Origin of the sequence: Pectobacterium sp. 1950-15 (assembly GCF_037136835.1) — a bacterium.
Taxonomy (GTDB): Bacteria; Pseudomonadota; Gammaproteobacteria; order Enterobacterales; family Enterobacteriaceae; genus Pectobacterium.
On the sequence record NZ_JBBBQR010000008.1, the window covers coordinates 173015 to 230291 of the forward strand.

A 57277-nucleotide genomic window follows, 5' to 3' on the forward strand; every position below is an offset into this window, starting at 1 on the left:
TGCTAATAAGGATGCGGTACCGATCAGCCAGGGGAGCAGGGCGATAGGGCTATTCAGGCTGATGAACAAGAGCAGAAAAGACACGCTGAGCACCGCCGTTTCCTTCAAGCCCCCGGAGTGATGCATGGCGTGTTCTTCACGTGTTTCCTTACGGATCGTGACTAACTCGGCATGCTCACTGCCTTCCTGACGGATAGAGGCATTTGTGACAGGAATTTCGCTTGGTAGCGGTGCCAGCGGCCTGGCATCAAGGCACTCGGTTAGCGAATGCCCATTCAGGGAAATAACCAGCGGGATCGAGCGCGTCTTTATCAGTTCGACGGTGTTGTTTTCAGTAATGAACTGCTCCCAACTGGGCGGCAGATGGATCTCTTGTGTGTCGATGTAGTAGCGCCACTTATTCTGAGCATCGGTGCTCAGGCCGTAACGTGTAATCGTATGGGTGATGGGGTAAACCCGATTACTTTGCAGGGAACGCGGCAGTTTCGGCTGTGCATTCGGGGTATCAAGCGGCGTGGTTTGCTGGCTGTTTTCCTGAGCCAGATAACGCTCAACGGCGATCCGTTCATCTTCAGTTAGCCGCCGGGGAAGCGATTGAGAAACGGGTAATGGCGGAGTGGATAAGAAACGACGGCGCATACGGTAGCCGACAAGGCCTCCGATCGCGATCAGACAGGCAAGCAATATCGCCAATAAGGTAAATATTGTGCTCATGTCATCTCCCTTCCAAAACGCGAGGCTCCTTGTTTTCGTCGGAGTTTAACAAAATTATACAATCGATGATAACCCGTATGGCATTGTTTTCTTAGATTAATAACGTAATTGTGAATGGAATTAATCGCATAAGGTGATGATAGTAACAAGCAAAAAATGCCTCTTGAATGAGGATATTCCTATTTTTCTTACGTTATTGACTTTTAGCGGCGATTTCTCATACAGGATGTATCCTGCATGTTGCTCACACGTAAATTCATCGTCACGATAGTTGCAGCGAAGGCGACTGTTAACGCACAATGTGAACAGAATCAAAAAAGAATATTTACGATCTCTTCTTATCCAACAGCATGCCATATTCAGGTTGCACTAAGCGCAGTCTCTCATGCGTGTTGGGCTAAGATGCCGTTCTGGTCGTAACGCTCTGGGGGCATCAATGAGTCATAACCTGCAAAAACCTAAAATCCTCAAGGTAGAAACGGTAGCGCGTTCGCGCCTGTTTAATGTGGAATCCGTCGATCTTGAATTTAGCAACGGGGTACGCCGGGTTTATGAACGGATGCGTTCAAGCGGCCGACAGGCGGTGATGGTTGTCCCGGTCATTGATGATGAACTGGTGTTGATCCGTGAATACGCCGTCGGCATTGAGGAGTACGAATTAGGTTTCCCCAAAGGGCTGATCGATCCCGGTGAAACGGTCTTTGAAGCCGCTAATCGCGAGCTGATGGAAGAAATCGGCTTTGGGGCGGAACAGTTGGAGTTACTGGCGACGTTAACCATGGCGCCTTCCTATTTTTCCAGCCAGATGAATATTGTGGTGGCGCGCGGGTTGTATCCGCAAAGCCTGGAAGGGGATGAGCCAGAGCCCATGCCGCAAGTTCGCTGGCCAGTGGATAACATGATGTCGCTGCTGCAAGAGCCTGATTTCCGTGAAGCGCGTAATGTCAGTGCGCTGTTTCTGGCTCACGATTGGCTGCGTCGTACACCCCGCTAATTTTCTGTGACATAACGGAAAGCGCACGTCTTTTCCGGTGATATCGGTCACACATCCCTTTTTAGCTCGTTGTCGTGACAGGGGCGGGCGTCTATAACGTCTGCACAGGGCGTGACTGATGAATGAAGGCGAACCTGCCGTGGATAGCAAAACCCGCTATTCACGGCAGGTTTTTTTGTTTTTCAGCCCTGATAAATGTGTAAAACAACACCGACGAAAGAGGGACAAAAGATGAACATACCTAAGGGGATCATACGTGCGCCGTTGATGTTACTGGCGTTGGTAAGCACGCTGTTATGTCCTGTGCTGGGTCAGGCGACGGAAACCGTGCCGGAGAAAACCCGAATACTTATTCTGACGGACATTGGTAATGAACCTGATGACTCGCAGTCTTTGGTTCGCTTCCTGCTCTACAGTAACGAATTCGATGTCGAAGGGATTGTGGCAACCACCTCAACCTGGCTGAGGGATAAGGTCAATCCAGAGATGATTATGCAGCGTCTTGATGCTTACGAGCAGGTGTTGCCTAACCTGCGTCAGCATGCGTCCGGCTATCCGTCTGCGGAGGCATTGCGTCAGGTTGTCAGATCTGGCCGTGCCGGATTTGGCATGGACGTCGTGGGTGATAATAAAGCGACGGAAGCGTCCAGGTTGATTATTCAGGCGGTGGACAAACAGGACGCCCGCCCTCTGTGGATTACGGTATGGGGCGGGGCGGTAGATTTAGCGCAGGCTCTCCATGACGTACGTGCCACTCGCACACCGGAGCAGGTAGCAGCATTTGTCAGTAAGATTCGCGTGTACGCGATCTCCGATCAGGATAATACCGGTGCCTGGATTCGCGCTAATTTCCCGACGCTGCGCTACATCACCAGTATCCATGCCTGGAATGATTATTTCCTCTCGACCTGGATTGGCATGTCCTCATCGTTTGCCGAAGGTAGCGACATGAGTCAGGTGAATAACGAATGGCTGAGCAAACATATCCGCAGCAAAGGCCCGCTCGGTGCGGTCTACCCTGCGATTGAATATACGATGGAAGGGGACACGCCTTCATTCCTCTATCTGATTCAAAACGGGCTTGGCGATCCAGAACATACGGAATACGGCAGTTGGGGAGGACGCTACGCGGCCATCGTACCGGGCGACACCAGCGGGCTACGCGTCAGCACCTCCGATCAGGTTATGAGTCATAACGGCAAAATGTACCGTACCGCATCGGCTACGATCTGGCGCTGGCGTGACGCCTTCCAGAATGATTTTGCTGCCCGTATGGACTGGACGCTGACGAAGGACAGTAAAAAGGCTAACCATAACCCTGACCTTGTGCTGAATGGTCAGAGCGGGCGTTCTATTGTGACTTTTAGCGTTAAGGCGGGAGAAACCGTGACGCTGTCCGCCGATGGTTCTCACGATCGCGATGGCGATAAAGTGAATTATACCTGGTGGCAATATAAGGAGCCCACGGCTACCGCGATAGGAGTGCATTTTGCGCCAGAAGTGAAGTTGGCCAACGCATCAGGGATGCAAACGCAGTTTGTTGCACCTGACGTTAAAACGCCGACGCCTTTCCATATCATCTTGCAGGCGAAAGATGAGGGAACGCCGAACCTGTTCTCCTATCGTCGGGCGATTGTCACCGTGATGCCGAAGTGATGTGGTTTGGAAAGTGAGGAATTGAACGCCGATAGCCCCGGCCTACAGGGCACTGTGCTGAGTGTGCAATAAAAATGGCCTTCCGTCAGGAAGGCCATCAATGAACATGATGCCGGATATCAGAACAGCTCTTCGCTTTGCCCGTTATCCATCAGCGTGGTGCCGACTTCGTGCACTTCATATTCTTTCGGCTGCGTACCGTCAATAAAGTATTCGGAACGACTGTTTCCGCCACCGTTAGACAGCTTGCCGCTGCTGCGATCAATGACGACGCTGACGACGCCGGGTGGTGGTGTCAGCGGCTGTTCCGGTACGCCATCCAGCGCGGATTTCATAAAGTCATCCCACGCAGGCTGTGCTGATTTCGCGCCGCCTTCATAACCGGAGATCTGATCTTTGATGACGCCAGATGCGCTGCTGGCACCCAGATCGCGGCGGTGATCGTCGAAGCCAATCCAGACCGAGGTGACCAGATTCGGGCCATAGCCGGAGAACCAGGCGTCTTTGGAACTGTTCGTTGTACCGGTTTTACCGCCGATATCACGACGCTTCAAATCACGACCCGCACGCCAGCCCGTACCCATCCAGCCTGGTTCACCAAAGACATTGCTGTTCAGTGCGTCTTTAATCAGAAACGCCAGTGGCGTGCTGATCACATGCGGGGCGTAAGGTTGTGCGGCGCTTTGCTGTGCGGCCTCTGGTGTGACAGGTTCCAGTTCTGGCTGCGGCAAACCTTGCGGCGGCGCTTCGTTTGATGTGGCGACATCCTCAACGTCAGTCGTCGCCAGCACCGGTGAACGTGGTGTTTCACCGTAGACCAGCGGTAAGTTACAGGTATCGCAGACCACTTTCGGTGTCGCCGTAAAGACCGTACCGCCTGCTTCGCTCTCTATCTTGCTTATCAGGTAGGGATCGACCAGATAGCCGCCGTTTGCCATCACGGCATAGCCACGTACGACCTGTAGCGGAGTAAAGGAAGCGGCACCCAGCGCCAGCGATTCGGTATGGACGATATTCTGTTCAGGGAAACCGAAGCGTTGTAGATAATCCGCCGCATAGTCCACGCCCATCGCACGCATGGCACGTACCATTACCACGTTTTTGGACTGACCCAGCCCCTGACGCAGACGGATCGGACCATCATAGGTTGCCGGTGAGTTTTTCGGCCGCCAGTCAGATCCGGCACCCGCATCCCAGCGGGTGATCGGTACGTCGTTCAGAATCGTTGCCAACGTTAAACCTTTGTCCATCGCTGCGGTGTACAGGAACGGTTTGATGTTGGAACCAATCTGACGCAGCGCCTGCGTCGCACGGTTGAATTTACTTTGGTTAAAGTCAAAACCACCGACCAGCGCTTCTATCGCCCCATTCTTCGGGTTGAGCGAGACGATGGCGGAGTTGACGTCCGGCACCTGTGCCAGCCACCAGTCATCATTTACTTTGCGTACCCAGATCTGCTGTCCTGCCTGTACCACATCCGTGACGCGTTTCGGCGTTGGCCCTTGCTGCGTATCGGAACGGTAGGCACGCGCCCAACGCATACCCGCCATTGGCAGGGCAATATTGCTGCCGTCAGACAGGATTGCAATCGCGTTGTCTGCTGTCGTGCTGGTAACGATAGCCGGAGAGAGCGGGCCATAGACCGGCAGTGCTTTCAGGGCGGTAATCATTTTCGCCTGATCCCAAACACCTTCCCCTACTTTCCAGAGCACTTTGCTTGGGCCGCGGTAGCCGTGGCGCATGTCATAGGCCATCACGTTATTACGTAGGGCATCCTGCGCGGCAGTTTGCAATTTTTTGGTGACCGTCGTGTAGACCTTATAACCGTCGTTATACGCGTCTTCGCCGTAGCGTTTAACCATCTCCTGCCGCGCCATCTCCGCGACATACGGTGCGGAGAACGAAATCTCCGGTGCGTGATAATTCGCGACCAGCGTTTCGCTCCGTGCTGCATCGTATTGCGCCGGCGTGATGTAGTTTTCATCCTTCATGCGCGCAAGTACCACGTTGCGGCGGGCAACGGCGCGGTCATAGGAATAAAGCGGGTTGAACGTTGACGGTGCTTTCGGCAGACCGGCGATCATCGCCATTTCGCTCAGCGTCAACTGGTCAACAGGGCGGCCAAAGTACACCTGTGCCGCCGCGCCAACACCATAGGCGCGATAGCCGAGGTAAATCTTGTTCAGATAGAGCTCAAGGATTTCATCCTTGGTCAGCAACTGCTCAATGCGGATAGCCAGAAACACTTCCTTGATCTTACGAATCAGGGTGCGCTCCGGGCTCAGGAAGAAGTTCCTGGCGAGCTGCTGCGTAATGGTACTCGCCCCTTGAGAGGCGTGACCCGACGTCAACGCGATAGACGCAGCACGGATAATCCCGACGGGATCGACACCGTGGTGATCGTAGAAGCGGCTGTCTTCGGTCGCGATAAAGGCGTGTACCAACTCAGGAGGAATCTGGTCCAGCTTGAGCGGGATACGGCGTTTTTCACCAAACTGGGCGATCAGTTCGCCATCGGCGCTGTAGACCTGCATCGGCGTTTGCAACCGAACGTCTTTCAGCGTGGCGACATCGGGCAGTTGGGGTTCGATATAGCGGTACAAACCGTATATCGAGGCAGCTCCCAGCAGAATGCAAGAGACTGCAAGGATGAATAGATACTTTACGAACTTCACCTGGGATTTTCCATTCAGTAGCGTTTGGACAGTTTATAAACAACCGGGCGCTAGTATAAAGGTAAGCCAGCACTGTGGATATGTTTATTGGATAAGGAAATCGGGTTGAACATGGCTTATCACATCTGGCGGGTTGGATTAGATATACAGAACGGCTTCATGCGCGCTCTGGCGGTTCAGCGCCGCCGCTATGGCTGGCAGCTTCGTCACTGGTGGCAATGTCCGTTACCAGACGATACGTTGCGCACGGGTAGTTTACACCATACTGAGGCGCTTTGTGAGGCCTTGCGCACATGGCGTCGTTTGCTGCCTGGACACATTTCGCTACGGGTTGGGTTTCCTGCCCAACTGATCTTGCAGCAGCATTTACCGATGCCCGACCAGCGCTTACAGGAGCCAGGGCGCAGTCTCTATATTGAAACCATGGCGGCGCGTAAGCTGCCAGTCAGCAGCGAATCGCTGGCGATAGACTATCGGGAAGACCCGCAGGAGCAGGGTGCGCTGCTGGTGACGGCAGCACGCCGGCAGGAAATTGATAAATGGCTGGCATGCCTGAATAGCGTGGGGCTGCGTCCTGATGTCCTTGACGTCTCAACGTGTGCACTCCGAACGATGGCGCAGTTGGCAGGGCTTGAATCTCATCGTCTGTTGCTGCATCGCCTGTTGGATGGCTGGCTGTGGGTGTCCCCGCTTAACCATGCTTTTCACTCGGGGTTCATACACCTTGATGAACTGAACGATGAATCCGATATCTTATCGATTGTGAGCACTCGCTATCAGCATGATGTCGATAATATCGCCTATTACTCTGGCGTTTCGCCTGATTTACCTAACCAGAAAGCCGACGTATTACAGCCGTGGTCGCCGTTAACGGTGTTTAGCCACCTGCAGCCGCCATTGCCGAGTTTTCCCTCGGCTTTTGCGATTGCGGGTGGGTTGGCATTGCGTCCTGAGGATGCCTGACTATGCTGCTGATTAATCTTTTACCCTGGCGCAAAAACCAGATGCACCGGCAGGCACGTCGCTGGCTGGGGCTGTTGTTGCTACAGATAGGGATAGCGCTCTGTCTTATCGCCGCGAGTTATCTGCTTTGGCAGCACAGGCAGCAACAGGCGCAGGATACACTCAATACGGTACTGGCCCAGCAACAGCAACTGAAGGCGCTATATCAACAAACGCATCAGGCGCGGGAAACGCTGCGCCGCTATCTGGAACAAGAGCGGGCTCAGGCGGTCATCCTGAATGACAATCGTCGCAACCTCCATTTGCTAGAGCAGATTGCTGGCATGATGCCCGCGCGTCTGTGGCTGACGGAAATCGCCGACCGCGGCTCGCATTTGTTGCTTTCAGGCGTGAGTGAAAGCTATCGCGATATCGTTACGCTACAGCATGCATTATTGCGCCATGCTTCCGTCGAACGCGTACAGCTACTGCATACCTCCCAAGAGCGCGGTGTGAACACCGGGCTGCGCTTTTCCTTTCAGGCTAACTGGCGTGATGTGGGTACTTCCTCACTGGGGGAAGACCATGATTAATCAAACGCTCCTGATTGACGCCGTACTGCGCCGGCCAGAGCTGGTTAATAAACCGCTCTGGCAACAGATCGCCTTCCAATTGGCATTTGTCTCTGCCGCCGGACTGATCGCAGGCTGGCTATTCATCGGCGGAGTCCGGCAGTCAGCGCTTGGCCTGGAAGATCACATCGTTCAGGCGCGTTTCGAGGTACGGGAAACCCAGCAAAAGCTAGACGTGATGCCGCAGCTGTCAGAGCTACACGAGCAATTAACGGAGAAAACCGCGCAAGATGAACCTTTCCAGCCTGACAGACTGTCGCAGCTTATCGTCGAGCCTCTGTCACAGGCTGGTGCATCGCTGCTGTCCTGGCAGCCGGCCCCGCGTCACGCAGGGGAACCTCATCAGGAACGTTGGCAATTGGCGTTTAGCGCAGATTATACGGGCGCGTTGCAGGTGCTGCGTGAACTGGCTGCGCTGCCTTATGTGCTGCGCATAGCACAGTTGAGTATCAAGCCTGAGGCGGTTCTAACCGCATCGCCGCCGGAAATACCGCAGCTTCAGGTGGCATTAGCGCTAATCGGGCCGGAGGTGGTGCCATGAGTCTCACCTCATTCCGTATCACATTGGTACTGCTAGTCGTGTCACATAGCGTACAGGCAGAAAAACCCGCAGTGCGTATCGATCCTTTTCAGCCGTTGGTTACCACACGTTGCCTGCCTTCAGCAGCGCTACCATCGTGGCAGCTAAAAGGCGTGATTGGCTCTGGCGAACGCTGGATTGGCTGGTTGGCGCAGCCAGAGGCTGCCTGGATCAGGCTAGCGAGCGGCGAGACGATCCCCCCGGGGAATTGGGTCGTCAGCCAACTGGATAAATCCGGTGCCAAACTTGTCCCGACGTTGCGTGATGCGGGCTGTGATGGCCTGCCGGATAGCCTGCTGCTGGCTTCTCCGTTTATCAGTCAGTCAGAAGAATAGGCGGAGCCTGCCTGACCGCGCGTATTCGTTTTTGGGCAGCAGTTCTTTGAAAACAACGCTGACAACAGCGTATCTCGATAACAAGGAAGGTTATGAAAATTAATATGTTATGCCAGGTAATGGCGTGGAGCGGGCTACTTTTTCTTGCCGTGTCGTTTCAGGCCCGTGCGCAAAATGCGGTATCGATGGCGTTTGAGGATTCGCCGATCCCGCGGGTACTACAGGCATTAGCCGATCATCAGCGGCTTAATGTCGTGATCGCGCCGGGCGTAGTGGGGAACCTGAGTTTAAGGTTGGCTGAAGTTCCGTGGCAGCAAGCGCTGGATATTGTTCTGCGTATGGGCAAGCTCAGTGCAGAACGCAACGGTAACGTGCTGATGGTTTTTCCTGCCGGGCATCTTGAGTCCTTACAGAAGGAACGAGACGAACGTATGGCTGATCAGGCGCAGAAATTGCCGCTGCACAATATCTCTGTCGCGTTGCAGTATGCCGATGCGACGGAAGTGGCGGTCAGCGTTCAGGCTCAGCGTGGAACACTGCTCTCTGCGCGCGGCAGCGTAACCGTGGATAAGCGAACGAATACCTTATTGATTCGCGATACGGAAGATGCTCTTGAACAGCTCGAACCGTGGGTGAAAGAGCTCGATCTCCCTTTAGCGCAGGTGCAACTGGCCGCGCATATTGTCACCATCAGCAGTGAGCACCTTCAGGAACTGGGCGTTAATTGGGGGCTGGGGGAAGGGAATGCGGCGAATAAAGCGCTCAGGCTGAATAATTTTAATGTTGGCCTGCCGGTGGAGACGCCGGCAATCAATGCAGGGTTCCATTTAGCGCGATTGAATGGCCGCCTGCTGGATCTGGAACTCATGGCGCTGGAACAGGAAAGTCAGGTCGAAATTATTGCCAGCCCCCGGCTGTTTACCGCACACCAGCAGACCGCCAGTATTAAACAAGGTACGGAAATCCCGTATCAAGTCTCCAGCGGCGCCAGTGGATCGACGTCTATTGAATTTAAAGAAGCGGTGCTCGGAATGGAGGTCACACCGGATATTTTGCGTGCCGGACGGATTACGCTGAACCTGAAAATCAGTCAAAACATGCCGGGACAGACGATTAAGCAGGGCGATAATGGCGAAGCCTTAGCGATCGATAAACAGGAGATCCAAACCCAGGTGACGGTCGCCGATGGCGAAACTATCGTATTAGGCGGTATTTTCCAGCAGCAGAAAAAGAATAGCGACAGACAGGTACCCATATTGGGTGAGGTTCCCGTATTTGGTCACCTGTTCAGAAACCATACTCAACAGCACACGCGACGAGAATTGGTCATTTTCATTACGCCGACGCTGATCCCCGCTTCATCGTGAGTAAACCCAGTCGCGCACGGCTGCCATACGGTTATTTTTTTCTGACAGGGCGCAATATTTTGTCGCGTTCGCGCTTATGCGTTTGACGCTGCGGCGGATTTAGCTTACAAGGGTTAGCGAATTGAGCACTGAAGTGTTGTTCCACCGAAAATGTCGATAAAACATACTACATTGACCACCTGTGGTCGGTGTGACATTTTATTCGGTTGCCAAACTACCCTGAGTCTTGAGATAATTTTTTGTCTGATTCTCGCACTATCGCTCATGAGGTTTCAGTTTAGGTCCCGCCGCTGGGTTGATTGGCGGGGCGGGTTATCATTAACGAATTGTCTTAGTAATACCAAAAAACATGGCAGAGAAACGCAATATCTTTCTGGTTGGGCCTATGGGTGCCGGCAAAAGCACTATTGGCCGTCAGTTAGCTCAGCAACTCAATATGGAGTTTTTCGACTCCGATCAAGAAATTGAGCGACGCACTGGGGCTGATGTGGGCTGGGTATTCGATGTGGAAGGCGAAGAAGGCTTCCGCGATCGTGAAGAGAAAGTCATTAATGAATTGACGGAAAAGCAAGGCATCGTACTGGCGACAGGCGGTGGCTCAGTCAAATCACGTGAGACGCGTAACCGTCTTTCCGCGCGCGGCGTTGTCGTTTATTTGGAAACGACGATAGAGAAACAGCTGGCCCGCACGCAGCGTGATAAGAAGCGTCCGTTACTTCAGGTTGAAACCCCTCCACGTGAAGTATTGGAAGCGCTGGCGAAAGAGCGGAACCCGCTTTATGAAGAAATCGCTGACGTTACCATTCGGACTGACGAGCAAAGTGCCAAGGTCGTTGCTAACCAGATTATCAATATGCTGGAAAGTAACTAAGAGCATACCTTTATCCGCATTGAGCGGATCCTGAACGGGTTGTTTAACGCGCATGGAAAGAATTACCGTAACACTTGGGGAACGTAGTTATCCCATTACGATAGCCGCCGGATTATTTGATGATTCGGCTTCTTTTATGCCGTTGAAAGCGGGGGAGCAGGCCATGCTGGTGACTAACCAGACGTTGGCCCCTCTGTATCTTGACCGCGTTCGTGGTGTGCTGGAAGACAACGGCGTACATGTCGATCAGGTTATCTTGCCTGATGGTGAGCAGTACAAGTCGCTGGCCGTATTGGATCAGGTCTTTAGCGCTCTGTTGGCGAAGCCGCATGGTCGTGATACGACGATTGTTGCCTTGGGTGGCGGTGTGATCGGCGATTTAGCCGGTTTTGCCGCGGCCAGTTATCAGCGCGGTGTCCGGTTTATTCAGGTGCCGACAACGCTGTTATCGCAGGTAGATTCCTCCGTCGGTGGTAAAACCGCCGTCAATCACCCGTTGGGTAAAAACATGATCGGGGCGTTCTACCAGCCTGTCTCGGTTGTGATCGATCTGGATTGCCTGAAGTCTTTACCGGCACGTGAATTGTCATCCGGGCTGGCGGAAGTCATCAAATACGGCATTATTCTGGATCGCGATTTCTTTCTTTGGCTCGAAGAAAACATTGAAGCAGTGCGTGAGTTACAGCATGACGCGCTGGCTTACTGCATTCGACGCTGCTGTGAAATTAAAGCGGCAGTGGTCGCGGCAGATGAACGCGAAAGTGGTATGCGTGCGCTGCTCAATTTGGGCCATACTTACGGTCATGCTATCGAAGCGGAAATGGGCTACGGCAACTGGCTTCATGGCGAAGCGGTTGCGGCAGGCATGGTGATGGCTGCACATACGGCACGTCGCCTTGGGCAGTTCTCCGTTGAGGATGTCGAGCGAGTCAAATCTCTGCTGGTTCGCGCGGGCCTGCCGGTGAACGGCCCGGCACAAATGGCGCCTGAAGCCTATCTTCCTCATATGATGCGCGACAAGAAAGTGCTGGCGGGTGAGTTACGTCTGGTGCTGCCAACGGCAATTGGCCAGTCGGAAGTCCGTGGCGGTGTGGCGCATGACATGGTGCTGGCCTCAATAGCTGATTGCCTTGCCTGATGCGATAGCGCTGAAAGGCGATCAGTTATGAAAGATAAGTATTAACGACAGACACGCCCTGATGGGTTATGGTTAATAAAATACAATGCGTTACGATTCAATGATTCGCCCTGGCGACTGCGCGGCGGATTCAAGCTTTTTAGTGGGGAGATGTTAAATGGATGAGTTCAAGCCGGAAGATGAGCTGAAGCCTGATACCAGTGACCGTCGACCTACTCGTCAGCAAAAAAGCAGCAACTTCGCGGTACCTAAAATCGCGCTTTCCAGACAGCACCTGATGATTGGTATCGGGATTGTGGTGTTGGTATTGCTGATCGTTGGTATCGGTTCTGCTTTGCAGGCACCTTCTCAGCCACAAACGTCACAGACGCAGAATCAAGCGAGCGGCGAGAGAAATATCGATCTCTCTTCCTCGTCCTCCATGACGCAGAACGCACAGCCTTCCTCACAGGGTGAAAGCCCTGCGGCAGTGTCCGGTGAGACCAGTCATGGCCAAACGTCAGGGCAGGCGTCTTCTCAGATGCCGGCATCGCCTCAGACATTAAGTGCTCCGCCAATTTCCGGTACGCCGACGGATGCGCAGGTTCAGCAGCCGGTGGCAGGCCAGCAGCGTATCGAGCTGCCGGGCAATATCACCGATGCGTTGTCGCAACAGCAAGGGCGCGTGAGCGAATTCTCTCAGGGTGCGACAGGAAACTCGACGCTGCCGACGGCGCCTGCGACAGTCGCGCCGACGGGGAAAACGCCAGCAGCCTCATCCGCTAAAAATACGCACAATACGACGCCTGCACATGCAAATGGCGCCAAGCCTGCTGCGAACAGCACACCAAAAGCGCCAGTAGCCAGCAAGCCTGCGGCTAACGCCAAAGCGGCTCCGGCTCCGGCGGCAGCCGGGCAGAACGTCGCCGTACAGAATGCGCCTGCCAGCCACTTTACTTTGCAACTGAGCAGCGCTTCACGCGCGGACACGTTGAAAGCCTACGCGAAACAGAACAACCTCACCCATTCGTGGGTGTACGAAACGAAACGAGACGGAAAATCCTGGTATGTGTTAGTGACCGGAGTCTATGCGTCTTCTGCGGAAGCGAAACAGGCAATTGCTACCTTGCCCGCAGAAGTTCAAGCGAAAAAACCATGGGTTAAGCCGATCCGTCAGGTGAAGCAGGACTTGAATAAGTAACACCAATTTTAGCCCTGATGTGCTGTCTGACACAGAGTACAATCCGCGGCTCTGAAACGTATGAGTAACTAACGACGGCATGAAGAAGAACCGCGCTTTTTTAAAATGGGCTGGTGGTAAATATCCGCTGGTAGAAGAGATTCGTCGCTATTTACCCGCAGGAGACTGTCTTATTGAGCCCTTTGTCGGCGCGGGTTCCGTATTTCTGAATACGGAGTACGATCGCTACATACTGGCCGATATTAATAGCGACCTGATTAACCTGTACAATATCGTCAAGTCGAATGCCGATGAGTTTGTTCTCGACGCCCGTAAGCTGTTTACGGAAGAGATGAACACGTCTGAGGCGTTTTATCTGCTGCGTGATGAATTTAACCTTTGCAGCGACGCCTATCGGCGCGCGCTGCTGTTTCTCTATTTGAATCGCCACTGCTATAACGGCCTGTGCCGCTATAACATGCGTGGTGAATTCAATGTTCCTTTCGGGCGCTATAAGAAGCCCTATTTTCCTGAAGAAGAGATTCGCTGGTTCGCCTTTAAGGCGCAAAATGCCATCTTTGTCTGTGAGCACTATCAGGACACGCTGGAAAAAGCAGAGAAGGGATCGGTTATTTATTGCGATCCGCCTTATGCGCCGCTGTCTGCGACCGCAAATTTTACGGCTTATCACACCAATAATTTCAGCCGTGCCGATCAGCAGAGCCTGGCGCAATTGGCGCGCCGTCTGTCGGTAGAAAGCAAGATCCCGGTACTGATTTCCAACCATGACACGTTGCTGACCCGTGAGTGGTATCAGGAAGCGGTGCTGTATGTTGTTAAAGCGCGTCGAACAATTAGCCGTAATATTTTGGGGCGTAGTAAAGTAAACGAGTTATTAGCCCTCTATCGGTGATACCGTTTTGTATACAGGGTGGGGTAAACAGAGCGCAGTGAATCGGTTCGTGGCGTGAAAGACGTCATTAACCGGGAACAGGTTACCCGCAGGCATTCAGACTTTATCGTTTGGAGAAATGAATGAAACCGTTTTTAATCGCGCCGTCCATTTTGTCGGCTGATTTTGCCCGTCTTGGTGAAGATACCGCTAATGTATTGGCTGCCGGGGCTGATGTGGTCCATTTTGACGTTATGGATAACCACTATGTGCCAAATTTGACGATTGGCCCGCTGGTATTGAAATCCCTGCGCGATTACGGCATTACCGCGCCGATTGACGTTCACCTGATGGTGAAACCTGTCGATCGTATCATCCCTGATTTCGCCAACGCGGGAGCCAGTTTCATTACCTTTCATCCCGAAGCCACCGATCACCTCGATCGCTCATTACAGCTGATCAAAGATCACGGCTGCAAAGCCGGGCTGGTGTTTAACCCTGCGACGCCGCTAAGTTATCTCGATTACGTTATGGATAAGCTGGATATCATTCTGCTGATGTCGGTTAACCCCGGATTTGGCGGCCAGTCCTTTATTCCCAGCACGTTGGATAAGCTGCGTCAGGTGCGTCGCTTGATCGACGACAGCGGTTACGACATTCGACTGGAAGTCGATGGCGGCGTAAAAGTGGAGAATATCGGCGCGATTGCTGAAGCAGGCGCGGATATGTTTGTGGCGGGATCGGCTATTTTTGGTCATCCAGATTACCGTGCCGTCATTGATCAAATGCGTAATGAAATTTCAAGGACGAAACATGACTGAATTAACCGCGATTCGCGGCTTGGCTTTTGATTTGGATGGGACGCTGATTCACAGCGCACCGGGTCTGGCGGCGGCGATCGATCAGGCGTTAGTGGCACAGTCGTTGCCCGCAGCGGGCGAAGCCCGTGTCGCCACCTGGATTGGTAACGGTGCGGACGTGATGGTGGAACGCGCGTTGCGTTGGGCTGGCGTTGAGCCAACGGCCGTGCGCCAGCAGGAAACTCGTGAGCGGTTCGATGTCTATTATGCACAGACGGTGGATAGCGGTAGCACGCTGTTTCCGCAGGTAAAAGAGACGCTGGCGCAGTTGGCGCAGCAGGGCGTGCCGATGGCAGTGGTGACCAATAAACCCACGCCGTTCGTTGCGCCGCTGTTGGCAGGCCTCGGGATTGGCGACTATTTTTCGCTGATCATCGGTGGTGATGACGTCATTGTGAAAAAGCCTCACCCTGCGCCGCTTTATCTGGTGCTCGGTAAACTGGGGCTGCGTGCCAGCGAGCTTCTGTTCGTCGGCGATTCCCGCAACGATATTCAGGCGGCACAGGCGGCGGGCTGTCGTAGCGTTGGCATGACGTATGGCTATAACTATGGTGAAGCGATCGAACTGAGCCAGCCGGATGTCGTTCTGGATCGTTTTGCCGATATTTTGCCCCTGATCGGGCATTCTTCTTCACACAATCAGGAACCCTTAGTATGAGCAAGCCCATTGTATTTAGCGGTGCGCAGCCGTCTGGTGAATTGACCATTGGTAACTACATGGGGGCGTTACGTCAGTGGGTCAACATGCAGGACGATTACGACTGCATCTATTGCATCGTGGATTTGCACGCCATCACGGTACGTCAGGATCCGCAGGCGCTGAGAAAAGCGACGCTGGATACGCTGGCGCTGTATCTGGCTTGTGGCATCGATCCAAAAAAGAGCACCATTTTTGTTCAGTCCCACGTGCCTGAGCACAGCCAACTGAGCTGGATACTGAACTGCTACGCCTATTTCGGCGAACTGAGCCGTATGACGCAGTTCAAGGATAAATCCGCGCGTTATGAAGAGAACATCAACGCGGGTCTGTTCGATTATCCGGTACTGATGGCGGCAGACATCCTGCTGTACCAAACGAATCAGGTGCCGGTGGGCGAAGATCAGAAGCAACATCTGGAACTGAGCCGTGACGTTGGTCAGCGCTTCAACAGCTTGTATGGTGATATTTTCAAAGTGCCTGAGCCGTTCATTCCGAAATCGGGTGCGCGCGTGATGTCGCTGCTGGAACCAACCAAGAAGATGTCCAAATCTGACGACAACCGCAATAACGTTATCGGGCTGCTGGAAGATCCGAAGTCGGTGGTGAAGAAGATCAAACGTGCGGTGACGGATTCCGACGAGCCGCCAGTCGTGCGCTATGACGTGGCGAATAAAGCCGGGGTATCGAACCTGTTGGATATTCTGTCTGGCGTCACGGGAAAAACCATCCCTGAGCTGGAACAGGAATTCAACGGCCAGATGTATGGTCACCTGAAAGGTGCGGTGGCGGATGCGGTATCCGGCATGCTGTCTGAACTGCAAGAACGTTATCATCGTTTCCGTAACGACGAGGCATTCCTGCAACAGGTGATGCGTGAAGGCGCTGAAAAAGCGAGTGCGCGCGCACAGGAAACGCTGAAGAAAGTCTACGACGCTGTTGGTTTTGTTTCCCGCCCGTAAGCCTTAATGACCGTCAGGAGGTGTTCTCCTGACGGTTTCCTTGCTGCTTCCTACAGATCCACTTCAATCAGCGTATTATCACTGCGGGATAGGTGGGAACACGTCGTCTGGAATCGGGTTTTCAAACGGTGTGTGCTGCAATCTTTCCTGATGGTCGGCTTTTGCCTGTGCAATCAGCTCAGGTGTCACCAGCAGATCGATAGCCAGCGATGCCATTGCCTTCGCTGCATACTCCATGCCTTTGTGGGCAGCACCGGTTTTCCCCTGTGCGACCAACTGCCATGAATGCGCTGGTGTACCGATGGCGTAAGTAGCGCTGCGGATCTGCACGGTTGGCACAACCCAACTCACCGTCCCCACATCGGTAGAACCGATGAAGGCTTCATTCGGGCTATACAGCGGATAAATCCCGTCATGCAGCGTTAAACCCGGCTGAGGTTTGACGCCGAAACGCGCGTAGGATTCGGCAATGTCTTCGGTGCTCAGCGCCGTCTGGAACATCGCTGCCATTTTACGATCTTCGTCATCAAACGGTATCGGGCCGAGCGCCAGCAGATGTTCGTGCATACGTGCTTCCAGCGGCGGGTTTGCCAGCAGATTGGCATCACCGCTAATTACCTCGCTGCTGACCTCGGTTTCCGTCATCAGCGCCGCGCCTTCGGCAATTTTCTTCACGCGTTTGACGAGCTGGTGCAACTCCGGCAACTGGCGTGCCCGTACGAGGTAACGCACGGTGGCGTTGGCCTGAACGACGTTCGGAGCCTGGCCGCCGCTGTCGGTAATCGCGTAGTGAACGCGAGCGGAGGAAGGCATGTGTTCACGCATGTAGTTCACGCCGACGTTCATCAGCTCCACGGCATCCAGCGCGCTGCGGCCCAGATGCGGGCTGGCGGCGGCATGAGCGGCGCGGCCTTTGAAGTAAAAATTCAGTTCGTTACAGGCCAGCGACACCGGGCTATTGACGCCAGTGAAGGTCGCCGGATGCCAGCAGAGAGCGATATCGACGTCGTCAAAGACACCTTCCTTGACCATAAAACCTTTGGACGATCCGCCTTCTTCCGCAGGACAGCCGTAAAAACGCACGGTCCCGTTCAGTGAGTGCTTTTGCAGATAGTCTTTCACTGCTGTCGCCGCCTGCAGTGCCGCGGTGCCGAGCAGGTTGTGTCCACAGCCGTGGCCGTTGCCCCCGTTTTCCAGCGGCTTCGGCTCTGCGACGTTCGCCTGCTGGCTCAGGCCCGGCAGCGCATCGTATTCACCCAAAATGGCGATAATCGGCAGACCTGAGCCGAATTCTCCCAATAGCGCGGTGGGCATACCGGCGATGCCTTTCGTCAGGCGAAAACCTTCCGCCTTCAGGACGGCTTCGTGCTGTGCAGCTGAACGATGCTCTTCGTAGTTCAGCTCCGGCGTATCCCAGATGCCGTCGCTCAGCGTACAGAACTGCTGCCGCTTGGCCGCAATCAGGCCGCAGATTTCTTCCACGGATTGCTGATTGATGGCAGGCAGCGTTCCTTCATTGTGTGTTGCATTCATGCGTGGTGTGCTCTTTGATTTTTCTGATGGCATTAAGCGAGGGGCACGTCATGGCTGATAAGCCATGACGTGCGATTCAGCGGGTGAGTCACACTCAGAGCGGTGTGGTGTCCATACCGAACCATTTTTCGCTCAGTTTTCTGATCGTACCGTCTTGCTTAGCCTGATCGATGGCCTTGTCGAACATAGCTTTCAGCTCAGGATCGCTCTTACGCAGGCCAACGGAAGAGCCGCTGCCCAAAATGCCGCCGATGAACTGTGGTCCCGGCGTGACGATATCGGCATTGCCCGGTTTTTCCGAAATGCTTTTCAGGTAAGGCGCGGAAGCGATAACCAGATCCACACGACCCGCTTTCAGATCCAGATCGTGTTCTTGCGTGGTTTTATATTCACGTACTTTCATCACGCCTTTCATATATTTATCCAAAAAGGCGCTGGCGATAGAGGCTGACTGCACGCCGATGGTTTTGCCTTCCAGCAGTGGTTTCAGCTTCTCAATTTCAGCTTTTGCGGTGGCTTCGTCGGCCGGGTTAATGGAGAAACGCTGGCCCGCGTCTGGGAAATCTTTAGCGAGTTTGCTGGATTTCAGCACGGCGAAAGTCTGTCCTGCCTGCGTGTACGGCTGGCTGAAATCGATCACCTCACGGCGTTTTTCCGTGGCGGACATACCAGAAATGATGGCGTCGAACTTACCGGCATTCAGGGCAGGGATGGTGCTGGTGAATGGCTGCACCATGATCTCGCATTTCACCTGCATGTTGTTACACAGCACTTTGTACAGTTCGATCTCCATGCCATCCAGCGTGCCGTCTGGCTTGGTGAAGTTATACGGGTGATAAGCGCCTTCGGTGGCGATGCGGACGGTCGTCCATTTCTTCTCTTCCGCTGAGGCGGTGAATGAGGCGGCCAGCGTGCCTGCCATGCACAGCGAGCAGGCGAGCAGAGTCAGTTTTGATTTGATCATGATGGTTTTCTCCTGGTACTTCATATAATTATGTTTTTCCCACTTTCATCACGCGGCAGAGAGATAAATCCGCACATGAAGCTAGCGGGGCTGTGTTTACCAACTGGCAATAAATTGCCGGAAACGAGCCGACTGGCTGGCGGTGAAAACCTGCTCCGGCGTTCCCTGTTCTTCAATTTCCCCCTGATGGAGGAAGACGATGCGGTTTGAGACTTCGCGGGCAAAATCCATTTCGTGGGTCACGACCAGCATGGTCATCCCTTCGTCCGCCAGCGTGCGCATCACGCGCAGCACTTCGCCAACCAGCTCCGGGTCGAGCGCGGAAGTCGGTTCATCGAACAGCATCACTTTGGGTTCCATCGCGAGCGCACGGGCGATCGCGGCGCGCTGCTGCTGTCCGCCGGACAAGTGCGCAGGATAGTAGTGGCGCTTATCGGCCAGACCGACTTTCTCTAACAGCTGCTCGGCGTGTTCCACACACTCTGCCTGTGGACGCTTTAAGACATGCACGGGCGCTTCGATGATGTTTTCCAGCACGGTCTTATGTGACCAGAGGTTAAAATTCTGGAACACCATACCCAATTGCGTACGAATTCTGTCGATCTGTTTAGGGTTCGACGGGCGGTTCTGCCCTTTTCGGTTCGGCTTCATTTCAATCGCTTCCCCGCCGACGAGAATCTCGCCCTGATCGGGAAGCTCCAGCAGATTGCTACAGCGCAGCAGCGTCGATTTGCCTGAACCGGACGATCCCAGAATAGAGATGACTTCCCCCTGATTGGCTTCAATGGAGATCCCTTTCAGGACGTCCAGAGAACCGAAACTTTTGTGAATGTTGCGCAGGCTAATGGCGGGTGTCGTCATTGCAGGTCTCCCAATTTCTTAATTTTTTTCGCTGCCGGCTGCGCACCCGGCGCACGGAGATGAGGGGTAAGCGTAAATTCTGTCCACATCAGCAAACGTGTCAGAATAAGGTTAATAAACAGATAAATGGCACCGGCGACCATAAAGACTTCGAGCGCACGGTAAGTTTCTGCGATGAGGCGTGCGGCGATTCCGGTGATTTCCATCAGCGTGATGATGGAAGCCAGCGAGGTCGATTTCACCATCGAGATCAGCTCGTTGCCGTAAGCGGGGAGCGCCTGACGGATCGCCAGCGGGAACACGATCCGCTTGAAGATCATGAAAGAGGGCATGCCGCAGGCGCGTGCGGATTCTATCTGGCCTACCGGAACGGACTGCAATCCGCCACGGATAATCTCGCAGGCATAGGCGCCGGTACACAGGCTGAGCGACAGCAGGGCGCACCAGTGAGGTTCCCGCAGGAACGGCCACAATATGCTCTCGCGAATCCATTGAAATTGCCCCAGTCCGTAGTAAATCAGGAACAGCTGCACCAGCAGCGGCGTACCGCGGAAAAACAGCACGTAGGTTCGTGAAATCGAGCGCAGCACGGCAAAGGATGACAGCTGCATCAATGCCAGCCCTAACGCCAGAAAGAAGCCCAGAAAAACGGAGCTGACCGCCAGTTGCAGGGTCAGCGGAATACCGGGAATAATCTCCAGAAACGTGTCGTACAGAAAAGGAAAATCCATCAGCGTTTCACACCCCGGGAATAATGAGACTCGGCACGGCGCATAATCCAGCCGGAACCGATCGAAATAAGCAGATACAGCAGTGCGGCAGCCATGAAGAAATCAAACGGTTTGCCAGTAGAGCCGGCACCAGTTTGCGACTGTGTCATCAGCTCGGCGACACCGGTAACGGAAACCAGCGCAGAGGTTTTCAGCACCAGTTGCCATACGTTGCCAAGTGCGGGGATGGCGTGGCGCAGCAGAAGCGGGACGATGATGCGGCGCAAGCGTAGCATCGTGGGCATACCGCAGGCTTTGGCGGCTTCAATTTCCCCTTTGGACACGGCGTAGAACGCGCCGCGATAAACTTCCGTCTGCTGTGCGCCGGAGGAAATACCGACGGCGAAGACACCCGCGAGGAAGCCTGGGAAGCCCAGGAATTCGTTGCTGCCAAACAGTTTCGCCAGCAGCGTTAACGCGGAGCTGCCGCCGAAATAAAGCAGGTAGATGATGAGCAGGTCTGGTATGCCTCGGGTGATGGTGGTATACCCATCGGCCAGATAGCGCACGGGGCGATTGCCGCAAATTTTGGACCAGGCGCCAATCGTGCCGATCACAGCTCCCAGCAGAAAACCGCAGATCGCCAGTGCGAGCGTCATTCCTGCCCCAATCAGTAATAATTTTCCCCAGCCCTGTTCACCAAAACTGATGAGTTGCCAGAAGGTAATATCTTCCACAAGTGACTCCAAACTGCTTACTTATTGTTCTGCTAAGCAGAACTGTTTTTTGTGATGAGAGGACTACATACTCCGTTCAGGAACGAGAGCAGAAATACGTCATGACGCGATGTATCACCCTTCGATATGTACTCATGCGATGAGGCACTAATTTCGATAAACCACGATGGCTTGACGATGAAATCGGTTCGATATGAACGATTCAGAGGTCGTGCCGCGAATCTATTAGAAAGCTAAGCAATAGTCGGGCCACGTTTTACGTAAACTATTATTGATTATTTATTCATATAGTCTGCTTATTAATGGGTTTTGTTTTAGTCAAAATAAGGCAGATATGGCCTGCGGTAAAGCATTAAAGTGACATTTTGTAAGGGAGTATGTTCAAAATAGTGCATTGTTATGCTATTTGATGGGGCGTTGCATTATGATGGTGCATAACCGCTATCCGGTAGAACGGATAGCGGGTAAGCAGAGAGGTAGGGAGAGAATTATGCTGTCTGGTCAGAGAACCAGCTCAATTTTTCCCGTAGTCCGACGACGTTGCCGATGATGATCAAACTTGGGCTGCTGGCCTGTTGTGCTAATTCACTCAGTTGGGAGAGCTGTCCAGTCAGAACGCGCTGTTTGGTTGAGGTGCCGTTTTCGATAATCGCGACGGGCACGGTTTCCGGTAGCTGTTGTTCGATCAGCTTGCTTTGAATGTACTCGGCCTGTTGCAGCCCCATATAAAACACCAGCGTCTGTTTCTCCGCGGCGAGACTGGACCAGTCGAGATCGGTGTCGTGCTTAACATGTCCGGTAATCAGTCTGACGCCCTGCGAGCGATCGCGATGGGTGAGCGGGATACCGCTGTAGGCTGAACAGCCCGACGCGGCGGTAATTCCGGGCACGACAGAGAACGGCACGCCTGCCTGTTGCAGATGCTCCAGTTCTTCGGCACCGCGACCGAAAATAAAGGGGTCGCCGCCTTTCAGTCGGACGACGCGATGGCCAGCCCGCGCCTTTTCTTCCAACAGTTGATTGATTTGCTCCTGAGGAACGCTGTGATAGCCAGATGCTTTACCCACGAAGATGCGCTCGGCGTCGCGGCGTGACAGATCGAGGATCTCTTTCGAGACCAGCCGATCGTAAACGACGATATCGGCCTGTTGTAGATGCTGTAGGCCTTTCAACGTCAGTAATCCCGCGTCGCCCGGTCCCGCACCGACCAGGGTTACTTCACCTCGATCATCCAGCGGGGCGGAAAAGAGCAGTTCTGTCAGCTGTTGAACACGTTGGCTATTGTCATTGGCCAGCGCCTGCGCCAGCCGATCGTGGACGAAGAGTTTTTCCCAGAAGCGACGACGTGCGCTCATATTGCGGAATCGGCTTTTCACCCGGCTGCGCAGTTCGCCTGCTAATGTCGCCAGTTTACCGAGATTTTGCGGCAGAATACTTTCCAGCTTTTCCCGCAGCAGTCGTGCCAATACCGGTGCGGCACCACCAGAAGATACGGCGACCATGAGCGGCGAACGGTCAATGATCGACGGCATAATGAAGCTGGCGCGCTCTGGCGAATCGACGACATTGCAGAAAATCCGACGCTCGCTGGCGCTGGCATAGACTTGATTATTGACGTCCTGATCGTCAGTGGCGGCAATCACCAGCCATACCTCGTCCAGCAGCGTAGGATCGAACGTGCCGTGTACCAGCGTTAATTGCGCATCCTGCTCCCAGGCCCGAAATTGATCGTTAAAATCGAGCGCGTTGACGGTAATGATTGCGCCAGCGTCCAGCAATAGCCGGGCTTTGCGCTCGGCGATTTCACCACCCCCTACCAATAGACAAGGTTTATCGTGCAACTGACAGAATATTGGCAGGTAATCCATTTAACGCCTCTTGAAACTCAGGTTATCTTGAAAAATCAAATAGGGTTGTGCCCTGCGGCCACAGGGCATCGACCATTTAATTAAGGTAATGGTTGGCTATTATCAACCGCAATATCACGCTCTGCGATGGATATTTGCACATTACCGTTGGTTACCTGAGTATCGTAAGCTGCAACAGAATAGGCTCCATCCTCCAGGCAGAAGCCATCATAAAGGCGGAAATGCTGTTTTTTCAATGGGCTTGCTACCCAAAGCTCCTCATGATGTTCGGCCAGTATGCCACGGCTTAATACGCTAGCCTGCGCGAACGGATCGATATTGCTGATGGCGTAAACCTGCTCGTCGTTACGAGGCCGGAACACGGCGACCTGCTGCTGTTCGACGAGTGCGCAAACGCCGGTGCCGGGCAGAATGTCGTCTAACTTACATACCGTAGTCCACTGACTCATGCGTTTTCCCCCTCCAGTTCAATTTGTTTCACCGGAATACGCTCTGCAGGGCGTGCCGGACGATGTTGTTGACGTTCACTGACCATTTGCACGTTCGGGTCACGTTCCGGGCTGTTAATGAAGTGGGTAAAACGTTTCTGTGCTTCCGGGGATTCCAGCGTCGCCTGCCATTCACAGACATAGCCTTCGCGCAGCCGTGCGATATCGGCTTCAAGTTGATCGTTAATGCCCAGTTTGTCTTTCACAATCACGTTGCGCAGATAGTCGATGCCGCCTTCAAGGTTATCCAGCCAGACGGAAGTACGCTGGAGCTTATCGGCCGTGCGGATATAGAACATCATGAAGCGGTCCAGATAGCGGATTAAGGTGTCGCGATCTAAATCGGCTTCCAGCAGGTCAGCGTGGCGCGGTTTCATCCCGCCGTTGCCGCATACATAGAGGTTCCAGCCTTTTTCGGTGGCGATAATCCCCACGTCCTTACCCTGTGCTTCTGCACATTCCCGCGTACAGCCGGAGACGCCAAATTTCATTTTGTGTGGGGTGCGGATGCCTTTGTAGCGGTTTTCCAGCTCGACGCCAAAGCCTACGCTGTCGCCGACGCCAAAGCGGCACCAGGTGCTGCCGACGCAGGTTTTTGCCATACGCAACGCTTTGGCGTAAGCGTGGCCGGTTTCAAATCCGGCTTCGATGAGCTGAGCCCATACGTCCGGCAGATCGTCTTTCTGCACGCCAAATAGCGCCATGCGCTGGGAACCGGTCATTTTGGTGTACAGGTTATATTGCTTCGCGATGCGACCGATGGCGATCAGACCATCCGGTGTGATTTCCCCGCCTGCGGAGCGTGGGATCACGGAGTACGTGCCGTCTTTTTGGATGTTGCCGAGGAAGTTATCGTTGGAATCCTGTAGCGGCGTGTGCTGTGGTTTGAGCACGTATTCATTCCAGCAGGAAGCCAGCAGCGACGCCACGGTCGGTTTACAGACCTCGCAGCCGTAGCCTGAGCCGTGTTTCTCCAGCAGTTGATCGAACGTTTTGATTTTCTCGATTTGGATCAGGTGGTACAGCTCCTGGCGCGAATAGGCGAAGTGTTCGCACAGGTGATTATTGACTTCAATCCCCTGTTTGCTGAGTTCCGCGTTCAACACCTGCGTGATCAGCGGGATACAGCCGCCGCAGCCAGTACCGGCTTTGGTGGTTTCCTTAATGGCCGCAACGGTGTGACAGCCGCCGTTAATCGCTTTGATGATGTCGCCTTTGGAGACGTCGAAGCAGGAGCAGATTTGGGCGCTTTCTGGCAGAGAATCGACTCCCAGCGTCGGTTTCGCACTGCCAGCGGACGCAGGAAGAATCAGCGCTTCGGGGGAATCCGGCAGCGGGATTTTGTTCAGCATGAATTGCAGCAGGTTGCCATAATCCCGCGTGTCGCCGACCAGTACGGCACCGAGCAGCGTTTTATTGTCGGCGCTGACGATCAAACGTTTGTAGGTTTCTTTGTTTTCATCCAGCCACATGTAGCTGCGGGAGCCCGGCGTATGGCCGTGTGCATCACCAATCCCGCCGACATCGACACCCATCAGCTTCAGCTTGGCGCTCATATCAGCACCTTGGAAGCGGTTTTCATGCCCTAACAGGTGGTCGACGGCAACCTGCGCCATCTTGTAGCCGGGCGCGACCAGGCCGAATGGTCTACCCTGCCAGGCGGCACATTCGCCAATGGCGTAGACATCTGGATCGGAAGTCTGGCACCAGTCGTTAATAGCGATACCGCCGCGTGGGCCAATTTCCAGCGCACACTGGCGCGCCAGTTTGTCCTGCGCGCGAATACCGGTAGAGAACACGATAAAGTCGACTTCCAGCGTACTGCCATCGGCAAACACCATTGTCTTGCGGCTTTCCAGACCAGAATGCTGGATGGCCTGCGTATTCTTGCTGGTATGCACGCGCACACCCATGTTTTCAATCTTGCGTTGCAGCAGGGTGCCGCCCTGTGCATCCAGCTGTTCGGCCATGAGCACGGGCGCGAACTCAATGACGTGCGTTTCCACGCCGAGGTGTTTCAGTGCGCCTGCCGCTTCCAGACCTAACAGACCCCCGCCGATCACCGCGCCGCGTTTGCTGCGGCGGGCGCAGTTTTCGATGGCGTTCAGATCTTCAATGGTGCGGTAGACAAAACAGTCTTGCCCGTTTGAGCCTTTAATGGCAGGAATCCAGGGGTAGGAGCCGGTTGCCATGATGAGTTTGTCGTAATACACGGTACGACCGGAATTGGAGTGAATGGCTTTTTCACTGCGGTTGATGGTGATGGCGCGTTCACCGAGCAGGACGTTAACGCCATTTTTTTCGTAATAGCCTTCGCGTACTAAGGAAAGCTCTTCTACCGTGTGGTGCGCGAAGTAAGAAGAGAGGTGGACACGATCGTAGGCGACGCGGGGTTCTTCACAAAAAACGGTAATCTCGTAGGTGGACGTCGGGGCCTTATCCAGCAACTCTTCGATAAAACGGTGGCCGACCATCCCGTTACCGATAACAGCGAGTCTGACTTTGTTCATTTTTGCCTCAAATTTGCTTCTTCTGAGGCTACCTTATCGCGCTACAAAGGCTGCTTATTGATGTATATCAAGTTGTCTTTTATATACTTCTTTGTGGGTATGTTGATGATTTTACTTATTTTTTATTAAGTCTTGGTTTTTGTTGGAGTTTTCGTGACTGGCAAAAATGGGATCTATAGCACGCTTTTGGTCAGAAGCCGACTGGTTAGCGGCCAATCCGGTATCAGAGTAATCGTCCCCCTCGTCAATCATTCACACATCCGAGCGCTTAAAAATAAAACTAAGGGATTATCCATTTGTTTAATAAGGATATGAAATTTTCTGGTGATAGTGCTCACAGCTTTATGTGCGATTGCACAATTATCGGCGACATAATTTCGTCATATGGAAGAAATTGCCTAATGACTAACGGCGTAACAACCTTAATAATTGAAAATAAAACGCCATTTTTTTTTAATTAGCACGCTATTTCTATTCTGTGACGTTGATCGACTTATAAGGTCGTACCAGAGAGATAGGCGCTTTTTATCTACTCGTCCCGACACAGTTAGTCGCGTTATTCTTTAATTATTTATATGGCTTACATTCGCAAATCTTGTACATGAGTTGTGTTAAACATCAAGGCAGGTAACAACGTGAAAATAGAATCAATTGATGTCACCGTCTTCACTTATCCCACACGCCGGGTTTCCGACAGTGCGGGTCATTCACACCCGGGACCTGAAAATCAGGCCAAGATGGCGCTGTTAACCATCACGGCAGATGATGGCCAAAAAGGTTACGCTTTCGCTCCGCCGGAAGTGATTCGTCCTCATATTGTTAACGCTTTCTTCCGCAAAGTGCTGATTGGGCAGAACCCATTCGACCGTGAACGCCTCTGGCAGGATCTGGTGCATTGGCAACGCGGTAGCGCCAACCAACTGACCGATCGCGCGCTGTCGATTGTGGAATCCGCACTGTGGGATCTGCAAGGCCGTGTACTGAATATGCCGGTGCATAAACTGCTCGGTGGCTATCGTGAAAAAGTCCCGGCCTACGGCAGCACCATGTGCGGTGATGAGCTGGAAGGTGGCTTATCGACGCCAGAGGAATACGGCCAGTTCGCCGAAAAGCTGGTGCAGCGCGGCTATAAAGCCATCAAGTTGCACACCTGGATGCCGCCAGTATCGTTCGCACCCAGCCCGAAGATTGACGTGAAAGCCTGTGCCGCAGTACGTGAAGCCGTTGGCCCGGACATCTGCCTGATGCTGGATGGCTACCACTGGTACAGCCGCAGCGATGCGCTGTATATCGGTCGTGAATTGCAAAAGCTCGATTTCACGTGGTTTGAAGAACCGATGGAAGAACAGAGTATGGCGTCCTACAGCTGGCTGACCAAGAGCCTGGATATCGATGTCATCGGGCCGGAAAGTCTGTCAGGAAAATACTTCAGCCGTGCTGACTGGGTTAAAGAAGGCGCATGCGACATTTTACGCGCGGGCGTGCAAGGCGTGGGCGGTCTCTGGCCGTGTATGAAGGTCGCGAGTCTGGCGGAATCCTTCGGTATGGATTGCGAAGTTCACGGTAACGGCGCGCCAAACCTCAACGTCGTTGGGGCGATCAAAAACTGCCGCTGGTATGAGCGCGGTCTGCTGCATCCTTTCCTCGATTACGACGAACCCGCAGCGTATCTGAATTCGATTGTCGACCCGATGGATGACGAGGGCTTTGTGCATCTGCCGCAACGTCCGGGGCTGGGAGAAGATATCAATTTTGACTGGATTGAGGAGCATACCCTGAGTAAAGAATAACTTTTGTATGAATGGTTTTTTGTTCGATCTGAAAGATAGCCTTACCTAAAAAATAAAAAGTTGTCGTCTTCCATGCTCCCACACCTGGAGAATAATGATGAAAGCACGAGCAATACTCCGTACCCTGCTGTTAGGTTCACTCTGCATGGCCGCTACGCCGGCCATTCTATCGGCAAAAACCCCTGACGATCAGCTGATCGTGGGGATGAACATGAACAACATGCTCTCACTCGATCCGGCCGCCATGACTGGTAACGAGGTGGTGGGCATTATCGTCAACCTCTATGACTCGCTGGTGGTGCTGGATCCCGCCAACCTGAGTAACATTCAGCCTTCTCTGGCGAAAAGCTGGAGCGTCAGTGATGACGGTAAGGTCATTACCTTCAATCTGGTGGATAACGCCAAATTCCACTCCGGTAACCCCGTCACGGCGCAAGACTTCGCCTGGTCGATGAAGCGTCTGCTTAACCTCAACATGGCGCAGGCCACAACGTGGAAATCCTACGGCTTCACCGCGGAAAACGTGGAGAAAATGATCCGCGCTAAAGACGCCCACACCGTTGAAATCGAATTGCCAAAACCGAACGACCCCAAACTGGTGCTCTACTCGCTGGCGACGCTGGGTAGCGGATCGGTGCTGGATAGCAAAACGGTGATGCAGCATGAGAAAAACGGTGACTGGGGCAACGGCTGGCTGACCACGAACGAAGCCGGTTCTGGCCCGTTCAAGCTGGACGTGTGGCAGGCGAAAGACGTGCTGCGCATCAGCAAGGTTGAGAACAACTGGCAGGGCGACGCGAAAATGCGGCGCGTGATTTTCCGCCACATGACCGAGTCACAGGCGCTGCGCCTGATGATTGAAAAAGGCGACATTGACGTGGCATCTGGGATGTCGGTGCCGGATATCAATGCGCTGAAACAAGATAAAGACGTTGTGGTTGATGAGGTGCAAAAAGGCACGCTGTACTACGTTGCAATGAGCCTGAAGAATGAATACTTCGCTAAACCGAAAGTGCGCGAAGCGGTTCGCTACCTGATTGATTACGATGGCGTCAATAAAACAGTGATGCCAGGCTACGGTTTCTATCATCAGCGCCCCATCCAGAAAGGGATGGATGCGACGTTGCCGGATCCGGGCTACAAGCTTGACGTGCCGCGCGCCAAAGCGCTGCTGGCCGAAGCGGGCTACCCAAATGGATTTGAAACCACGCTGCGTGTTCTGTCCGATCAGCCGTTCCTGAATCTGGCGACATCGGTACAGTCCACGCTGGCACAGGCGGGCATCAAAGCCAAAATCATCTCCGGCACCGGTAATCAGGTTTACGGCGCGATGCGCGATCGTAACTTTGACATGCTGGTTGGCCGCGGCGGTGGCGGCGTCGATCCGCATCCTCACTCCAGCCTGCGTTCTGTTGTCTATAACCCGGATAATAGCGACGAAGCCAAACTGACCAACTTCCAGGGCTGGCGCACCTCTTTCTACGACAAACCGCTGAACGACATGATCGATCAGGCGCTGTTGGAGAAAGATCCTCAGAAACAAAAGCAGATGTATATCAACGTGCAGAATCGTTATGAAGAACTGTTCCCGGCCATTATTCCGGTGTCGCAGATGATCGATTCTGTGGTGTTGCGTAAAGACGTGAAAGGCTATGTGCCACATCCGTCTTCTACGACGCATCTGCGCGAGGTGTATAAGCAGCGCTAGTGTCCACACGTTAAACCGGATGATTAGCCGACACGTTTCCGGCTAATCATCCCGATCAGATACGCTAAAAAGAGATGACCGCGTGAGTGGTGATTTGCTGTCGCCGCTAGCCGGGATATCAGGAGAAAGAACATGGTTTTCTCTGATTGGATCAAGCCGGGTGGAGTACTGCGTCGTTTGGCAAAGCGTCTGTTTCAGGTGATCGTCACACTGTTCGGATTATTAATCCTGACTTTCGTGATCGGCCGCGTGATGCCAATCGATCCAGTCCTGGCTATTGTCGGACAGGATGCCGACCAAAGTACCTATCAACAGGTTTACCAACAGCTGGGGTTGGATAAGCCACTGTATGTGCAGTTCTTTATTTACTTTAATTCGCTGATACATGGGGATCTGGGCAATGCGCTCCTGACCGGACGACCGGTTATGGATGACATTATCCGCGTCTTCCCGGCAACCGTTGAGCTGGCGACGATGGCGATTATCGTCGGTGCCGGTCTGGGGGTGCCGCTAGGCGTGCTGGCTGCGGCGCGACGTGGCAAGTGGGCGGATTATGTGGTGCGTTTTATCAGCCTGGCTGGTTATTCCACACCGATATTCTGGGTCGGGATGATGGGCCTGCTGGTGTTCTATGCCTGGCTGAACTGGGTTGGCGGAGCAGGGCGGGTTGATATGGCCTATGACGGTCTGGTGGAAAACCGTACCGGTCTGCTGCTGGTGGATTCGTTACTGGCGGGTGAGTGGGATGTGTTCCGCAGCGCGCTGAACCATCTGGTGTTGCCGGCCACGATTCTCGGTTTCCACTCGTTGGCCTATATCAGCCGTATGACGCGCAGCTTCATGCTGGCGCAGCTTTCGCAGGAATACATCATTACTGCGCGAGTGAAAGGGCTGTCTGAGTTCCGTGTCGTCTGGGCGCACGCGTTTCGCAATATTCTGGTTCAGCTTCTGACAGTGGTGGCGCTGGCGTATGGCTCGCTGCTGGAAGGGGCGGTACTGATCGAAACGGTCTTCTCATGGCCGGGCTTTGGTTCCTATCTGACAGGCAGCCTGCTGCTGGGGGATATGAACGCGGTGATGGGCTGTGTGCTGCTGGTCGGGTTGATCTTCGTGACGCTTAACCTGCTGTCGGACATGTTGTATCAAATCTTTGATCCGAGGACGAACGCATGAATATTTCCTCTGAGCCGCCGGTCACTCGCGAATCGGTAATGCGAACACCGCCGGAAAAACGCGTGAGCCGTTTGCGGCTACGCGGTGCGCGAATCGGCGGGTTTCTCTTGACGATGATGCGCAATCCGCTGACCGCGATTGGTTCTGCGATTGTGCTGATGTTGGTTCTGGTCGCCATTTTCGCCCCGTGGATTGCCACGCACGATCCGCTGGTACAGGATTTGGCTAACGCGCTACAGGCCCCGAGTGCGGCGCATTACTTTGGCACCGATGAGTTTGGGCGCGATGTGTTTAGTCGTCTGGTCTATGGTTCACGCATCACGCTGTATATCGTTGCGCTGGTGTCCGTCACCGTTGGGCCTATCGGGCTGGCGCTGGGCGTGGTGGCTGGGTATTACGGCGGTATCGTCGATACCATCCTGATGCGTATTACCGATATCTTCATTTCGTTCCCTAGTCTGGTGTTGGCGCTGGCGTTCGTTGCGGCGCTTGGCCCAGGTCTGGAGCATGTGGTGATCGCGATTACGCTGACGGCCTGGCCGCCGATTGCCCGTCTGGCAAGGGCGGAGACGCTGTCGCTGCGTCACGCGGACTTTGTTTCTGCCGTGAAGCTGCAAGGGGCCTCCTCTATCCGCATCCTGCTGCACCACATTGTGCCGCTGTGTCTGCCGTCGGTGATTATCCGTATTACCATGAATATGGCCGGCATCATTCTGACTGCGGCGGGTCTGGGCTTTCTGGGGTTGGGTGCACAGCCGCCCGATCCTGAATGGGGCGCGATGATCTCTGCGGGTCGTCGTTACATGATGGAGTGCTGGTGGTTAGTAACTATTCCGGGGCTGGCGATTTTGATTAACAGCCTGGCGTTCAACTTCCTTGGAGACGGCCTACGTGACATCCTCGATCCCAGAACTGAATAAGTTTTCTCAACGTGCGCCGGGAAGCTCGCCCCTGATGGAAGTGGAAAATCTTCGGGTGAGTTTCGTGAATCGCGGGACGGTGACTGACGCCGTGCGCGGCGTCTCCTTCCGGCTTGGCTGTGAAAAGCTGGCCATTGTCGGCGAATCTGGCTCCGGTAAATCGACGGTCGGTCGTGCGCTGCTGCAACTGCATCCGCACAGCGCACGGATTACGGCAGACAAACTGCGCTTTGGCGATACCGACCTGCTGAAAGCGGATGAGGCGCGGATGCGTCAGATTCGCGGCAAGCGTATCTCCATGATTATGCAGGACCCTAAATATTCGCTTAACCCAGTGGTGTGCGTTGGCGATCAGATTGCCGAGGCGTATCTGGCGCACCATAAAGTGTCGCACCGCGAGGCGAAGGCAAAGGTCATGGCGATGCTGGATGTGGTGCGTATTCGCCAGCCAGAGCGCGTCTACAATCTGTACCCTCATGAAATCTCGGGCGGGCAGGGGCAGCGCATCATGATTGCGATGATGCTGATTACCGAACCTGAAATCGTGATTGCCGATGAACCGACCTCGGCGCTGGACGTGTCTGTACGCTTGCAGGTGCTGGCGATGTTGGACGATTTGGTGAGTGAGCGCGGTCTGGGGCTGATTTTCATTAGTCACGACATCAATCTGGTACGCAGCTTCTGCGATCGTGTGCTGGTGATGTATGCCGGGCGCGTCGTGGAGTCTATCGCCGCCGCCGATCTCGACAACGCGCAGCATCCGTACACGCGCGGGTTGCTGAATTCACTGCCGGATATCGATCATCGCCGTCCGCGTTTGCCGGTGATGAATCGCGATCCCGCCTGGATCAACGGATAAAGGGGATAATCATGGCAACTGAAGCAATGAGTCAGCGTAAGCCGATGATCGAAGTGAATAACCTGAATCTCTCTTTTGGTCATGGCAGCGCGAAGAATCAGGTGTTGTACGATGTGAACCTCACCGTCAACGATGGCGATATCTTTGGTCTGGTGGGGGAGTCGGGCTCTGGCAAAACCACGGTGCTGAAGTGTTTGGCCGGGCTGTTTAACCATTGGGAAGGCACGCTGCTGATTGGCGGGAAGAAACTGGCACACCGGATCGATCAGGCGCGCTGCCGCCAGGTGCAGATGGTGTTTCAGGATCCGTACGGATCGCTGCATCCCCGTCATACGGTGGAGTCCATTCTGGAAGAACCGCTGTCGATCCATCGCTTTGACGATCGTGACGATCGTATCGATAGCTTGCTGGAGAAGGTGGGGCTGGGAACGAACTTCCGTCGCCGCTACCCGCACCAGCTTTCCGGTGGGCAGCGCCAGCGTGTGGCGATTGCCCGCGCGTTGATTCTGGAGCCAAGGGTGCTGCTGCTGGATGAGCCGACGTCGGCGCTGGATGTGTCGGTGCAGGCGGAAATTCTCAACCTGCTTATGGAGTTACAGCAGCAGGAAAAGCTAACCTACCTGATGGTGACGCATGATTTGGGGGTGATTTCTCATCTGTGTCATAAAGTGGCGGTGATGCAGTACGGCAAGATACTGGAGACGCTGGAAACCGACGACCTGACCAGCGATGTGCCGAAGGATGCGTATACCTCGATGCTGGTGGATGCCAGCCGTCAGTACAGTCGCGATCTGGCGATACGCTCGGAGCGTATGGGCTAGATACGGATGGACTAGGTACGCTGCGCGATAATCATCATGAGGGCCGAGCAACCGGCCCTTTTTTTATTTTGTATGCAGGTTTCCGCTAACAGTTGGTTACGAACAGACTTTTATACGTAAAAAAAGGTAAATGGGTAGCGTTGAAGGGTGTGGATACTTACAATCATTACGCTTTCTGTAGTCGGCCTCTTCAAAAAGGAATTCTCATGTTCAAACGTACTCTGGTTGCCGCGGCAGCCCTTATTTCACTGACGGCATTTTCTCCCGCTTTTGCGGCTTCCGACGCCAGCACGCGTGTGCTGTTGACGACGTCCGCGGGCAATATCGAACTGTCTTTAGATAATCAAAAAGCACCAGTTTCGGTAAAAAATTTCGTCGAGTACGTTAACAATGGCTTTTATAACGGGACGACATTTCACCGTGTGATCCCTGGTTTTATGGTGCAGGGCGGCGGCTTTTCTGGCGAAATGAACCAAAAAGCGACGAATGCGCCGATCAAGAATGAAGCTGACAACGGCCTGCGTAACCAGCGTGGTACGATCGCGATGGCGCGTACCGCAGAAAAAGATAGCGCGACCAGCCAGTTCTTTATCAACGTCGCGGACAATGCGTTCCTCGATCATGGCCAGCGTGATTTTGGCTACGCCGTGTTCGGTAAAGTGGTGAAAGGCATGGATGTCGTGGATAAGATCTCTCAGGTACAAACGAAAAATGTCGGGCCTTACCAGAATGTGCCGACCACGCCTATCGTGATTCAGTCCGCGAAAGTGCTGCCCTGATTGGCACGATAGATAAGCAAAGAACCGAGAAAACGCAAAGGCCACTAATGTGGCCTTTGCGTTTTTGACAAAGCTAGCAAGCGGTAGTAATGGATAGATCGTAAAGACGCTGTAAATACTTCCCTGTACGCTCGGCTTGCGCCATCCATGGCGCAAACGCTTTACTCTTCTATTCCATTACCACCGTTTTACTGCGTAGATAGACGTTATTAACGTCTCGACTACCGCATTATTCCAGCGCTTTAGCCATCTGCTGTAGCCAGGCATCCACGCCGGTGCTCGGCACGTTCAACTGACGGTAGGTGGCTGTGGCAACAGGATAGCCGCCAACCTCTTCCTGGCTGTTCACGAAGCCACCTGTCCGCTGTTTGAAATTCTCTACGATACGTTTATCGACGGCATCACGATCTTTCGGTCGTGCGCCTGCGCTTTGTAGTACCTGATTGGTGACGGCGCTGGCAGGTGCTGCGGTTAAGCCTGAAGGCCAAATCGGGGAGACTTTGAGTAAATTAATCCCGCTGCCTGAGGTTTGCGGCGCGGCTTTTCCCTTGGCATCGTAAGCAAGGTTATCTGACATCCAGACATCGCCGGAGCTGTTGCTTCCTACCAGCCCTAAGCCTGCTTTGGTATTCGCGCCGTAATGCATCACGTTGCCTGCAACGGAGACGCGTGGGCTAGCAGGCATGGTTTTCCCTTCCCACTCGCCTTTGACGCCACCAACGCGAACGCCCCAAATGCCAGGGTTGTAGATCAGGTTATTGACCATGACACCCGTTGAACCCGCCTTGAACCAGGCGTTGCGCTCGTTGTTGTGCGCATACAGGCTGCCAATGATTGACACATCAGTCACGTTATCGTGAACCAGCGTGCCCATCGAGTGAATGCCTTTGGTATGAGCTGAGTCGTATAAGCCTTCAGCAACAATATTATTTGAGAGCGTGATGCGGTGTGCGGTTCCCTGTGGGCCGTCATAGCGTGGGCCAGAGATAGACAAGTTTTCGTCTGTCCCCCAGGCGAAACTGGAGTGGTCGATTACGACGTTGTAGGCATCTTTACCGTTGATTGAAACATCGCGTTCAAAGCCGCTTTTTTTACCCGTACCGGCATCGCCGATGCGAAAACGGATATGCTGCATGAGCACATCATGCGTGCTAATTCCCATTCCGCCACGAATGATGGTAATGCCGGGAGAAGGAGCGGTCTGACCCGCAATGGTGACAAACGGCTCCGTTAACCGGAGGTCACTTTTATTCAGGTCGATAATACCGCCAACCTCAAAAACAATAATGCGCGGCCCTTTGGCGGCCAGCGCTTCCCGAAGTGAACCGGCTCCGGAAGAGGCCAGCGTTGTGACGCGAATAATACGCCCACCGCTGCCTGCGACGGTATCGGTTCCGAATCCTTTCAACTCTGGTGCTGCCGGTGTGGCGGCGCTAGCCATCGGTATGCCGACACTGAATACTAATCCAGTGCTGAACAGTGCGGCGAACAGAAGAGAACGTTTCATTTCATTTCCTTGAACATTAACGATAAAAATGAGCGAGCCCTAAGAGCTCGCTCAAGTGCGGCCCGAACGATAAACTGACGGGCGTTAAACTTACTTGCAGGCTCCTACTAGCACAGGACAATGAGGGGCGGAACCTGAAGTTCGCTTATTTACGCTTTACACTTAGCAATTAGTTACAGCTTGCTGCCGTCAGGACGGCAAGGTTTTTGCCCACGCCAGCATAGTTCGCCAGTTTATCCTTCACGCACTGTGGTGAAACGGTAGAGTAGCTGTAAGGAAGAGAAGGGAACGTGCCTGTGCTCTTCCAGTCTTCAGCATTCACGTAGGGCTTGGCATCTTTATCCCAGGTGATGTTGTATTTAGCGAAGTCAGACGGGCTCATAACGTTGTTATTACGCAGATCCCAGGTACCGAAGTTGGAACCGTCGTAGCGTGAGGTCACCGGGTTTTTCGCATTTTCGAACCAGTTACGTTCGATCAGCGCAATTCCATTCTGGCGCACGTTCAGGCCAGAACTGGTGATGCCGGTATACAGGTTGTTGTAGGCGTGAACTTTACCGCCACGTTGCAGTGGGAGGCGAGCGTTAACGTCGTCGTAAATGTTGTGATGGTAAGTCAGGTCACGGCCCGTATCGCTGCTGCTGAAGCCGCTCAGACCCACTTTTTTGATGCCGTGAATGTAGTTGTACGACACCGTCACATTGGTTGAGGCTTTCTTGATATCAATCGCGGATTCGAATGTGGTGTCACCGTCTTTTGTGCCTGCGCATTCAAAGTTTTTCGCGAAGATTTCGTTGTGGTCAATCCAGACGTTCGGCGTGTTATCGATACGAATCGCATCGCCGTCCTGCGCACCGCCCGGCATGTAGCCAAAACGCATATTACGGATGACAACATCGGATGATTTCGTCAGCCAGATCCCGAAGTTGGCGGAAGAACCGTTGGTTCCGATGATGGTAATCCCTTTGGTAAACTCTTTGATTTCCACACCGCGTGCGTCTTTCTTCCACTGACCGCAGATATCGTTCTCTGCGGCTTTAATCAGCGCATCTTCGTTACCGTTATAGGTGATGACGAGCGGGTAAGCGCCCCCTTTGACTTTCTTACCTTTGGAATCCAGCTTCGCTTCTTCGATGATATCGATAATGTCTTGCATGGAACGTGCTGTCTTTTTCACGGCACCGGCAACGTCACCACCGTCAGTGGTGGCATAACCCCCCGTATTTGCCGCCATCGTCGGTTGGGCCGCAAGTAATAACAGCCCAGCGGCTGCAGAAGGCAGTAGGTATTTCATTCAGGTACTCTCCTTGGAATTGAATTTTTTTGGGTATAAATGATCCACATAACCCAGATTATATTATTGGGTTGTTTCAATAAAAATGAAATCAAGGTTTATTGAAGTCCCAATTAAGTGTTACCATAAAAATAAAATAATTCAATATTTAGATATTAAATATATCGAGTGAATAACATCGGCAATATTGGTGATTAATAAGTTCCTATTTTAAATGGTAATATTTTTTTCATTTTTTCTAAAATCATTACGTGAAGTGTTTTTATGAAAAATAAAATTATATTTCGTTTTATTCTTTTGTGATAGAGAGGTTTTGATAGAGGTGATAACTGTGAGCGATATCAACAAATAAGTAAAATTTCTTCATTGAGATGGTCGTGTTAAAAATAGTTGATGCCGATCAAATTATTAATTAATCCCGTGTTGATGACTCACTATTATTTTTATTATTTAATCCTTAATTAATGACTGGTTTTTTCATTAATCAATCAAGTTATTAATTATTTAATAAATAATTAGCCTGATCTTTAATTGTTCTCTCTTTAAGAAATAGGTATCCACGCTTATGTGCAGGTTGCCATAAAAAATGAGCGAGCTCTAAGAGCTCGCTCGGGTAGCAACGTGTCTCAGCGTGAAGAGACACGGCTGTGGGACATTCAGGCTGATGATTTCCTGTCATTCATGTGACGGAGAAAGCCTGACCGCCTTTATTTGCAGTTAGCGGCTGTCAGTACCGCCAGGTTTTTACCTACGCCAGCATAGTTTGCCAGTTTATCCTTCACGCACTGTGCAGAAACCGGGGTGTATTTATAAGAGATGGAAGGGAATTTTCCGGTGCTTTTCCAATCATCCGCATTGATATGAGCAGAGGAAGGTTTGCCCCAGGTGATGTTGTATTTGGAGAAGTCTGCCGGTTTGGTAATGTTGTTATTACGCAATTCCCAGGTACCGAAGTTGGAGCTGTCGTTACGTGCCGTTACTGGGTTCAACGCATTTTCAAACCAGTTGCTTTCGATCAGCGCTATCCCTTTCTGACGGACGTTAAAGCCTGAACCGGTGATTCCGTCATACAGGTTGTTGTACGCATGAACCAGACCACCACGTTGCAGCGGCAGACGTGAGTTAACATCGCGATAGATATTGTGATGATAAGTCAGGTTACGACCGGTGTCCGAATTGCTTGCACCGCTCAGACCCACTTTTTTAATACCATGGATGTAGTTGTATGACACCGTGACGTTAGTTGACCCTTTCTTGATATCGACGGCTGATTCAAAAGTGGTGTCATTGTCTGGCGTGCCTTTACACTCAAAGTTTTTGGCAAAGATCTCATTGTGGTCAATCCAGACGTTCGGCGAATTATCAATGCGAATGGCATCACCGTCTTGTGCACCACCCGGCATATAGCCGAAGCGCATATTACGTACGACAACGTTGGATGAATTGATAATCCAGATACCGAAGTTGGCGGATGAGCCATTGGTGCCCTGAATCGTGATCCCTTTGGTAAACTCTTTGACTTCTACGCCGCGCGCGTCCTTACTCCACTGACCGCAGATATTTTTTTCGGCCGCTTTGATTAGCGAGTCTTCATTACCGCTATAGGTGATGATAAGCGGATACGCACCGCCTTTGACTTTCTTGCCTTTTGAATCCACTTTTGCGGCTTCAATGATATCCACAATTTCTTTCAGAGAACGTGCGGTCTTTTTTACGGCACCGGAAACGTCTCCACCATCCGTGGTGGCATAGCCGCCCGTATTTGCAGCCATGGCTGGCTGAGCAGCGAACAGTAACAATCCGGCGGCTGCCGTAGGCAATAGGTATTTCATTATAACTGTCTCCTTGGAATATAATTTCATGGGCATTTATTGCTCCGTATGCCCGATGTAATAGGTACAAATTTCTCAACAAAAATGAATCATCAATTTTGATGAAAAACCAAGGGGAGTGTGGTCAAAAAATAAGATCAGTTCAAGGGTGAAATGTTAAATGTATTAGAATGGAAACATTTTGTAATACTGATGATTGAGTAATTCGGGTTTTATAGGAAACACCATTCTTTTAAAAGAGTAGAAAATCAGTGGGTTATTTTATTAACGGACGGGAGTTTCATTCTGGTTTCTTGATTTATTGGTTTTTAGTTCGCGATTTTTCTGATGGTAATTGTTACAACTAACGTAAAAATTCATCTTAAGTCAAAATATACTATCACAGGCGTATTCAATATTTTTTGCGTTATGAGTTAATTCTACCTTGCATTTTAGTTTGTTAAAAAATAATTATTATTAATCGCTATATTATTAATTTTATATAATGCACCTGTACACGATAGGAAAGAAAATAGATCTCACTGACCATACCTTATAGTGGTGGAAGGACTATCAGCATGAAGTCTGTTGCTGTGAAGGTCGCACTGGCAATCTTGCACTGCTTCCTTAAAAAATGAGCGAGCCCAAATCACCCGCTCACAGAGAACCCGGCGCAGAGTGAATGCGCCGGGTTTAATGTACTTATTTACAGTTAGCGGCTGTCAGTACTGCCAGGTTTTTACCTACGCCAGCGTAGCTTGCCAGTTTATCCTTCACGCACTGTGCGGAAACTGGTGAGTAGCTATACGGGAGTGCAGGGAATTTGCCCGTGCTCTTCCAGTCATCCGCATTGATGTGTGGTGTGGATGGCTTACCCCAGGTGATGTTGTATTTAGCAAAATCAGACGGGCTGGTAATGTTGTTGTTACGCAGTTCCCAGGTACCGAAGTTGGAGTCATCATTACGTGCGGTCACTGGGTTGAGCGCATTTTCGAACCAGTTGCTTTCGATCAGTGCAATCCCTTTCTGACGAACGTTAAAGCCTGAACTTTTGATGCCATCATACAGGTTGTTGTACGCGTGAACCTGACCACCACGTTGCAGCGGCAGACGTGAGTTAACATCGCTGTAAATGTTGTGATGGTAAGTCAGGTTACGGCCCGTATCTGTGTTGCTTGAACCGCTCAGACCCACTTTTTTCACGCCATGGATGTAGTTATATGACACTGTGACGTTGGTTGAGGCTTTCTTGATATCGACAGCCGATTCAAAGGTCGTGTCGTTGTCTGGTGTACCGGCACATTCGAAATTCTTGGCGAAAATCTCGTTGTGGTCGATCCAGACGTTCGGCGAGTTATCAATACGGATAGCATCACCATCTTTTGCTCCGCCAGGCATATAACCGAAACGCATGTTACGCACGACAACGTTGGAAGAGTTTACAATCCAGATACCAAAGTTAGCGGAAGAACCGTTGGTCCCGAGGATGGTGAGCCCTTTGGTGAACTCTTTGACTTCTACGCCGCGCGGATCTTTGCTCCATTGGCCGCAGATGTTGGCTTCAGCCGCTTTGATTAACGCATCTTCATTACCGTTATAGGTGATGACGAGTGGGTAGGCGCCGCCTTTGACCGCTTTACCGCTTGAGTCCTTTTTCGCTGCCTCAATGATATCGACGATCTCTTGCAAAGAACGTGCGGTTTTTTTCACTGCGCCGGAAACATCGCCGCCGTCAGTGGTGGCATAACCCCCCGTATTTGCCGCCATTGTTGGTTGGGCTGCGAGCAGCAACAGTCCTGCAGCTGCAGAAGGCAGTAGGTATTTCATTGTGTACTCTCCTTGACATAGAATTTTTTGGGTATTTATCGCTACACACCCTGTGTAAATAAGAAGGCTGTTTCAACAAAAATGAAATTAAGGTTTGTCTATAAAGCCGTGCCTAGTGTTATCATAAAAAATAAACAATTCAATATGAGGTGAAAAATATATTGATTAAATAAAAGAGGACAACTGATGAGATTTGTGTTCATTACTTTTAAATAGAAACTAATTTCTATTTAAAATCATTAAAAATCAATTATTTAATTTTCACCCTCTCTTTTTATTCAATGTGAATTCTTTATTTTTATCCATTCTGAACTTGGGGGGTTATTCACTTGGTTCGCAACTGTGATCGCCGTCAAAAGTTAAAAATAAATATCGATTATAAAAATAACATCGTGGTTTTTTTATGCCCGTAGAAAAAAACTTAATTAATTCATAAGGAATTTTTGGTTATTATTTTTTTTGTTAAAAATGATTTCAAAGAAATCGTTTTCTATAGGAATGAATAATAAATATTACCTATTAATAAAGATGCTTATTACAGAAATAAATCATTTATGATCGGTATAATTATTATCGTGCTAATTTATTGCGTAGGGATAGCGCGCCTTTTATCTTTGCTGGCGACAAGGTCTGGGTGCCTGGCACGAATTTCATGTATGTTAGTACGGCTTTCCTGACTAACTGTGCAATAAATATGCTACTGATTATCGATAACTACGATTCCTTTACCTACAACCTTTACCAATACTTTTGTGAGCTTGGCGCACAGGTCGTGGTGAAGCGTAATGATGAACTGACGCTGCGTGAGATTGAACAGCTTGCGCCTGAGCGATTGGTGATTTCACCGGGTCCTTGCACGCCGGATGAGGCGGGCATTTCACTGACTGCAATTCGTTACTTTGCCGATAAATTGCCTATTCTGGGCGTGTGTCTTGGCCATCAGGCGATGGGGCAGACGTTCGGCGCGCGTGTGGTGCGGGCACGGCAGGTTATGCATGGGAAAACCTCTGCGATTGCGCACAGCAATACAGGGGTTTTTGCGGGGCTCGCTCAGCCCTTGACGGTGACTCGCTATCATTCACTTATCATTGATGCAGCTTCGCTACCCGATTGCTTTGAGGTTACAGCCTGGAGCGAACATGAAGGCAAGCGAGATGAGATTATGGGGATCCGTCATCGCTCACTGCCGCTTGAAGGCGTGCAGTTTCACCCAGAGAGTATTCTTAGCCAGCAAGGGCATCAGCTTTTGGATAATTTCCTTAAAATTTAGCTATATAGAAAGTTATTCTCTCTAGTAGCCGATTTAATATTGCCTGTAATTGATTTTTTATGCATATTTATTGACTATATTTTCATTCTAACGTGATGGATAGCAGAGTGAGGCAGCAAATGGCAGCAGAGCAGAAAGCAGTGACACGGGATACTCACGATAAAGTGATTTTGCCGGTTTATGCACCCGCGAAATTTGTACCAGTGAAAGGTAAAGGGAGTCGCGTCTGGGATCAGGACGGCCGTGAGTATATCGATTTCTCCGGTGGCATTGCGGTTACGGCACTGGGCCACTGCCATCCTGCACTGGTTAATGCATTGCAGCAGCAGGGTGAAAAACTGTGGCACACCAGCAATATTTTCACCAACGAACCTGCACTACGCCTCGCCAGCAAATTGATTGATGCCACTTTTGCCGATCGTGTGTTCTTTGTTAACTCCGGTGCTGAGGCTAACGAAGCCGCATTTAAACTGGCGCGTCACTATGCGGTTAAACGCCATAGCCCGTATAAAACCAAGATTATCGCCTTCTACAATGCGTTTCATGGTCGGACGCTGTTCACCGTCTCGGTTGGCGGACAGCCTAAATATGCCGATGGTTTCGGACCTAAGCCTGCGGATATTGTCCATGTTCCTTTCAACGATCTGGCTGCGGTCAAAGCAGTGATGGACGATCACACCTGCGCAGTCGTACTGGAGCCGATTCAGGGCGAGGGCGGTATTACGCCTGCTACGCCTGAGTTCTTGCAAGGCGTTCGCGATCTGTGCGATCAGCACAAGGCGCTGCTGGTATTTGATGAAGTGCAGAGTGGGATGGGGCGTACCGGTAAATTATTCAGCTACATGCACTACGGTATTACGCCGGATATTCTCACCACCGCTAAAGCGTTGGGCGGTGGATTCCCGATTAGCGCGATGCTGACGACGGAAGAAATCGCCTCTGTGATGACGGTTGGGGTACACGGCACCACTTATGGCGGCAACCCGCTGGCCTGTGCGGTGGCCGAAGCCGCGCTGGATATCATTAACACGCCGGAAGTGCTGTCAGGCGTGGCAGATCGGCACGATCGTTTTGTTAGTGAGCTTGAGAAAATTAACCAGCAGTACGCTGTATTCGAGCAGGTTCGCGGTATGGGGCTACTGCTGGGGGCAGAGCTGAAGCCGCAGTGGCATGGCCGCGCGGGCGAGTTTCTGGCTGCTGCAACAGCGCAGGGTCTGATGGTGCTGATGGCAGGGCCGAACGTCATCCGCTTTGTGCCGTCTTTGATCATTGATGAAGACGATATTGTGCAGGGGATGGCGAAGTTCGCCAAAGCCGTCGCACAGGTGGTTAACGCAGCGAACTGAGTTATTCTCTCAACGTTGCTGCGATGGCTGTAAGGTGGCGGGCAGGAAGCTCGCCATAAAAAAACGTAGGGAACGTTTTTCAACGTCGCTTGCGACGGCCCGTAGGGTGGCGAGCAGGACGCTCGCCATAAAAAAAAGCGTGAGGCCGAGGCTTCACGCTTTTTTATTGGTAGGGTACAGCGACAGGGATTTAGCGAGTGCCGTAAACGACAATCGTTTTACCGTGCGCAGAGATCAGGTTCTGGTCTTCTAACATTTTCAGAATGCGGCCCACGGTTTCACGCGAGCAGCCAACGATTTGCCCAATTTCCTGACGGGTAATTTTTATTTGCATGCCATCTGGATGCGTCATGGCATCAGGTTGTTTGGCCAGGTTGAGTAGGGTTTGGGCAATACGGCCGGTTACATCAAGGAAGGCGAGGTTGCCGACTTTCTCTGAGGTAACCTGGAGTCTGCTTGCCATTTGTGCAGACAGGCGCATGAGAATATCAGGGTTAACCTGGATGAGCTGGCGGAATTTTTTATAGGAGATTTCAGCCACTTCACAGGCGGTTTTTGCCCGCACCCAAGCGCTGCGTTCCTGACCTTCTTCAAACAGGCCGAGCTCGCCGATGAAATCGCCCTGATTGAGGTAGGAAAGAATCATTTCCTTGCCTTCTTCATCTTTGATTAGCACTGCGACAGAGCCTTTCACGATGTAGTAAAGCGTTTCTGCTTTTTCACCTTGGTGAATAAGCGTGCTCTTCGATGGATACTTGTGGATATGACAATGGGAAAGGAACCATTCGAGAGTTGGGTCTGTCTGCGGTTTGCCGAGAACCATTCGCTATCATCCTCTGTTGTAATTCACTGCGCAAATTACAGGGGTCAGAGTTCCCTGTACGGCGTGTTTAACTGCTAAAAAATAAAATTCAGTCTAGGCAGAATGACGTCAGGGAATATACTGGAACCACTGTACCCTTGATTTTCCGGTTGCTGCCTTGCTGCAACGTAAACGTGGCTGGGTATATCTGGCTACGTCATCATCTTCTTCGTTTCTGGCTTTGTCCAGAAAAGGTCTATTCTATTTTCGTTTTAACACAGCTTTAAGGACGTGTCTTGTGTTGTCTCGCTTCAGCATGACAAAGCTCTGATTAACGCTGGTTTTTGTACAGTAACGGTATAAATTTTCAAAAAATTTTTAGTGGAGAGGCACCATGCAGGCACGGGTAAAATGGGTTGAAGGCTTAACGTTTTTGGGCGAATCCGCATCAGGGCACCAGATCTTGATGGACGGCAATTCCGGCGATAAAGCGCCCAGTCCGATGGAAATGGTGTTGATGTCAGTGGGGGGATGCAGCGCGATTGATGTGGTGTCGATTCTGCAAAAAGGTCGTAACGATGTGGCGGATTGTGAAGTGAAATTGACGTCAGAGCGCCGGTCTGAAGCGCCGCGTTTATTTACCCATATTAATCTGCATTTTATCGTTACGGGGAAAGGGCTGACCGACAAAGCCGTCGAGCGCGCGGTCACTCTGTCTGCGGAAAAATACTGCTCTGTGGCACTGATGCTGGGCAAAGCCGTTGAGGTAACGCACAGCCACGAAATTAGAGTGTTGGAATAATCCCTCTCTCTGGGCACTAGTTCTGTTCACTTAAGCCTGTTATTAGGGGAAACACAGGGGGAGGTCCCCGTAGGGAGGCCTCATCCCTGTGGTCGCCCCGTGTCTCTCGATGCTTATTCGATGGTTTTCCCTTCCATTAACCGCTGCACCAGCGGTGCCATGATGAGCTCCATCGCCAGCCCCATTTTCCCGCCGGGAACGACCAACGTGTTGATGTGGGAGATAAATGAGCCCTGCAACATGGCGAGCAGATAGGGATAATCAATGTTATCCAACCCCTGAAAGTGAATCACGACGAAGCTTTCGTCCAGCGAGGGAATCGATTTAGCGGCGAACGGGTTGGAGGTGTCCACGGTAGGTACGCGCTGGAAGTTGATGTGCGTACGAGAGAACTGTGGGGTGATGTAGGTGATGTAGTCTTCCATTGAGCGGACGACGGAATCCATCACCGCTTCACGCGAGTGGCCGCGCTCATTAACGTCACGAATCAGCTTTTGAATCCATTCCAGGTTGACGATTGGCACCACGCCGACGAGCAGATCGACATGCTGTGCCACGTCGTTTTGCTCGGTGACTACGCCGCCGTGCAGCCCTTCATAAAACAGGATGTCGGTAGGTTCCGGCATCGGCTCCCACGGCGTGAATGTTCCGGGAACCTGATTATAGGGGATAGCTTCATCGTAAGTATGAAGGTATTTACGCGTCTGGCCGCGGCCGTGTAGGCCATATTCGATAAACGACTGTTCCAGCAGGCTGAAGTCATTCGCTTCCGGGCCGAAGTAGCTGATGTGGCGCCCTAAATCACGCGCTTTGCGAATCGCCATGTCCATTTCCGGGCGGGTATAGCGGTGAAAGCTATCGCCTTCCAACTGGGCGGCACGTAGGTCAAACTGCTGAAAAATCTTACGGAAGGCCAGACTGGTTGTCGTGGTTCCCGCCCCGCTGGAGCCGGTAACCGCAATGATCGGATGCTGATGTGACATAAGATGCGTAACTCCGTGATCGCGATGCCCGCATAGGCCGAGAGCCTGCGCGCATCCTCAAAAATGACGTAAGTTTTTATCATTGTTAGCATGTTTGGCGCATTCTTTCACGCCTTTCGGCATGCTCAATAGGGGGCATGCCCTCCGGCATTGAACTGGTCGCGCGGCATAATATTGAGGGTCTCATGTAACTCAGACCACACCAGCACCACCTCGCCCGACTTGAGCTGTCTGCGGATATCTTCCACTTTTTGCGCCAGCGACCGCTCCTGTTCGCCGTAATCGGTACCTTCCCGCAGGACGAAAGATTCGATGATGTTATCCAGCGTTTCTGGATCGAGCTGTTGCCAGGGAATAATCACGCTAGGGTTCCTGCGTCAAAGGGGAATCGGTGGCGTGGTCCAAAAATGGGCTAAGCCAGTTGGGAATGCGCTGTTCCAGCCACATTTCCGGTTTCATCAGCGTTCCACCGACGAAGCCGACATGCCCGCCGTGTTCTGTTAGCTGATATTCAATATTAGACGGTAACTGCGACAGATCGGGGATCACCTCTGACGTCATGAAAGGATCGTCCTTCGCATGGATGATGAGCAGCGGTTTACGTATCTGAGGCAATAGTGGCAGAGCGCTACAGCGTCGATAGTAGTCGGCGGCGTCGCGGAAGCCGTGGATACGCGACGTAATGACGTCATCAAACTCGCGTAACTGGCGGATGCGTTTCAGTTGCGGCAACTGAATCGGCAGCGTGTCCGGGTAGGCTGCCAGCTTGCGGCCGGCGTTTTGCTTCAGCAGTCGCAGCAGGTAGTGCTGATAGACGCGGGAGAAGCCTTGCTCCATGCGACGGCTACAGGGTTCGAGCATCAATGGCGCGGAAACAATGACGGCAGCAGAGAGAGAGCAGGATTCGCCTTGCTGCGCGAGCAGGTAGGCCAGCATATTGCCACCGAGGGACACGCCGATGGCGGCGGTAGGGGCCTCGCCCAACGTCTCCCGCATCCAGTGCAGAAAATAGCTGGCATCGCTGGTTTCGCCGGAGTGATAAATACGCTTCATCCGGTTGGGTTTCCCGCTGCACCCACGAAAATGCATGATGACGGCCAGCCAGCCGCGCTGTTGACAGGCATGCAGCAGGCCGTGGGCGTAGGGGCTATGAAAGCTACCTTCCAGCCCGTGAAACAGTACCACGCGCGGTTTGTGCCGTGCCTGTTCGGGCGCTTCGCTCCACGCCAGATCGACGAAATCACCGTCTGGTAACTCAAGCGGTTGCCAGACTGGCGAAAACTGCGCGTGACGGCGAATCAGACGCGGTAGTAGCGTTTGAAGATGCGGATTATGGGCGCCGCTCAGCGGACGAAACTGGTCATACATAAAGGATATAGAAATCTTGTTGTCGGCTCTTGTACGATCAATATCACACTGTTAGCTTCAATGCTGCCAGTTGGTACGATATTTGGGTCAGGAGCGCCCACAAATAATGGAACTGAGTTTATTTCTGTCGATGTTAGGTTTTTTGTGGGTGGCGGCCATCACGCCGGGGCCGAATAATATGCTGTTGACCACCTCGGGCGCGAATTTTGGTTTTATGCGTTCACTGTGGCTGATGATCGGCATCATGCTGGGCATGCAGAGCATTTTGCTGCTGGTGGCATTCGGTGTCGGTGGTTTGATTCTTATTTATCCTTCGCTGCACTTTATCCTGAAAGTCCTCGGTAGTGCCTATTTGCTCTGGCTGGCGTGGAAAATCGCCACGGCGGCTTACGAACGGCTGGAAACCTCCGTTGCGCCGCCCAAGCCGATCCGGCTTTACCAAGGGTGGTTGCTGCAATTCCTGAACCCGAAAGCGTGGCTCATGGCGCTGGGCGCGGTTGCCAGCTTTAGTCTGGCGGGCGACGGTTATAACCAGTCTGTGATCGCGATAAGCATCGGGATTGTACTGGTGAATTTGGTGTCCGGTGTTATCTGGCTCGGATTTGGCACGATGATTGGGCGACTGCTGCGCAGTAAGAAAGCGTGGATTATCTTTAATGTGTCGATGGGCCTGCTGACCGCCGCCTGCGTGCTATTGATTTGGCATTAATACTGGTGTGATAACGTCGCGAGCGGTGTTTTGCTCGCGACTTAGCCACTACGCTGCAAGTAGCATGCTACCGATGGGATTTATTTATAACCATCTGTTTTTAATAAATTATTAACCATGTTAAGTTCGGCATCAAAATCCAGTGTATCGTTCTCCAGCAGCCGTGCATGTTGCTGTTGAAAAGCGGACCCCAACGCTTTCAGCGCGGTAATATTCTTCAGCAGAAAATCGTCTGATTTACCGTGTTTCTCTAATTGGGTGGAGAGTCTGACAAATTCGCCTGCTACTTTCTCTACAGCGGGAAGATAACGATTAAGAAATGCCGTGCCTGGCTCCACATCCTTGGGATCTTCCTTCATACACGTGACAATAAGCTGTCCGTACTCAACGATAATTTTCAGTTCGTCGAGAAGCTCGGTGGGGAGCTTCTGTAAGTTTTGCAACCGTGCGATACGGCTCTCAAACGTAATCGCTTTCTGGATAGGTGGTGTAATAATGACCGGTGAAGGTTGAGGCGACATAGGTGTTGGTGCCGGAATGGGTGTTTTGGGTTGGTTTTTCCTTATTTTGAAAAACGTTTTTCCTTGGTAATGGCACATCGCACCTAGCACAATGCACGTGGCGAAGGCCGTATTATAGAAAGGGTGTTCACCAAATTTATGTGAATCGGTATAGCCCATTATGATGATGAAAACGAGAAGAAACTGGATAATTGTATCGAGACGAGGATGAGAAATCTCGGAGCATGCTTTGATTATCCACCACGCTGCGGCAATCCAGCCCAAAACGAATATGGCATCTTGCGTAATGAACCAAATCACGCCAACCAGAAGTGGCCAAATCATATCAACCTGGCGTTGGGTAATGGCGTACCACAGTAAAATTAAACTGAAAGTATTCACCATGAAAACGGTGCCTTGAACGTTTTCGTCCGCCATGAGGACTGGATATAATTTATTTAGAAACACCATAGTAATCATCGCAGAGACGATCAAAACAGCGCAGACTAATCCCCAGAGTTTAAATAGCGTCAGGCACAAACGACCTAGTTTCTTTTGCCATCCCTCATCTGGAGGGGAAGATGCATTTTGCATATTCAACGAAGACCACTTAGCAAAACGAAATGATTTATGCAGAACGTTGCTGCATCGCGTGTTGTTGGTTTGCTGCAATCTCGGCCAGACGCGTTCTTAGCTCTGTTTCCATTGTGCCCAATTCTTTCTCTACATCAGCGCGACGTACTCTGGCGTCATTGGCAATCGTGACGGTTTCTTCGATGGTGTTCAGAAGGCGGCTTTGCACTTCACGTAAGGTTTCGATGTCCACAATCGAGCGTTCGACTTCCCGCGCGGTTTCAACGGTGCCGAGCTGGAGCATTTCTGCATTTCTTCTCAGCATGGCATTGGTGGTATCAGAGACTTCTTTTTGCAGTTTTGCCGATTTGCGCTGTGAATGCAGCGTTATTGCCATCACGATCTGACTTTTCCACAACGGGATCGTGGAGAGAATGCTGCTCTGAATTTTCTCGGCGAGCGACTGGCTATTACTTTGCATCAAACGAATTTGAGGCGCGGTTTGGATCGCGATGGTGCGGGACATCATCAGATCGTGCAGGCGTCTTTCAAAGCGCTGTATGTTGCTCACTAAGTCGCGCACGTACTGCATATCCATCGGGTCGTTAGTGCGCTGTGCTTTTTCCTGTGCGGCGGTCAGATCGCCAGACTGAATCGCTGCCAATTTCTGTTTACCGGCAATGATATGCAGCGTGATTTGTTGAAAATACTCGCGGTTGCGTATGAAGAGCTGTTCCAGCGTGGAGATATTACGCAAGAGCTCCATCATGGCGCTTTCGAGTTTTTTAGAAACGGTATCAACCTGCTGTGCCAGCGTTTGATATTCCAGCAGCGTACGTTGGATGGTGCTGAACAGTTTTCCTATCAATGGGAAGGAGGCAAGGAAGCTTTGTTTAGTGTCAAACACGGTGAGGTCGACCGACTTTACCTTCATCAGCAGATCTGTCAGCTGTTCACCAATCACGCCCGCATCTTTTGCTCTGACTTCCTGCATTAAAGATTCTGAAAAACGCGAAATATTGCCCATGGTATTTGCGGCGTAAGAGATGGACAGCATCGGGTCAGTAATATCAATTTTATTGACCAGCACCGATACTTCGCTTTTCTCCTGCTCGCTAAGCTGCGACAGGTTGAGCTCAGATAACGCATCGCTTGCGGTTAGGGTGACGGCGTTGTTGCCAGAAGCGGTGAACGTAGCAGAGAAAGCGTCTGTAGAAACAGACGGCGTATTTTCCATCATAAATGTTGTCCTTGCCTTATTGTTAGGCCGTTTTATGCCCTGCGGCCTTCAATGTCAGTGAATAGGTAAGTGTGTAGAAATCAGTAGATTAATCGCGAAATATTACCTTGGGAAAATATTACGCTCAATGCGCTTTATCATCACTTGTTGAGATAATGTCGTGAGAGGGAAAGAAAAAGTGGGAAAGCGAGCGGGGGGCGCCCGCTCGGATGGGTAAATGTATTTACTCGCTCTGCATCATCTGCTCTAGCTGTTCCTGCGCGTCCAGCCAGGACAGCTCTGTTTCTTCCAGCTCGATTTTGACTTTGGTTTGTTGTTGCAGGCAGTCGGTGAGTTCGGCCTTGCGGCTGATGTCATAGATTGCGCTGTCCGCCAGTCGGGCTTCAAGTGTTGCCAGCGTTTCTCCCAGCTTTTCCATCTGTTGTTCAAGCTTGGTGATTTGTTTACGCAGCGGTTGGGTTTGCGTTCTCAACTCAGCTTCGCGACGTTTCTGATCTTTTCTGCCCTGCGCGCTGTTGGCGGCATTCTCTTTTGGTGTTTCAGCCGCCGCATTTTCCTGACGTTGCAGGCCGACCAGCCACTGTTGGTAATCTTCCAAATCGCCGTCGAACGGTTCTACTTTCTGGTCGTGTACCAGATAAAGATCGTCGGTGGTCGAACGGATCAGATGTCGATCGTGCGAAACGACAACCAGCGCGCCTTCAAAATCGATTAACGCTTCGGTCAACGCCTGGCGCATATCCAGATCGAGGTGGTTGGTCGGTTCGTCGAGCAACAGGAGGTTCGGGCGCTGCCAGACGATCAGCGCCAGCACCAGACGGGCTTTTTCGCCTCCAGAGAAGCGCTCGGTGATCTCGGTGACTTTGTCGCCCTGAAAACCGAAGCCGCCGAGGTAGTCGCGCAGCTGCTGTTCCGTTTCCCGCTCTGCCAGGCGCACCAGATGTTGCAAGGGTGACTCATCCGCACGCAGAAACTCTAACTGATGCTGGGCGAAGTAACCGAGCTTCACGCCCTTCGCCAGCCCGATTTCGCCTTGCAGCGGGGCAAGCGTGCCAGCAAGCAATTTGATTAGCGTGGATTTACCCGCACCGTTATGGCCGAGCAGCCCGATGCGCGAACCCGGCACTAAATTGAGTTTAATCGATTCCAGAATCAGCTTGTCGCCATAGCCTGCGCTGACCTTTTCCATCTTCATTAATGGATTGGGCAGCGATTCCGGGGCGCGAAAACTGAAGCGGAAAGGGTTATCGACATGCGCTGGCGCAATCAGCTCCATGCGTTCCAGCATTTTGATCCGACTTTGCGCCTGCTTGGCTTTGGTCGCTTTCGCACGGAAGCGGTCAATATAGTGTTGCAGATGCGCGACGCGTTCCTGCTGGTGTTCATAGAGCGACTGCTGCTGTGCAAGACGGGTGGCGCGCTGGCGTTCAAACGAAGAATAGTTGCCGGTGTATTCGTTGAGCGACTGCTGCTCGATGTGCAGAATTTTGGTCACGACCGGATCGAGGAAATCGCGGTCGTGCGAGATGAGTACCAGCGTGCCCGTGTAGTTTTTCAGCCACTTTTCCAGCCAGATGACCGCATCCAGATCGAGGTGGTTAGTCGGTTCATCGAGCAGTAGCAGATCGGAGCGACAGATCAGCGCCTGCGCCAGATTCAGACGCATCCGCCAGCCGCCGGAAAAGGCGCTGACAGGCTGCTGTAACTGTGACTGAGAAAATCCTAGCCCATTGAGCAGGCTTGAGGCTCTGGCCTGAATCGTCCAGGCCTGAATGGCATCCAGCTTGCCGTGCAGCGTGGCAATGGCGTTGCCGTCGTTCTCTTCATTGGCGGTCTGCAACGCCGCTTCCAGTTGGCGGAACTCGCGATCGCCGTCAATCACGTAGTCCAGCGCGGGTTTGTCCAGGGCCGGCGTTTCCTGATTAACCCAGGCCAGTGACCAGTTTTGCGGGAATGTCGCGCTGCCGCCATCGGCGCTGATTTCACCTTTCAGTAAAGACAGCAGGGTAGATTTACCACAGCCGTTCTTGCCAACCAGACCCACTTTCTGGCCGGGATTAACCGTTGCTGTCGCGTTGTCGATCAGAACGCGTACACCACGTCGAATTTGCAGCGAAGAGAAAACAATCATAAAGCGCCGTATGTTCAGAGTATGTTAAATTATGGACATATCAGGACACGCGGTGTCCTGTTTTTAGTCGTTGCGCAGCATGGTAACGGAAAACAATTATCATGACGACGCTTTGGAGGGGAATGATGTCGCAGCCACCGAAGATTTTGCTGCTGTATGCCCATCCGGAACCACAGGATTCGGTAGCAAACCGGGTCTTATTGCAACCGGCGCAGCAGTTGGCGAATGTAACTGTGCACGATCTTTACGCACACTATCCTGATTTTTTTATCGATATCCATCATGAACAACAGCTGCTGCGTGAGCATCAGGTCATTGTTTTCCAACATCCATTTTATACCTACAGCTGTCCGGCTTTGCTGAAAGAGTGGCTCGATAGGGTGCTATCCCGCGGCTTTGCCAACGGGATTGGTGGTAATGCGCTGGCGGGGAAATACTGGCGCTCTGTGATTACAACCGGTGAACCGGAAGATGCCTATCATCCTGACGGGAGTAATCGTTACCCGATGGAAGATTTGCTCCGTCCGTTTGAGCTGACGGCGGCCATGTGCCGTATGCATTGGATGCACCCCATGATTATCTATTGGGCGCGCCGTTTACAGCCCGATGTGTTGTCGAGTCAAGCCAGAGCTTACGGTGAATGGCTATCCTCCCCTTTACCTGAAGAGGAACGCTAATATGGAGAGTTCTGCGCTACTGACCGCCGGAGTCTTGTTTTTGTTTGTGGCGGTTGTAGCTGTACCGATTGCTGCCCGATTAGGCATTGGTGCCGTCCTGGGCTATTTGATCGCCGGAATCGCCATTGGCCCTTGGGGGCTCGGCTTCATCCGTGATGTGGAAGCGATTCTGCACTTCTCGGAGCTGGGCGTCGTTTTCCTGATGTTCATCATCGGTCTGGAATTGAATCCCTCCAAGCTCTGGACGCTGCGCCGCTCGATCTTTGGCGTTGGTGCGGCTCAGGTTGGCCTGAGTACGCTGCTTTTAGGCGGCGCCTTGTATCTGACGGACTTTTCGTGGCAGTCCGCGCTGATTGGCGGCGTCGGGCTGGCGATGTCGTCAACGGCCATGGCGCTACAGCTGATGCGCGAAAAGGGCATGAACCGTAATGAGTCGGGGCAACTGGGTTTCTCTGTCCTGCTGTTTCAGGATTTGGCTGTGATTCCCGCGTTGGCACTGATTCCGATTCTGGCGGGTGTGCAGGGCGATTTCGGCGATTGGGAACGAATCGGTCTGAAGGTTGCGGCGTTTCTCGGCATGTTAATCGGTGGCCGCTATCTGGTGCGTCCGCTGTTCCGCTTTATTGCGGCATCCGGCGTGCGTGAGGTCTTCACCGCCGCCGCGCTGTTGCTGGTGCTCGGCTCGGCGCTATTTATGGAAACGCTGGGGCTTTCCATGGCGCTAGGCACCTTTATTGCCGGCATTCTACTGGCGGAAAGCGAGTATCGGCATGAGCTTGAAATTGCCATCGAACCATTCAAAGGCTTGCTGCTGGGCCTGTTCTTTATCTCGGTGGGGATGGCGCTGAATCTCGGCATCCTCTACACCCACATCGTGAAGATTATGATTGCGGTGCTGGTGCTGGTGGCAGTGAAAGCGGCTGTACTGTATTTCCTTGCGCGGGTTAACCGGATGCGCCGCTCCGAACGCTTGCAGTTTGCTGGCGTGCTGAGTCAGGGCGGCGAGTTCGCTTTCGTCCTGTTTTCCGCTGCGGCTTCATTCAATGTCTTGAAAGGCGAGCAGCTGCCGCTATTGCTGGTGACGGTGACGCTATCGATGATGACGACACCGCTGCTGATGCAGGTGATCGACCGTATTCTGGTTCGTCGTTACAACGTGCAGGATGTGCCGGATGAGAAACCGTATGTCGAGGATGACGAACCGCAGGTGATCGTGGTGGGCTTCGGGCGTTTCGGACAGGTGATCGGTCGCTTATTAATGGCGAACAAAATGCGGATTACCGTTCTGGAGCGTGATATCAGCGCCGTGAGCCTGATGCGCAGCTATGGCTATAAAGTTTACTATGGCGATGCCACAGAGCTGGAACTGTTGCGTTCGGCAGGTGCGGATAAAGCGCGTTCAATCGTGATCACCTGTAATGCGCCGGAAGACACGATGGAAATTGTGCACCTCTGTCAGCAACATTTTCCAAATCTGGAGATTCTGGCGCGGGCACGCGGGCGTGTTGAAGCCCACGAGCTATTGCAGACGGGCGTAAGATACTTCTCGCGTGAAACCTTTTCCAGCGCGCTGGAACTGGGGCGGAAAACGCTGGTGACGCTGGGCATGCACCCCCATCAGGCGATGCGCGCGCAACAGCACTTCCGCCGTCTGGATATGCGTATGCTGCGTGAGCTGGTGCCACAGCTGACGGGGGATGTGGCACAAATCTCCCGTGTGAAAGAGGCGCGCCGTGAGTTGGAAGACATTTTCCAGCGGGAAATGCAGCGTGAGCGCCGTCGGCCTAGTGTGTGGGATGAGGACGACGAGTAAGCGCCAATAACGCCTCGTAGAATAGGTTCTAGATTTCAGGTTCTAGATTTTAGAACGGAGATGAATGGGAGTTATCATGCGTAAACGCTTTATTGCAGGGGCAGTATGCCCGACGTGTCAGGCGCAGGATACGCTGGCGGTTGGACGAGAGGATGATGTCGAGGTGGTGGTATGCGTGAAGTGCGGATATCGCCAGAGCCAGACTGAAGAACCCGTGGCGGCATCAGCCCCGCAGGCTAACGAGATCATCGGGATCTTCCGGCCTGAATGAGGGAGACGTGTCCATGATGGCATTGTCATCAACCGTTGACGTTTTTTGATTCCGGACGGTACATAGGGACATTTTTCAGCTACAATTTGCGCCAGTTTGATTTCCAACGGTAGGAGATATCATGAAAGTAGCAAAAGATCTGGTGGTCAGCCTGGCCTATCAGGTACGTACAGAAGACGGTGTGTTGGTTGATGAGTCTCCGGTGAGTGCGCCGTTGGACTATCTGCATGGTCACGGTTCCCTGATTTCTGGTCTGGAAAAAGCGTTGGAAGGCCGTGAAGCAGGCGAGAAATTTGATGTGAACATCGGTTCCAACGACGCTTACGGCAACTATGATGAGAATCTGGTTCAGCGCGTACCGAAAGATGTCTTTATGGGCGTTGACGAGTTGCAGGTTGGCATGCGTTTCCTGGCTGAGACCGATCAGGGTCCAGTGCCAGTTGAAATCACCGAAGTTGAAGATGACCACGTTGTTGTCGACGGCAACCACATGCTGGCAGGCCAAAACCTGAGCTTCAACGTTGAAGTTGTTGCTATCCGCGAAGCAACGGAAGAAGAGCTGGCGCACGGTCACGTTCACGGTGAGCACGATCATGAACATGGTGACGGCTGCTGTGGCGGTCACGGCCATGATCACGACCACGACCACGGTAAAGGCGGCTGCGGCGGCCACGGTGGATGCGGTTGCCACTAGTTAGTCGTAGCGCATAAAAAAAAACCTCAGGTTGATGACTATCACCTGAGGTTTTTTTATATCTGACCTGCCTTGAGCGCCGATATCACAAGCGCAGCTCTCAATAATGCGGTGGTGGCGTCTCTTCAGACTGGGGGGCAACGAGCGAGGTTTGCTGGTTGCGTAGTCTGTCGGTGAGTAGGCGTACGTGTTCGCGCAGGCGGCTAATTTCCCGCTCGTGCTGAATCACTGTTTGGTTGAGCTCTTCTATGGTGACTTCCTGAAAAGCCTGTCGGCTTTCCAACTGTTCGAGCCGTTCTTCAAGTGCTGATGGTGACATCGCTATTCCCCTTACTTCTTGTTACCCGCGAGTTTGTCAGAAAGCGGAAACTTCTGGTAGTAAAAACGGTCGCAGTAGGGCGCAATGGGCTATACAGAGTGGGGCATATTGTCGCCAGATGGCCTTAGGACGACACAAATGATGTCGGAAAAGCTTCCTGACGTTTTTTATCAAAGGATTGTCGAGTGCGTCGTTGTGTTGTCTTCGTCCGCACAGTTATAGTAGGCGCGAATGTATTTTAATGATGGCTGGAGCGCGTTGCTCCAGATGCTGGAGAAATGGATGAAATCACTGTTTAAAGTAACGCTGTTAGCAACAACGATGGCTCTGGCTCTGAACGCAGGCCAGGTTTTGGCGGCAGACAAGGCGCAGGCGTCTGACAATACTGCGGCAGCCAAATTCAAGAACGATGAGCAGGCAGCGGCTTATGCGTTAGGTGCATCTTTAGGGCGTTACATGGATAACTCTCTGAAAGAGCAGGAAAAATTAGGCATTAAACTGGATAAAGAGCAGTTGATTGCTGGCGTGCAGGATGCTTTTGCTGACAAGAGCAAGCTGACTGACGAAGAAATCGAGAAAACGCTGCAAGGTTTTGAAGGCAAAGTTAAAGCCGCCGCTGAAGCCAAAATGAAGCAAGATGCGAAAGATAACGCAGACAAAGGTACTAAGTATCTTGAATCCTTCGCCAAAGAAAAAGGCGTGAAGAAAACTGAATCTGGCCTTCTGTATCAGGTTGAGAAAGAAGGTAGCGGCAACGCGCCGAAGGACAGCGATACTGTTGTGGTTAACTACAAAGGTACGCTGGTTGACGGTAGCGAGTTCGACAACTCCTACAAACGTGGCGAGCCACTTTCTTTCCGTTTGGACGGTGTGATTCCTGGCTGGACCGAAGGCCTGAAACACGTTAAGAAAGGCGGCAAAATCAAGCTGGCTATCCCACCAGCACTGGCCTATGGCGAAAACGGCGTGCCTGGCATTCCGGCTAACTCCACGTTGGTGTTCGACGTTGAACTGCTGGACATTAAATCTGAAGCTGACCTGAAAGCAGCGGATGACGCGAAAGCTGAAAAACCAGCAGCCGAAGAAAAAGCGGCTAAATAAGCATCGCTATAATGATGATATGACCGCAGGCTTCGGCCTGCGGT

Annotated in this window: 52 protein-coding genes (1 of these 52 only partly in view); 30 read left to right on the plus strand and 22 right to left on the minus strand. The window is 52.4% G+C overall.

Going from position 1 to position 57277, the window contains the following annotated elements:
• On the minus strand, positions 1-714 hold the 5' end (the start) of the coding sequence (locus WCT94_RS11365) for an intracellular growth attenuator family protein (protein WP_336869650.1). The gene continues 1434 nt to the left of window position 1, outside the view; the window shows 714 of its 2148 coding nt (coding positions 1-714); it begins with the start codon at positions 712-714; its stop codon lies off the left edge, out of view.
• 436 nt (positions 715-1150) lie between these two features.
• Here WCT94_RS11365 and nudE point away from each other — a divergent pair, with 436 nt between their 5' ends.
• Both nudE and WCT94_RS11375 read left to right on the plus strand, forming a co-directional pair.
• Complete coding sequence (gene nudE / locus WCT94_RS11370) at positions 1151-1708, plus strand: ADP compounds hydrolase NudE (RefSeq protein ID WP_319849944.1); 558 nt, start codon at positions 1151-1153, stop codon at positions 1706-1708.
• Between the two features lie 231 nt (positions 1709-1939).
• Positions 1940-3364 (plus strand): DUF1593 domain-containing protein, encoded by a 1425-nt coding sequence (locus tag WCT94_RS11375; RefSeq protein ID WP_336869651.1) that lies wholly within the window; start codon positions 1940-1942, stop codon positions 3362-3364.
• Between the two features lie 119 nt (positions 3365-3483).
• Here the strand turns inward: WCT94_RS11375 and mrcA are convergent, their stop codons facing one another.
• Positions 3484-6039 carry a peptidoglycan glycosyltransferase/peptidoglycan DD-transpeptidase MrcA gene (mrcA, locus tag WCT94_RS11380; protein WP_336869652.1) on the minus strand — a complete coding sequence of 852 codons (2556 nt, stop codon included), beginning with the start codon at positions 6037-6039 and terminating at the stop codon, positions 3484-3486.
• 111 nt (positions 6040-6150) lie between these two features.
• Here mrcA and pilM point away from each other — a divergent pair, with 111 nt between their 5' ends.
• The 12 genes from pilM to trpS all read left to right on the plus strand — a co-directional run bounded on the left by pilM (position 6151) and on the right by trpS (position 16474).
• Positions 6151-7002: a type IV pilus biogenesis protein PilM gene (gene pilM, locus WCT94_RS11385; RefSeq protein WP_336869653.1), complete on the plus strand. Its 852-nt coding sequence runs from the start codon at positions 6151-6153 to the stop codon at positions 7000-7002.
• A 2-nt stretch (positions 7003-7004) separates the two neighbouring features.
• The gene (locus WCT94_RS11390) at positions 7005-7574 is read left to right on the plus strand and encodes a PilN domain-containing protein (protein ID WP_336869654.1); all 570 of its coding nucleotides are present in this window, start codon (positions 7005-7007) and stop codon (positions 7572-7574) included.
• Positions 7567-8154 carry a hypothetical protein gene (locus tag WCT94_RS11395; RefSeq protein WP_336869655.1) on the plus strand — a complete coding sequence of 196 codons (588 nt, stop codon included), beginning with the start codon at positions 7567-7569 and terminating at the stop codon, positions 8152-8154. The genes WCT94_RS11390 and WCT94_RS11395 overlap by 8 nt, the downstream gene beginning before the upstream one ends.
• Complete coding sequence (locus tag WCT94_RS11400; protein WP_336869656.1) at positions 8151-8528, plus strand: HofP DNA utilization family protein; 378 nt, start codon at positions 8151-8153, stop codon at positions 8526-8528. Before WCT94_RS11395 ends, WCT94_RS11400 begins: the two co-directional genes overlap by 4 nt.
• Before the next feature lie 92 nt (positions 8529-8620).
• Entirely contained in the window at positions 8621-9895 is a 1275-nt protein-coding gene (gene hofQ / locus WCT94_RS11405; protein ID WP_336869657.1) for a DNA uptake porin HofQ, read from the plus strand.
• 349 nt (positions 9896-10244) lie between these two features.
• Positions 10245-10766 carry a shikimate kinase AroK gene (gene aroK / locus WCT94_RS11410; RefSeq protein WP_005969451.1) on the plus strand — a complete coding sequence of 174 codons (522 nt, stop codon included), beginning with the start codon at positions 10245-10247 and terminating at the stop codon, positions 10764-10766.
• A 52-nt stretch (positions 10767-10818) separates the two neighbouring features.
• A complete protein-coding gene (aroB, locus tag WCT94_RS11415; protein ID WP_336869658.1) occupies positions 10819-11904 on the plus strand; it encodes a 3-dehydroquinate synthase in 1086 nt (361 codons plus the stop codon).
• A 157-nt stretch (positions 11905-12061) separates the two neighbouring features.
• On the plus strand, positions 12062-13084 hold the full coding sequence (locus tag WCT94_RS11420) for an SPOR domain-containing protein (RefSeq protein ID WP_336869659.1): 1023 nt from the start codon (positions 12062-12064) through the stop codon (positions 13082-13084).
• Between the two features lie 79 nt (positions 13085-13163).
• Positions 13164-13976, plus strand: coding sequence for an adenine-specific DNA-methyltransferase (dam, locus tag WCT94_RS11425; RefSeq protein WP_336869660.1), 813 nt, complete (start codon positions 13164-13166; stop codon positions 13974-13976).
• A gap of 122 nt (positions 13977-14098) precedes the next feature.
• Positions 14099-14776, plus strand: coding sequence for a ribulose-phosphate 3-epimerase (gene rpe, locus WCT94_RS11430; RefSeq protein WP_039492116.1), 678 nt, complete (start codon positions 14099-14101; stop codon positions 14774-14776).
• Positions 14769-15473 carry a phosphoglycolate phosphatase gene (locus tag WCT94_RS11435; RefSeq protein ID WP_182100803.1) on the plus strand — a complete coding sequence of 235 codons (705 nt, stop codon included), beginning with the start codon at positions 14769-14771 and terminating at the stop codon, positions 15471-15473. Before rpe ends, WCT94_RS11435 begins: the two co-directional genes overlap by 8 nt.
• Positions 15470-16474 carry a tryptophan--tRNA ligase gene (gene trpS, locus WCT94_RS11440; RefSeq protein ID WP_336869661.1) on the plus strand — a complete coding sequence of 335 codons (1005 nt, stop codon included), beginning with the start codon at positions 15470-15472 and terminating at the stop codon, positions 16472-16474. The genes WCT94_RS11435 and trpS overlap by 4 nt, the downstream gene beginning before the upstream one ends.
• 78 nt (positions 16475-16552) lie before the next feature.
• On the opposite strand, the gene WCT94_RS11445 is transcribed toward trpS, so the two are convergent.
• From WCT94_RS11445 to nirB, 8 genes are all read right to left on the minus strand, one after another.
• Positions 16553-18007 (minus strand): M20 family metallopeptidase, encoded by a 1455-nt coding sequence (locus tag WCT94_RS11445; RefSeq protein WP_336869662.1) that lies wholly within the window; start codon positions 18005-18007, stop codon positions 16553-16555.
• Between the two features lie 94 nt (positions 18008-18101).
• Positions 18102-18971 (minus strand): transporter substrate-binding domain-containing protein, encoded by an 870-nt coding sequence (locus WCT94_RS11450; RefSeq protein WP_336869663.1) that lies wholly within the window; start codon positions 18969-18971, stop codon positions 18102-18104.
• Between the two features lie 96 nt (positions 18972-19067).
• Entirely contained in the window at positions 19068-19832 is a 765-nt protein-coding gene (locus WCT94_RS11455; protein WP_015841973.1) for an ABC transporter ATP-binding protein, read from the minus strand.
• Positions 19829-20563, minus strand: a complete 735-nt coding sequence (locus tag WCT94_RS11460; RefSeq protein ID WP_336869664.1) for an ABC transporter permease — start codon at positions 20561-20563, stop codon at positions 19829-19831. Before WCT94_RS11460 ends, WCT94_RS11455 begins: the two co-directional genes overlap by 4 nt.
• Positions 20563-21279, minus strand: coding sequence for an ABC transporter permease (locus WCT94_RS11465; RefSeq protein ID WP_336869665.1), 717 nt, complete (start codon positions 21277-21279; stop codon positions 20563-20565). The genes WCT94_RS11460 and WCT94_RS11465 overlap by 1 nt, the downstream gene beginning before the upstream one ends.
• A 488-nt stretch (positions 21280-21767) precedes the next feature.
• A complete protein-coding gene (gene cysG / locus WCT94_RS11470; RefSeq protein ID WP_336869666.1) occupies positions 21768-23147 on the minus strand; it encodes a siroheme synthase CysG in 1380 nt (459 codons plus the stop codon).
• Between the two features lie 80 nt (positions 23148-23227).
• Positions 23228-23596 carry a nitrite reductase small subunit NirD gene (nirD, locus tag WCT94_RS11475; RefSeq protein ID WP_336869667.1) on the minus strand — a complete coding sequence of 123 codons (369 nt, stop codon included), beginning with the start codon at positions 23594-23596 and terminating at the stop codon, positions 23228-23230.
• Positions 23593-26145, minus strand: coding sequence for a nitrite reductase large subunit NirB (gene nirB, locus WCT94_RS11480; RefSeq protein WP_336869668.1), 2553 nt, complete (start codon positions 26143-26145; stop codon positions 23593-23595). Before nirB ends, nirD begins: the two co-directional genes overlap by 4 nt.
• Before the next feature lie 635 nt (positions 26146-26780).
• Between nirB and WCT94_RS11485 the strand changes: the two genes are divergently transcribed.
• The 7 genes from WCT94_RS11485 to ppiA all read left to right on the plus strand — a co-directional run bounded on the left by WCT94_RS11485 (position 26781) and on the right by ppiA (position 34195).
• On the plus strand, positions 26781-27935 hold the full coding sequence (locus tag WCT94_RS11485) for a mandelate racemase family protein (protein WP_180743243.1): 1155 nt from the start codon (positions 26781-26783) through the stop codon (positions 27933-27935).
• Between the two features lie 97 nt (positions 27936-28032).
• Positions 28033-29643, plus strand: coding sequence for an ABC transporter substrate-binding protein (locus WCT94_RS11490; RefSeq protein WP_039288682.1), 1611 nt, complete (start codon positions 28033-28035; stop codon positions 29641-29643).
• 132 nt (positions 29644-29775) lie between these two features.
• Complete coding sequence (locus tag WCT94_RS11495) at positions 29776-30816, plus strand: ABC transporter permease (protein WP_336869669.1); 1041 nt, start codon at positions 29776-29778, stop codon at positions 30814-30816.
• 38 nt (positions 30817-30854) lie between these two features.
• Positions 30855-31736, plus strand: coding sequence for an ABC transporter permease (locus WCT94_RS11500; protein WP_336869686.1), 882 nt, complete (start codon positions 30855-30857; stop codon positions 31734-31736).
• Positions 31708-32595: an ABC transporter ATP-binding protein gene (locus WCT94_RS11505; RefSeq protein ID WP_431891480.1), complete on the plus strand. Its 888-nt coding sequence runs from the start codon at positions 31708-31710 to the stop codon at positions 32593-32595. Before WCT94_RS11500 ends, WCT94_RS11505 begins: the two co-directional genes overlap by 29 nt.
• Before the next feature lie 44 nt (positions 32596-32639).
• On the plus strand, positions 32640-33416 hold the full coding sequence (locus WCT94_RS11510; protein WP_319850000.1) for an ABC transporter ATP-binding protein: 777 nt from the start codon (positions 32640-32642) through the stop codon (positions 33414-33416).
• A 206-nt stretch (positions 33417-33622) separates the two neighbouring features.
• The gene (gene ppiA / locus WCT94_RS11515) at positions 33623-34195 is read left to right on the plus strand and encodes a peptidylprolyl isomerase A (RefSeq protein WP_336869670.1); all 573 of its coding nucleotides are present in this window, start codon (positions 33623-33625) and stop codon (positions 34193-34195) included.
• Between the two features lie 229 nt (positions 34196-34424).
• Here ppiA and pelZ read toward each other — a convergent pair whose 3' ends face one another.
• The 4 genes from pelZ to pelA form a co-directional block, all read right to left on the minus strand.
• Entirely contained in the window at positions 34425-35702 is a 1278-nt protein-coding gene (gene pelZ / locus WCT94_RS11520; protein ID WP_336869671.1) for a pectate lyase PelZ, read from the minus strand.
• A 169-nt stretch (positions 35703-35871) separates the two neighbouring features.
• The gene (gene pelC / locus WCT94_RS11525; RefSeq protein WP_336869672.1) at positions 35872-36996 is read right to left on the minus strand and encodes a pectate lyase PelC; all 1125 of its coding nucleotides are present in this window, start codon (positions 36994-36996) and stop codon (positions 35872-35874) included.
• A gap of 707 nt (positions 36997-37703) precedes the next feature.
• Positions 37704-38828 carry a pectate lyase PelB gene (gene pelB, locus WCT94_RS11530; RefSeq protein WP_336869673.1) on the minus strand — a complete coding sequence of 375 codons (1125 nt, stop codon included), beginning with the start codon at positions 38826-38828 and terminating at the stop codon, positions 37704-37706.
• 681 nt (positions 38829-39509) lie between these two features.
• Positions 39510-40634 (minus strand): pectate lyase PelA, encoded by a 1125-nt coding sequence (pelA, locus tag WCT94_RS11535; RefSeq protein WP_336869674.1) that lies wholly within the window; start codon positions 40632-40634, stop codon positions 39510-39512.
• Positions 40635-41328: 694 nt separating this feature from the next.
• Here pelA and WCT94_RS11540 point away from each other — a divergent pair.
• The gene (locus WCT94_RS11540) at positions 41329-41904 is read left to right on the plus strand and encodes an aminodeoxychorismate synthase component II (protein ID WP_336869675.1); all 576 of its coding nucleotides are present in this window, start codon (positions 41329-41331) and stop codon (positions 41902-41904) included.
• Between the two features lie 119 nt (positions 41905-42023).
• Entirely contained in the window at positions 42024-43250 is a 1227-nt protein-coding gene (gene argD / locus WCT94_RS11545) for a bifunctional acetylornithine/succinyldiaminopimelate transaminase (RefSeq protein ID WP_336869688.1), read from the plus strand.
• A 190-nt stretch (positions 43251-43440) separates the two neighbouring features.
• Here the strand turns inward: argD and crp are convergent, their stop codons facing one another.
• Entirely contained in the window at positions 43441-44073 is a 633-nt protein-coding gene (crp, locus tag WCT94_RS11550; protein ID WP_004090925.1) for a cAMP-activated global transcriptional regulator CRP, read from the minus strand.
• A 373-nt stretch (positions 44074-44446) separates the two neighbouring features.
• On the opposite strand from crp, the gene WCT94_RS11555 reads away from it, so the two are divergent.
• On the plus strand, positions 44447-44854 hold the full coding sequence (locus tag WCT94_RS11555) for an OsmC family protein (protein ID WP_181845287.1): 408 nt from the start codon (positions 44447-44449) through the stop codon (positions 44852-44854).
• Between the two features lie 113 nt (positions 44855-44967).
• Here WCT94_RS11555 and WCT94_RS11560 read toward each other — a convergent pair whose 3' ends face one another.
• The 3 genes from WCT94_RS11560 to WCT94_RS11570 all read right to left on the minus strand — a co-directional run bounded on the left by WCT94_RS11560 (position 44968) and on the right by WCT94_RS11570 (position 47205).
• Positions 44968-45837 carry a phosphoribulokinase gene (locus WCT94_RS11560; protein ID WP_015841951.1) on the minus strand — a complete coding sequence of 290 codons (870 nt, stop codon included), beginning with the start codon at positions 45835-45837 and terminating at the stop codon, positions 44968-44970.
• Positions 45838-45962: 125 nt separating this feature from the next.
• The gene (locus WCT94_RS11565) at positions 45963-46199 is read right to left on the minus strand and encodes a YheU family protein (RefSeq protein WP_336869676.1); all 237 of its coding nucleotides are present in this window, start codon (positions 46197-46199) and stop codon (positions 45963-45965) included.
• Between the two features lies 1 nt (position 46200).
• Complete coding sequence (locus WCT94_RS11570; RefSeq protein WP_336869677.1) at positions 46201-47205, minus strand: hydrolase; 1005 nt, start codon at positions 47203-47205, stop codon at positions 46201-46203.
• A gap of 106 nt (positions 47206-47311) precedes the next feature.
• Here WCT94_RS11570 and WCT94_RS11575 point away from each other — a divergent pair, with 106 nt between their 5' ends.
• The gene (locus tag WCT94_RS11575) at positions 47312-47914 is read left to right on the plus strand and encodes a LysE family translocator (RefSeq protein WP_336869678.1); all 603 of its coding nucleotides are present in this window, start codon (positions 47312-47314) and stop codon (positions 47912-47914) included.
• 80 nt (positions 47915-47994) lie between these two features.
• Here WCT94_RS11575 and WCT94_RS11580 read toward each other — a convergent pair whose 3' ends face one another.
• From WCT94_RS11580 to WCT94_RS11590, 3 genes are all read right to left on the minus strand, one after another.
• Positions 47995-49008: a 5-bromo-4-chloroindolyl phosphate hydrolysis family protein gene (locus tag WCT94_RS11580; RefSeq protein WP_336869679.1), complete on the minus strand. Its 1014-nt coding sequence runs from the start codon at positions 49006-49008 to the stop codon at positions 47995-47997.
• Positions 49009-49042: 34 nt separating this feature from the next.
• Positions 49043-50227 (minus strand): toxic anion resistance protein, encoded by a 1185-nt coding sequence (locus WCT94_RS11585; RefSeq protein WP_336869680.1) that lies wholly within the window; start codon positions 50225-50227, stop codon positions 49043-49045.
• A 223-nt stretch (positions 50228-50450) separates the two neighbouring features.
• Positions 50451-52358, minus strand: coding sequence for an ABC transporter ATP-binding protein (locus WCT94_RS11590; RefSeq protein WP_336869681.1), 1908 nt, complete (start codon positions 52356-52358; stop codon positions 50451-50453).
• Positions 52359-52483: 125 nt separating this feature from the next.
• On the opposite strand from WCT94_RS11590, the gene kefG reads away from it, so the two are divergent.
• From kefG to slyD, 4 genes are all read left to right on the plus strand, one after another.
• Positions 52484-53035, plus strand: a complete 552-nt coding sequence (kefG, locus tag WCT94_RS11595; protein WP_336869689.1) for a glutathione-regulated potassium-efflux system ancillary protein KefG — start codon at positions 52484-52486, stop codon at positions 53033-53035.
• Position 53036: 1 nt separating this feature from the next.
• Positions 53037-54848 carry a glutathione-regulated potassium-efflux system protein KefB gene (gene kefB, locus WCT94_RS11600; RefSeq protein ID WP_336869682.1) on the plus strand — a complete coding sequence of 604 codons (1812 nt, stop codon included), beginning with the start codon at positions 53037-53039 and terminating at the stop codon, positions 54846-54848.
• A gap of 76 nt (positions 54849-54924) precedes the next feature.
• On the plus strand, positions 54925-55119 hold the full coding sequence (locus WCT94_RS11605; protein WP_336869683.1) for a YheV family putative zinc ribbon protein: 195 nt from the start codon (positions 54925-54927) through the stop codon (positions 55117-55119).
• 121 nt (positions 55120-55240) lie between these two features.
• Positions 55241-55813: a peptidylprolyl isomerase gene (slyD, locus tag WCT94_RS11610; protein WP_336869684.1), complete on the plus strand. Its 573-nt coding sequence runs from the start codon at positions 55241-55243 to the stop codon at positions 55811-55813.
• Between the two features lie 100 nt (positions 55814-55913).
• Here slyD and WCT94_RS11615 read toward each other — a convergent pair whose 3' ends face one another.
• A complete protein-coding gene (locus WCT94_RS11615) occupies positions 55914-56132 on the minus strand; it encodes a protein SlyX (RefSeq protein WP_180743225.1) in 219 nt (72 codons plus the stop codon).
• A 282-nt stretch (positions 56133-56414) separates the two neighbouring features.
• On the opposite strand from WCT94_RS11615, the gene fkpA reads away from it, so the two are divergent.
• Positions 56415-57233 (plus strand): FKBP-type peptidyl-prolyl cis-trans isomerase, encoded by an 819-nt coding sequence (gene fkpA / locus WCT94_RS11620; RefSeq protein WP_336869685.1) that lies wholly within the window; start codon positions 56415-56417, stop codon positions 57231-57233.
• Positions 57234-57277: the final 44 nt, after the last annotated feature.

Coding starts and splice junctions, on each gene's coding strand:
- nudE (WP_319849944.1), top strand. CDS start 1,151: ATGAGTCATAACCTGCAAAAACCTAAAATCCTCAAGGTAGAAACGGTA.
- WCT94_RS11375 (WP_336869651.1), top strand. CDS start 1,940: ATGAACATACCTAAGGGGATCATACGTGCGCCGTTGATGTTACTGGCG.
- pilM (WP_336869653.1), top strand. CDS start 6,151: ATGGCTTATCACATCTGGCGGGTTGGATTAGATATACAGAACGGCTTC.
- WCT94_RS11390 (WP_336869654.1), top strand. CDS start 7,005: ATGCTGCTGATTAATCTTTTACCCTGGCGCAAAAACCAGATGCACCGG.
- WCT94_RS11395 (WP_336869655.1), top strand. CDS start 7,567: ATGATTAATCAAACGCTCCTGATTGACGCCGTACTGCGCCGGCCAGAG.
- WCT94_RS11400 (WP_336869656.1), top strand. CDS start 8,151: ATGAGTCTCACCTCATTCCGTATCACATTGGTACTGCTAGTCGTGTCA.
- hofQ (WP_336869657.1), top strand. CDS start 8,621: ATGAAAATTAATATGTTATGCCAGGTAATGGCGTGGAGCGGGCTACTT.
- aroK (WP_005969451.1), top strand. CDS start 10,245: ATGGCAGAGAAACGCAATATCTTTCTGGTTGGGCCTATGGGTGCCGGC.
- aroB (WP_336869658.1), top strand. CDS start 10,819: ATGGAAAGAATTACCGTAACACTTGGGGAACGTAGTTATCCCATTACG.
- WCT94_RS11420 (WP_336869659.1), top strand. CDS start 12,062: ATGGATGAGTTCAAGCCGGAAGATGAGCTGAAGCCTGATACCAGTGAC.
- dam (WP_336869660.1), top strand. CDS start 13,164: ATGAAGAAGAACCGCGCTTTTTTAAAATGGGCTGGTGGTAAATATCCG.
- rpe (WP_039492116.1), top strand. CDS start 14,099: ATGAAACCGTTTTTAATCGCGCCGTCCATTTTGTCGGCTGATTTTGCC.
- WCT94_RS11435 (WP_182100803.1), top strand. CDS start 14,769: ATGACTGAATTAACCGCGATTCGCGGCTTGGCTTTTGATTTGGATGGG.
- trpS (WP_336869661.1), top strand. CDS start 15,470: ATGAGCAAGCCCATTGTATTTAGCGGTGCGCAGCCGTCTGGTGAATTG.
- WCT94_RS11445 (WP_336869662.1), bottom strand. CDS start 18,007: ATGAATGCAACACACAATGAAGGAACGCTGCCTGCCATCAATCAGCAA.
- WCT94_RS11450 (WP_336869663.1), bottom strand. CDS start 18,971: ATGATCAAATCAAAACTGACTCTGCTCGCCTGCTCGCTGTGCATGGCA.
- WCT94_RS11455 (WP_015841973.1), bottom strand. CDS start 19,832: ATGACGACACCCGCCATTAGCCTGCGCAACATTCACAAAAGTTTCGGT.
- WCT94_RS11460 (WP_336869664.1), bottom strand. CDS start 20,563: ATGGATTTTCCTTTTCTGTACGACACGTTTCTGGAGATTATTCCCGGT.
- cysG (WP_336869666.1), bottom strand. CDS start 23,147: ATGGATTACCTGCCAATATTCTGTCAGTTGCACGATAAACCTTGTCTA.
- nirD (WP_336869667.1), bottom strand. CDS start 23,596: ATGAGTCAGTGGACTACGGTATGTAAGTTAGACGACATTCTGCCCGGC.
- nirB (WP_336869668.1), bottom strand. CDS start 26,145: ATGAACAAAGTCAGACTCGCTGTTATCGGTAACGGGATGGTCGGCCAC.
- WCT94_RS11490 (WP_039288682.1), top strand. CDS start 28,033: ATGAAAGCACGAGCAATACTCCGTACCCTGCTGTTAGGTTCACTCTGC.
- WCT94_RS11495 (WP_336869669.1), top strand. CDS start 29,776: ATGGTTTTCTCTGATTGGATCAAGCCGGGTGGAGTACTGCGTCGTTTG.
- WCT94_RS11500 (WP_336869686.1), top strand. CDS start 30,855: ATGCGAACACCGCCGGAAAAACGCGTGAGCCGTTTGCGGCTACGCGGT.
- WCT94_RS11510 (WP_319850000.1), top strand. CDS start 32,640: ATGATCGAAGTGAATAACCTGAATCTCTCTTTTGGTCATGGCAGCGCG.
- ppiA (WP_336869670.1), top strand. CDS start 33,623: ATGTTCAAACGTACTCTGGTTGCCGCGGCAGCCCTTATTTCACTGACG.
- pelZ (WP_336869671.1), bottom strand. CDS start 35,702: ATGAAACGTTCTCTTCTGTTCGCCGCACTGTTCAGCACTGGATTAGTA.
- pelC (WP_336869672.1), bottom strand. CDS start 36,996: ATGAAATACCTACTGCCTTCTGCAGCCGCTGGGCTGTTATTACTTGCG.
- pelB (WP_336869673.1), bottom strand. CDS start 38,828: ATGAAATACCTATTGCCTACGGCAGCCGCCGGATTGTTACTGTTCGCT.
- pelA (WP_336869674.1), bottom strand. CDS start 40,634: ATGAAATACCTACTGCCTTCTGCAGCTGCAGGACTGTTGCTGCTCGCA.
- WCT94_RS11540 (WP_336869675.1), top strand. CDS start 41,329: ATGCTACTGATTATCGATAACTACGATTCCTTTACCTACAACCTTTAC.
- argD (WP_336869688.1), top strand. CDS start 42,024: ATGGCAGCAGAGCAGAAAGCAGTGACACGGGATACTCACGATAAAGTG.
- crp (WP_004090925.1), bottom strand. CDS start 44,073: ATGGTTCTCGGCAAACCGCAGACAGACCCAACTCTCGAATGGTTCCTT.
- WCT94_RS11555 (WP_181845287.1), top strand. CDS start 44,447: ATGCAGGCACGGGTAAAATGGGTTGAAGGCTTAACGTTTTTGGGCGAA.
- WCT94_RS11560 (WP_015841951.1), bottom strand. CDS start 45,837: ATGTCACATCAGCATCCGATCATTGCGGTTACCGGCTCCAGCGGGGCG.
- WCT94_RS11570 (WP_336869677.1), bottom strand. CDS start 47,205: ATGTATGACCAGTTTCGTCCGCTGAGCGGCGCCCATAATCCGCATCTT.
- WCT94_RS11575 (WP_336869678.1), top strand. CDS start 47,312: ATGGAACTGAGTTTATTTCTGTCGATGTTAGGTTTTTTGTGGGTGGCG.
- WCT94_RS11580 (WP_336869679.1), bottom strand. CDS start 49,008: ATGCAAAATGCATCTTCCCCTCCAGATGAGGGATGGCAAAAGAAACTA.
- WCT94_RS11585 (WP_336869680.1), bottom strand. CDS start 50,227: ATGATGGAAAATACGCCGTCTGTTTCTACAGACGCTTTCTCTGCTACG.
- WCT94_RS11590 (WP_336869681.1), bottom strand. CDS start 52,358: ATGATTGTTTTCTCTTCGCTGCAAATTCGACGTGGTGTACGCGTTCTG.
- kefG (WP_336869689.1), top strand. CDS start 52,484: ATGTCGCAGCCACCGAAGATTTTGCTGCTGTATGCCCATCCGGAACCA.
- kefB (WP_336869682.1), top strand. CDS start 53,037: ATGGAGAGTTCTGCGCTACTGACCGCCGGAGTCTTGTTTTTGTTTGTG.
- WCT94_RS11605 (WP_336869683.1), top strand. CDS start 54,925: ATGCGTAAACGCTTTATTGCAGGGGCAGTATGCCCGACGTGTCAGGCG.
- slyD (WP_336869684.1), top strand. CDS start 55,241: ATGAAAGTAGCAAAAGATCTGGTGGTCAGCCTGGCCTATCAGGTACGT.
- WCT94_RS11615 (WP_180743225.1), bottom strand. CDS start 56,132: ATGTCACCATCAGCACTTGAAGAACGGCTCGAACAGTTGGAAAGCCGA.
- fkpA (WP_336869685.1), top strand. CDS start 56,415: ATGAAATCACTGTTTAAAGTAACGCTGTTAGCAACAACGATGGCTCTG.